This is a genomic window from Aquitalea sp. ASV15 (assembly GCF_016429115.1).
GTDB lineage: Bacteria > Pseudomonadota > Gammaproteobacteria > Burkholderiales > Chromobacteriaceae > Aquitalea > Aquitalea magnusonii.
The window spans coordinates 1-48,552 of record NZ_JAELTZ010000030.1 but is presented as its reverse complement, the minus strand read 5'-3'; the positions used below and the strand labels follow the sequence as shown (position 1 = coordinate 48,552).

The 48,552-nt window shown below is 63.9% G+C and carries 43 protein-coding genes; 16 read left to right on the top strand and 27 right to left on the bottom strand.

Annotation, left to right across the window (positions count from 1 at the left end):
• Window positions 1–566, bottom strand: a 566-nt coding sequence (locus JHD64_RS14005; protein ID WP_199053592.1) for a LysR family transcriptional regulator, incomplete at its 3' end; no start/stop codon positions are given.
• Between the two features lie 216 nt (window positions 567–782).
• Between JHD64_RS14005 and JHD64_RS14000 the strand changes: the two genes are divergently transcribed.
• Genes JHD64_RS14000 through JHD64_RS13985 form a run of 4 tightly spaced genes read left to right on the top strand, consistent with a single transcriptional unit; the run spans window position 783 to window position 5,047 of the window.
• Complete coding sequence (locus tag JHD64_RS14000) at window positions 783–2,081, top strand: MFS transporter (protein WP_059285836.1); 1,299 nt, start codon at window positions 783–785, stop codon at window positions 2,079–2,081.
• Between the two features lie 15 nt (window positions 2,082–2,096).
• On the top strand, window positions 2,097–2,855 hold the full coding sequence (locus JHD64_RS13995; RefSeq protein WP_059285835.1) for a class II aldolase/adducin family protein: 759 nt from the start codon (window positions 2,097–2,099) through the stop codon (window positions 2,853–2,855).
• Window positions 2,852–3,781 (top strand): glyoxylate/hydroxypyruvate reductase A, encoded by a 930-nt coding sequence (locus JHD64_RS13990; protein WP_110313085.1) that lies wholly within the window; start codon window positions 2,852–2,854, stop codon window positions 3,779–3,781. Before JHD64_RS13995 ends, JHD64_RS13990 begins: the two co-directional genes overlap by 4 nt.
• 36 nt (window positions 3,782–3,817) lie before the next feature.
• Entirely contained in the window at window positions 3,818–5,047 is a 1,230-nt protein-coding gene (locus tag JHD64_RS13985) for a Zn-dependent hydrolase (protein WP_110313086.1), read from the top strand.
• A gap of 13 nt (window positions 5,048–5,060) precedes the next feature.
• On the opposite strand, the gene JHD64_RS13980 is transcribed toward JHD64_RS13985, so the two are convergent.
• From JHD64_RS13980 to JHD64_RS13960, 5 genes are all read right to left on the bottom strand, one after another.
• Window positions 5,061–6,290: a diguanylate cyclase gene (locus tag JHD64_RS13980; RefSeq protein WP_199053591.1), complete on the bottom strand. Its 1,230-nt coding sequence runs from the start codon at window positions 6,288–6,290 to the stop codon at window positions 5,061–5,063.
• A gap of 121 nt (window positions 6,291–6,411) precedes the next feature.
• The gene (locus tag JHD64_RS13975) at window positions 6,412–6,756 is read right to left on the bottom strand and encodes a cupin domain-containing protein (protein ID WP_059287526.1); all 345 of its coding nucleotides are present in this window, start codon (window positions 6,754–6,756) and stop codon (window positions 6,412–6,414) included.
• A 60-nt stretch (window positions 6,757–6,816) separates the two neighbouring features.
• On the bottom strand, window positions 6,817–8,214 hold the full coding sequence (locus tag JHD64_RS13970) for an FAD-binding oxidoreductase (RefSeq protein WP_199053590.1): 1,398 nt from the start codon (window positions 8,212–8,214) through the stop codon (window positions 6,817–6,819).
• Window positions 8,215–8,244: 30 nt separating this feature from the next.
• Window positions 8,245–9,069 (bottom strand): nuclear transport factor 2 family protein, encoded by an 825-nt coding sequence (locus JHD64_RS13965; RefSeq protein ID WP_199053588.1) that lies wholly within the window; start codon window positions 9,067–9,069, stop codon window positions 8,245–8,247.
• An 80-nt stretch (window positions 9,070–9,149) separates the two neighbouring features.
• A complete protein-coding gene (locus JHD64_RS13960) occupies window positions 9,150–10,082 on the bottom strand; it encodes a LysR family transcriptional regulator (RefSeq protein ID WP_199053586.1) in 933 nt (310 codons plus the stop codon).
• Window positions 10,083–10,185: 103 nt separating this feature from the next.
• Here JHD64_RS13960 and JHD64_RS13955 point away from each other — a divergent pair, with 103 nt between their 5' ends.
• A complete protein-coding gene (locus JHD64_RS13955) occupies window positions 10,186–11,496 on the top strand; it encodes a D-serine ammonia-lyase (RefSeq protein WP_199053584.1) in 1,311 nt (436 codons plus the stop codon).
• Here JHD64_RS13955 and JHD64_RS13950 read toward each other — a convergent pair.
• The 12 genes from JHD64_RS13950 to JHD64_RS13895 form a co-directional block, all read right to left on the bottom strand.
• Window positions 11,482–13,260, bottom strand: coding sequence for an ABC transporter transmembrane domain-containing protein (locus tag JHD64_RS13950; protein WP_199053582.1), 1,779 nt, complete (start codon window positions 13,258–13,260; stop codon window positions 11,482–11,484). The genes JHD64_RS13955 and JHD64_RS13950 overlap by 15 nt on opposite strands.
• 248 nt (window positions 13,261–13,508) lie before the next feature.
• The gene (locus JHD64_RS13945) at window positions 13,509–13,697 is read right to left on the bottom strand and encodes a DUF2892 domain-containing protein (RefSeq protein WP_199053580.1); all 189 of its coding nucleotides are present in this window, start codon (window positions 13,695–13,697) and stop codon (window positions 13,509–13,511) included.
• Window positions 13,698–13,825: 128 nt separating this feature from the next.
• Window positions 13,826–14,482 carry a Crp/Fnr family transcriptional regulator gene (locus JHD64_RS13940; protein ID WP_059286656.1) on the bottom strand — a complete coding sequence of 219 codons (657 nt, stop codon included), beginning with the start codon at window positions 14,480–14,482 and terminating at the stop codon, window positions 13,826–13,828.
• Window positions 14,479–15,096, bottom strand: coding sequence for a 3'-5' exonuclease (locus JHD64_RS13935; protein WP_199053579.1), 618 nt, complete (start codon window positions 15,094–15,096; stop codon window positions 14,479–14,481). Before JHD64_RS13935 ends, JHD64_RS13940 begins: the two co-directional genes overlap by 4 nt.
• 146 nt (window positions 15,097–15,242) lie before the next feature.
• Window positions 15,243–16,109, bottom strand: a complete 867-nt coding sequence (locus JHD64_RS13930; RefSeq protein ID WP_199053578.1) for an alpha/beta hydrolase — start codon at window positions 16,107–16,109, stop codon at window positions 15,243–15,245.
• Between the two features lie 109 nt (window positions 16,110–16,218).
• Window positions 16,219–17,205, bottom strand: a complete 987-nt coding sequence (locus JHD64_RS13925; RefSeq protein ID WP_199053577.1) for an amidohydrolase family protein — start codon at window positions 17,203–17,205, stop codon at window positions 16,219–16,221.
• A 12-nt stretch (window positions 17,206–17,217) separates the two neighbouring features.
• Window positions 17,218–17,781 (bottom strand): 3-hydroxyanthranilate 3,4-dioxygenase, encoded by a 564-nt coding sequence (nbaC, locus tag JHD64_RS13920; protein WP_059286652.1) that lies wholly within the window; start codon window positions 17,779–17,781, stop codon window positions 17,218–17,220.
• Between the two features lie 35 nt (window positions 17,782–17,816).
• Window positions 17,817–18,233 carry a RidA family protein gene (locus JHD64_RS13915; protein ID WP_059286651.1) on the bottom strand — a complete coding sequence of 139 codons (417 nt, stop codon included), beginning with the start codon at window positions 18,231–18,233 and terminating at the stop codon, window positions 17,817–17,819.
• Entirely contained in the window at window positions 18,230–19,006 is a 777-nt protein-coding gene (locus tag JHD64_RS13910; protein WP_199053576.1) for a 2-keto-4-pentenoate hydratase, read from the bottom strand. Before JHD64_RS13910 ends, JHD64_RS13915 begins: the two co-directional genes overlap by 4 nt.
• Window positions 19,003–20,022 (bottom strand): 4-hydroxy-2-oxovalerate aldolase, encoded by a 1,020-nt coding sequence (gene dmpG, locus JHD64_RS13905; protein ID WP_059286650.1) that lies wholly within the window; start codon window positions 20,020–20,022, stop codon window positions 19,003–19,005. Before dmpG ends, JHD64_RS13910 begins: the two co-directional genes overlap by 4 nt.
• 11 nt (window positions 20,023–20,033) lie before the next feature.
• A complete protein-coding gene (locus JHD64_RS13900) occupies window positions 20,034–20,969 on the bottom strand; it encodes an acetaldehyde dehydrogenase (acetylating) (RefSeq protein ID WP_199053575.1) in 936 nt (311 codons plus the stop codon).
• Window positions 20,966–21,778: a 2-keto-4-pentenoate hydratase gene (locus JHD64_RS13895; RefSeq protein ID WP_199053574.1), complete on the bottom strand. Its 813-nt coding sequence runs from the start codon at window positions 21,776–21,778 to the stop codon at window positions 20,966–20,968. Before JHD64_RS13895 ends, JHD64_RS13900 begins: the two co-directional genes overlap by 4 nt.
• Before the next feature lie 170 nt (window positions 21,779–21,948).
• On the opposite strand from JHD64_RS13895, the gene JHD64_RS13890 reads away from it, so the two are divergent.
• The 5 genes from JHD64_RS13890 (at window position 21,949) to JHD64_RS13870 (ending at window position 28,282) form a co-directional block, all read left to right on the top strand.
• Window positions 21,949–22,926: a LysR substrate-binding domain-containing protein gene (locus tag JHD64_RS13890; RefSeq protein ID WP_059287467.1), complete on the top strand. Its 978-nt coding sequence runs from the start codon at window positions 21,949–21,951 to the stop codon at window positions 22,924–22,926.
• Window positions 22,927–23,046: 120 nt separating this feature from the next.
• Complete coding sequence (locus JHD64_RS13885; RefSeq protein WP_199053573.1) at window positions 23,047–24,510, top strand: 2-hydroxymuconic semialdehyde dehydrogenase; 1,464 nt, start codon at window positions 23,047–23,049, stop codon at window positions 24,508–24,510.
• A gap of 53 nt (window positions 24,511–24,563) precedes the next feature.
• Window positions 24,564–25,922, top strand: coding sequence for an MFS transporter (locus tag JHD64_RS13880; RefSeq protein WP_110313094.1), 1,359 nt, complete (start codon window positions 24,564–24,566; stop codon window positions 25,920–25,922).
• A gap of 559 nt (window positions 25,923–26,481) precedes the next feature.
• Window positions 26,482–27,177, top strand: coding sequence for a MarC family protein (locus JHD64_RS13875; RefSeq protein ID WP_059286122.1), 696 nt, complete (start codon window positions 26,482–26,484; stop codon window positions 27,175–27,177).
• A 70-nt stretch (window positions 27,178–27,247) separates the two neighbouring features.
• Complete coding sequence (locus JHD64_RS13870; RefSeq protein WP_199053572.1) at window positions 27,248–28,282, top strand: linear amide C-N hydrolase; 1,035 nt, start codon at window positions 27,248–27,250, stop codon at window positions 28,280–28,282.
• Here the strand turns inward: JHD64_RS13870 and JHD64_RS13865 are convergent.
• Window positions 28,187–29,170 (bottom strand): LysR substrate-binding domain-containing protein, encoded by a 984-nt coding sequence (locus JHD64_RS13865; protein ID WP_082693454.1) that lies wholly within the window; start codon window positions 29,168–29,170, stop codon window positions 28,187–28,189. The genes JHD64_RS13870 and JHD64_RS13865 overlap by 96 nt on opposite strands.
• Window positions 29,171–29,342: 172 nt before the next feature.
• Between JHD64_RS13865 and JHD64_RS13860 the strand changes: the two genes are divergently transcribed.
• Window positions 29,343–30,464: an S-(hydroxymethyl)glutathione dehydrogenase/class III alcohol dehydrogenase gene (locus tag JHD64_RS13860; RefSeq protein WP_370540959.1), complete on the top strand. Its 1,122-nt coding sequence runs from the start codon at window positions 29,343–29,345 to the stop codon at window positions 30,462–30,464.
• 111 nt (window positions 30,465–30,575) lie between these two features.
• Window positions 30,576–31,409, top strand: a complete 834-nt coding sequence (gene fghA, locus JHD64_RS13855) for an S-formylglutathione hydrolase (RefSeq protein WP_370540958.1) — start codon at window positions 30,576–30,578, stop codon at window positions 31,407–31,409.
• Window positions 31,410–31,431: 22 nt separating this feature from the next.
• Here the strand turns inward: fghA and JHD64_RS13850 are convergent, their stop codons facing one another.
• From JHD64_RS13850 to speB, 3 genes are all read right to left on the bottom strand, one after another.
• On the bottom strand, window positions 31,432–32,361 hold the full coding sequence (locus tag JHD64_RS13850) for an ABC transporter substrate-binding protein (protein WP_199053570.1): 930 nt from the start codon (window positions 32,359–32,361) through the stop codon (window positions 31,432–31,434).
• Window positions 32,362–32,526: 165 nt separating this feature from the next.
• The gene (locus tag JHD64_RS13845) at window positions 32,527–33,894 is read right to left on the bottom strand and encodes a sodium:solute symporter (protein ID WP_059286127.1); all 1,368 of its coding nucleotides are present in this window, start codon (window positions 33,892–33,894) and stop codon (window positions 32,527–32,529) included.
• A gap of 84 nt (window positions 33,895–33,978) precedes the next feature.
• Window positions 33,979–34,935: an agmatinase gene (gene speB, locus JHD64_RS13840; RefSeq protein ID WP_059286128.1), complete on the bottom strand. Its 957-nt coding sequence runs from the start codon at window positions 34,933–34,935 to the stop codon at window positions 33,979–33,981.
• A 107-nt stretch (window positions 34,936–35,042) separates the two neighbouring features.
• Between speB and JHD64_RS13835 the strand changes: the two genes are divergently transcribed.
• Window positions 35,043–35,990 (top strand): LysR family transcriptional regulator, encoded by a 948-nt coding sequence (locus JHD64_RS13835; RefSeq protein ID WP_233170501.1) that lies wholly within the window; start codon window positions 35,043–35,045, stop codon window positions 35,988–35,990.
• A gap of 6 nt (window positions 35,991–35,996) precedes the next feature.
• Here JHD64_RS13835 and pdxH read toward each other — a convergent pair whose 3' ends face one another.
• The gene (pdxH, locus tag JHD64_RS13830) at window positions 35,997–36,638 is read right to left on the bottom strand and encodes a pyridoxamine 5'-phosphate oxidase (RefSeq protein WP_059286129.1); all 642 of its coding nucleotides are present in this window, start codon (window positions 36,636–36,638) and stop codon (window positions 35,997–35,999) included.
• 193 nt (window positions 36,639–36,831) lie between these two features.
• Between pdxH and hemA the strand changes: the two genes are divergently transcribed.
• The 3 genes from hemA to JHD64_RS13815 all read left to right on the top strand — a co-directional run bounded on the left by hemA (window position 36,832) and on the right by JHD64_RS13815 (window position 40,573).
• Complete coding sequence (gene hemA / locus JHD64_RS13825) at window positions 36,832–38,085, top strand: glutamyl-tRNA reductase (protein ID WP_059286130.1); 1,254 nt, start codon at window positions 36,832–36,834, stop codon at window positions 38,083–38,085.
• Entirely contained in the window at window positions 38,085–39,161 is a 1,077-nt protein-coding gene (gene prfA / locus JHD64_RS13820) for a peptide chain release factor 1 (RefSeq protein ID WP_059286131.1), read from the top strand. Before hemA ends, prfA begins: the two co-directional genes overlap by 1 nt.
• Before the next feature lie 494 nt (window positions 39,162–39,655).
• A complete protein-coding gene (locus JHD64_RS13815) occupies window positions 39,656–40,573 on the top strand; it encodes a LysR substrate-binding domain-containing protein (RefSeq protein WP_082693455.1) in 918 nt (305 codons plus the stop codon).
• A gap of 6 nt (window positions 40,574–40,579) precedes the next feature.
• Here the strand turns inward: JHD64_RS13815 and JHD64_RS13810 are convergent, their stop codons facing one another.
• From JHD64_RS13810 to JHD64_RS13795, 4 genes are all read right to left on the bottom strand, one after another.
• Window positions 40,580–44,419 carry an ATP-binding protein gene (locus tag JHD64_RS13810; protein ID WP_199053569.1) on the bottom strand — a complete coding sequence of 1,280 codons (3,840 nt, stop codon included), beginning with the start codon at window positions 44,417–44,419 and terminating at the stop codon, window positions 40,580–40,582.
• A 26-nt stretch (window positions 44,420–44,445) separates the two neighbouring features.
• Complete coding sequence (locus JHD64_RS13805) at window positions 44,446–45,183, bottom strand: response regulator (RefSeq protein WP_199053568.1); 738 nt, start codon at window positions 45,181–45,183, stop codon at window positions 44,446–44,448.
• A 41-nt stretch (window positions 45,184–45,224) separates the two neighbouring features.
• Window positions 45,225–46,415: a response regulator gene (locus tag JHD64_RS13800; protein WP_199053567.1), complete on the bottom strand. Its 1,191-nt coding sequence runs from the start codon at window positions 46,413–46,415 to the stop codon at window positions 45,225–45,227.
• A 258-nt stretch (window positions 46,416–46,673) separates the two neighbouring features.
• Window positions 46,674–48,287, bottom strand: a complete 1,614-nt coding sequence (locus tag JHD64_RS13795; RefSeq protein ID WP_059286136.1) for a mechanosensitive ion channel family protein — start codon at window positions 48,285–48,287, stop codon at window positions 46,674–46,676.
• Window positions 48,288–48,552: the final 265 nt, after the last annotated feature.

The window sequence follows — 48,552 nt, the reverse complement described above, 5'->3', positions numbered from 1 at the left end:
TCCAGCGTCAGATCGCGCCGGCCGAACAGGGGATGGCTGCGGCCGCAGTAAAAAGCATAGCGCTGGGTGATGAGACAGCGCCGCTCCAGCCTGGCATGCGGCAGGCGGCACAGGCCCAGCCCCAGGCTGGCGGTTTTTTGCAGCAGGCCGCTGATGATGTCGGCGCTGCGCATGACTTCCACTTCCAGCTCCACCCGTGGGTATTGCTGGTGAAAGTGCGCCAGATAGGCGTCGTAGTGCGCGGCCTCCAGCCCGGTGGCACACAGTATGCGCACCTTGCCCAGCATGTCCTGGCTGCGCTGTTGCAGCGCGCTGCCCAGCCGCGACACATGGCCGTAGATGTCGCTGGCGATGCGGTAGATTTCATCGCCGCTGGCGGTCAGGGCAAAGCGTGTCCCCTGCCGCAATATCAGTGTGCATTGCAACTGTTCTTCCAGCCGTTTCAGCGCCTGGCTTACCGCCGACTGCGTGATATGCAGGCGCGCCGCCGCCCGGCTGATGCTGCTTTCCTGTGCAATTACCAGATAAGTCCGCAGCAGATTCCAATCCAGCCTGTCGCTTAGCAACCGTGGTCCTGCTGTCATGTTGGCCTGGGTTGGCCCTGTTGTTTTCGCCATATTCGACCCGCCGGTTTGTTATTAATTTTACTTATTCAAAATTTCAGTTTTGATAATTTTACTAATGATAATGCCCATGCGATAAACCCTCAACGCGCCGCCAGAGCGCAGTCCGACGTGCATGACGCCCGCTCAAGAACACGCATCCACAAAGAGGAATCCACCATGACCCAAGCCTCCAGCCAGTCGCGCCGGGCTGCGGCGGCAGCCTTTATCGGCACCACCATCGAGTTTTACGATTTCTACATCTACGCCACCGCTGCCGCCCTGGTACTGGGGCAGGTGTTTTTCCCCAGCAGCGACCCCACGCTGAGCACGCTGGCGGCCTTTGCCACCTTTGCCGTCGGCTTTATCGCCCGCCCCATGGCCGGGGTGGTGTTCGGTCATCTGGGTGACCGGCTGGGACGCAAGAAAATGCTGCTGTTCACCATGGCGCTGATGGGCGTGGCCACCGCCGGCATCGGCCTGTTGCCCAGCCATGCCAGTGCCGGCATCTGGGCACCCATCGGCCTGGTGACCCTGCGCTTCATCCAGGGGATTTCGGTGGGGGGCGAGTGGGGCGGGGCCGTGCTGATGGCCAGCGAGCACGCTCCGGCCCGGCGCAAGACCTTTTATGCCTCGTTTGCCCAGCTGGGCAGCCCGGCCGGGCTGATCCTGTCGCTGATCGCCTTCCGGCTGGTCACCGCGCTGGATCAGGCCGACTTTCTCAGCTGGGGCTGGCGTCTGCCCTTTCTGGCCAGCGGCCTGCTGATGTGCGTGGGCCTGGCCATCCGCAGCGGCGTGGAGGAGTCGCCGGAATTCAAGGCGGTGCAGGCCGGGCAGGACACGGCCCGCTATCCGGTGCTGGAAGTGCTGCGCGATTGCTGGCGGGAAATCCTGTTTGCCGCCGCCGCGGTCACCATCGGCTCGGCCGGTTTCTTCTTCACCAACACCTTCATGATCACCTATGTGACCCAGTACCAGGGCATTGCCCGTTCCACCATTCTGGACACGCTGTTCCTGGTGACCATCCTGCAGTTCCTGTCGCAGCCCTGTTCCGCGCTGCTGGCCGAGCGGATGGGCGAGGGCCGTTTCCTCAAGATCGTCGCGCTGCTGTGCGTGCTGCTGCCCTATCCGATGTTCCTGCTGGTGGAAACCGGCGACATCCTGCTGATGACCCTGGGCATTGCCATGGCGGTGGTCACCCTGTCCGGCCTGTACGCGGTGATAGCCGGCTACATGGCGGAAGCCTTTCCGGTACGGCTGCGCTATTCCGGCATTTCGCTGGCTTACCAGCTGATCTGCGCCGTGGCCGGCGGCACCACGCCGCTGATCGGCACCTGGCTGGCCAGCGAGTTTGCCGGCCAATGGTGGCCGCTGGCGCTGTTTTTCTCGCTGCTGTCCCTGGTGTCGTATGTCGGCGTGTGCGGCTTGTCCCGCCTGCGGCGGCAGGGCACTTCCCCCGAACTGGTCTTTGTCCGTTAACTCCTGGAGAACCTCATGAATCAAGCGGCCCGATTTTCCCCTGAAGAATGGCAGGCACGCTGCGAGCTGGCAGCGCTGTACCGGCTGATCGCCCATTTCCGCATGACGGACATGATAGACACCCATATTTCGCTGCGCATACCCGGCCCGGAGCATCATTTCCTCATCAACCGCTACGGGGTGCTGTTCCAGCACATGCGCGCCTCCGACCTGGTACGCATCGACCAGCATGGCAATGTGCTGGGCGGCGACCAGCAGGTGCAGCGCGTCAACAAGGCAGGCTTTGTCATCCATTCTGCCGTGCACATGGCGCGGCCCGACCTGCACTGCGTGATACATACCCATACCGCGGCCGGCATGGCGGTGTCGGCGCAGGAGCATGGCCTGCTGCCGATCACCCAGCATGCGCTGAAGTTTTATGGCCGGCTGAGCTACCACGAATACGAGGGCATTGCCCTGTCGCTGGAAGAACGCGAACGGGTGGTGGCCGACCTGGGCCCGCGCAACAAGGCGCTGATCCTGCGCAACCACGGCCTGCTGGCCGGTGGCCGCTCGGTGGCCGAGGCCTTCCACGAAATCTATTTTCTGGAACGCGCCTGTCAGGCACAGGTGCAGGCCATGGCCGGCGGCGCGCAGCTGCACTACCCCAGCGCAGCGGTGCGCCAGCACACCGCCGACCAGTTTGCCCGTGACGACGAGGAGGAAATCATCGCCCTGGGCTGGCAGGCGGCGCTGTCGCTGATTGCCGATCAACAGGAAAGCTACGCCTCATGAACACGATTGTCCTGCTGAGCGATGATGCCGAGCTGATCGCGGAATTGCGCCAGGCTTTTGCCCAGGTGTCACCCGAACTGCGCGTGGTGGAAGCCCACGAGGCGGCTGCCGCCACCGCGGAAGTGGCCGCCTGCTGGTTTCCGCCAGCCGGCAGCTGGCAGTCCCTGCCGCGGCTGCGGCTGATCCATTCCATGTCCGCCGGCATCGAGCATATCGGCCAGGCCGACAGCCTGCCCGCCGTGCCGGTATGCCGGGTGGTGGACCCGGAACAGCGCCAGGGCATGGTGGAATTCATGCGCTGGGCGGTCATCCACTATCAGCGCCATTTCGACCTGGTGCTGGCCAACCAGCAGCAGGCGCGCTGGCAGCGCCCGCCGCAATGCCCGGCCCGTGACTACCGGGTGGGCGTGCTGGGGCTGGGCTCGATGGGCAGCGCCGTGGCACAGGACCTGGCCGGGGCCGGCTATGCGGTGCGCGGCTGGTCGCGCAGCCCCAAGACGCTGGCCGGGGTGGACTGCCACCACGGTGACCATGGCTTGCAGGATTGCCTGGCCGGGCTGGATCTGCTGATCAATCTGCTGCCGCTGACCGCCGCCACCACAGGGCTGCTGGACCGCCGGGCATTTGCCGCCCTGGCCCGCGGCGCGGTGCTGGTGAATGGCGGTCGTGGCCAGCATGTGGCAGAAGCCGACCTGCACGCGGCCCTGGCCAGCGGCCAGCTGCGCGCGGCCTTGCTGGATGTGTTCGAGCAGGAACCGCTGCCCGCCGCTCACCCGTGGTGGCATACGCCGGGCGTCACTGTCACCCCGCACATGGCCTCGGCCGCCTCGGCGCGCTGCATTGCCAGCCAGATCGCAGAAAACACGCGGCGGCTGGCCAGCGGCGCAGAGCTGCTGCATCGCGCCGACCCGGCGCTGGGCTACTGATGCCCGCCGCGCCAAGCAATATTGAGGAGAACAAGCATGCTGACCGTGAATGGTCCACGTTTATGGAATAGCCTGATGGACATGGCCAAGGTCGGTCCCACTGCCGCAGGCGGCAATTGCCGGCTGGCCTTGTCGGCCGAGGATTTCGCCGGCCGCGCCCTGTTTGCCGACTGGTGCCACCAGGCCGGCATGAGCCTGGATACCGATGCCATCGGCAATCTGTTTGCCCGCCGCGCCGGGCGCGACCGCCAGGCCAATCCGGTGGTGATGGGCAGCCATCTGGACACCCAGCCGGCCGGTGGCCGCTTTGACGGCATCTATGGCGTGCTGGCCGGGCTGGAGGTGGTGCGCAGCCTGAACGATGCCGGCATCGTTACCGACAAGCCGCTGGAAATTGCGGTATGGACCAATGAGGAAGGTGCGCGCTTCACCCCGGCCATGCTGGGTTCGGCGGCGTTTTGCGGGGTGCTGCCGCTGGCCACGGCCCTGGCGGTGGAGGACATGCAGGGTATCAGCGTGGCCACCGCGCTGGCCGGCCATGCCGGCAACCTGCCGCTGGGCCGGCCTTTTGATGCCTATTTCGAGGCCCATATCGAACAGGGGCCCATTCTGGAGCAGGCCGGCCTGCCCATCGGGGTGGTGACGGGCGGCCAGGCCATCTGCTGGCTGGATGTGCTGGTCACGGGCCGCCCGGCCCACGCCGGCACCACGCCCATGGCCTTGCGCCACGATGCGCTGTTTGCCGCCAGCGCCATGATAGGCCGGCTGGAGCAGCTGGCGGCTGCGTTCAGCCCCTACGGGCTGGTGACCGTGGGGCAGCTGCTCATTCCCGGCTCCTCGCGCAATACCATTCCCGGCCTGGTGCGCTTCACCATCGACCTGCGCCATCATCAGGACGCGCAGATCGCGGCCATGGAAGCACAGACCCGCAGCCTGCTGCAGCAACTGGCAGCAGAGCGTGGCCTGACAGTCGACATCCAGCGGCACTGGTTCAGTGCCGCCACGCCGTTCGACCGCGACTGCATCGGCGCGGTGCGCCAGGCGGTGACGGCGCTGGGCTATCCGCATCAGGACATTGTCAGCGGAGCCGGCCACGATGCCATCCATCTGGCACGGCATTGTCCCACCACCATGATCTTCATCCCCTGCGTGGAAGGCATCAGCCACAACGAGGCGGAAAACGCGCTGCCACAAGACGTCAGCATGGGGGCGGATGTGCTGCTGGGGGCGGTGCTGCTGCGCGCCGGCGGCCAGCCACCAGGCTGATGCCGGGCAGGGTTCAGTCGCTGGCCACCGCCATGTCATCCGTCGCCAGCTGCAGCTGGTTGCGCCCTTGCTGCTTGGCGCGATACAGCATGCGGTCGCAGCAGGCCAGCAGGTCGGTGGCATGGCGCAAGCCGGCCAGGCTGGACAAGGCCGCCCCCACGCTGATGGTGAGATACGGCTGGCCGTCCGGGCGGTACTCGTGTGCTAGCTGCAAGGCGGCCACTTGCTGCAGCAGGCGCTGGCCGATGCGCCGCAGCTCATCCTGACGGCCGCTTTGCAGCAGGATGGCAAACTCCTCGCCGCCATAGCGGAAGGCTCTGGCCTGCCCGCTGCGCAGGCTGCCCACCATGGCACTGGCCACCTCGGCCAGCACATGGTCGCCCGCCAGATGACCATAGTGGTCGTTATAGGGTTTGAAGTAATCGATATCGATCAGCAGCAGGGCAAAGGGCCGGCCATGCTGGCCCATCTGCTGCCAGAACTGCTCCAGCTGCAGGTCGAAGGCGCGGCGGTTGCCCACCTGGGTCAGCGCATCGGTGGAGGCCAGCATTTGCAGCCGCCGGTTGAGCGAGGACAGTTCGTTCTTGCTTCTGGCCTCGGCCTGCGCGGCATAAAAAGCCAGCCGCACGCTGCTGGTGGTGTTCCAGCTCATGAACAGGCAGAACAGCAGCACCGGCAGGTAGACCAGCGAAAACACCAGCAGCGGCTTGCTGTCATGTGGATTCATCAGCGCCACATTGCCCATGATCACCAGCGAAATGGCCAGCGAGCTGGCCACTGCGCCCTTGAACGACACCCGCACGCCCAGGTTGGCGAACACGATGAAAATCAGCGAGGCATAGAGAAAGGTGGGCACATCCGGCGAATGGCTGCGCTTGAGCAGCTCGAACCAGGCCACGGTGGCTATCAGGTCGTGCAGCGGCATCAGCAGGTCCATCAGCAGGATGTTGCGGCGGCGGCCGAACACCAGCCAGATATCCAGCATGGCCACCAGCAGCAGGATAGTGCGCAGCAGCAGCGATGTCTGCGCCATGTCGGGAATCAGCAGGGCATCGGCCAGCACATAGGAGAAAAAGGCCAGCGCGGCGATGATGTTGGTCAGCAGCAGGAAACCGCGATGGTGCTGCCAGATATAGCCTTCAAATTCCGGCCACAGTGCCTTGGGAATGTTGACCCGCCAGCGGCCTGGCAAGGCCAGTGGCTGGTCTGATGCGGTATTGAACACGGGACCTGGCTTCGGCATGCAGCTGCCATGAAGGGGGAGCGCCCAGTTTAGGCCAAGCGCCCTGACCCGTCCACCGCAATAGGCTGTCGTCATTATTCTCGTTCAACACCCCCTGCGGCAGCGGCTGCCGGCCTGGGCTTCAGTCCGGCCACAGCACATAGGATTTGCGCACGGTTTCCGTCACTTCCCACACACCCGCGCTATTGGCGGGAAAATACAGGGCATCGCCGGCGGCAATATCAATCGGGCTGCCGGCATCGGGAATGAAGCGGCAGCGACCCTGGATAAAGTGGCAAAACTCCGCCTGCATGATCTGGCGTCGCCAGCGCCCCGGGCTGCACTCCCAGACGCCGGTTTCCACGCCGTCCGGCCGTTCCACCGCATGGACGGCCACGGTGGAGACGGGCTCGCCCAGTGGCACCGCCACCGGGCTGGGGGCGGACAGCAACAGGTCGCCGCATTGCGGCAGCAGGGTAATCGACATGCGGTTTCTCCGGTGGCAGGCACAGCCTGCAAATGGTCTGGTGGTGGCGGGCGGCGGTGGCTAGCGCATCAGGCTTTCCATGCGGTCGGCCAGCCGCTGCGCCAGCCGGCGCTGCCAGGACGGGCTGGCGGGGTTATTCAGCGTCTGGTCTTCCCAGACAAAGCTCTTGATGATGGCGTTGTAGCCCAGCCAGCGCAGCGGCTCCGGCTCCCAGCGGCCCAGGCTGGCCACGGTTTTCACCCAGGGCTGGCGGGTCAGCAGCGTCTCCTTGCCCAGCAGCAGCTCGGCCAGCGTGCGCCCGGCCAGATTGCTGGCCCCCACCCCCTCGCCGCCATAACCGCCGGCCCAGGCCAGGCCATGGGCGGCATCGCACACCATATGCGGCTGAAAACGCCTTGCCGCGCCCAGATTGCCGCCCCAGCCATGGCTGATGCGCACTCCGGCCAGCATGGGGAACAGCTCCACCATCAACTGGCGGCGCAGGGCGATTTCGTCTGCTGTCAGGCTAAAGTCCTGGCGCAGCTTGCCACCAAAGCGGTAGCCCCCCCGCGCGCCAAACACCAGCCGGTTGTCGCGGCTGCGCTGGCCATAGCTGACCTGGCGGCTGTTTTCGCTGAAGGCTTCGCCATGGCGCAGGCCGATCTCCTCCCACAGCGCATCGGACAAGGGTTCGGTGGCGATGATCAGGCTTTGCACCGGCAGCTGGTATTGGCCAAACGGCGGCAGCGTGGCGGCATAGCCTTCCACTGCCGGCACCAGCCAGCGCGCCCGCACCCGGCCATGGGCGGTGCGCAACTCGCCGCTAGCCAGGGAGTCGACGCGGCTTTCTTCGTAAATGGTCACCCCCATGCGCTCCACACATTGCGCCAGGCCGCGCACCAGTCGCGCCGGCTGGATGGTGGCCACATGCGGTGAATACACCGCGCCATACGGGGTGGCCAGCCGCAGCCGCTCATTCAGCTGGGCCACATCCAGCCAGCGGTAATCGTCCGCGCCATGGCCGTGGGCGCGCCAGTCGGCCAGTTGCTGGCGCAGGCGGGCTTCCTGCTCCGGATAGCGCGCGGCGCAATACAGCACCCCGCCCTTGCGGTAGTGGCAGTCGATGCCTTCGCGGGCGATGACGCGGCCCACTTCGTCTGGAATGTCATGCAACAGGGCGCGGCTGAGGGCGCGCGCTGCCGGGTCCAGCCCGGCCAGCAGCCGGTCTTCGCCCAGCACCTCGCCTATCACCCAGCCGCCATTGCGGCCGGAGGCGCCAAAGCCGGCGATCCGGGCTTCCAGCACCACGATGTTCAGATCAGGCGCCTGCTGTTTCAGGTAATAGGCGGTCCACAGCCCGGTATAGCCGGCACCGACAATGGCCACATCGGCCTCGATATCGCCAGTCAGCGCCGGGCGCGGTGCCAGGCTGTCGCCCAGTTGTTCCATCCACAGGCTGATAGTGTGTGTTGCGCCCATAGGCCGGCCTCCATGCAAGAAGCATGCAGCTTAATCCGGCGGCGGCGGGCTGGTCGTCTGCGCGGACCCGCACGGAAAACGCCGCAACCAGGCGGCGGGGGTCAGCCCGGTATGGTCGCGAAAACAGCGGTAGAACACCGACAGCGAATTGAAGCCGGCGGCAAAGGCCAGTTCGTCCACACGCACATTGCCGCTGGTGGGCAGCTTATCCAGCACATGCTGCAGCCGCGCCTGATTGACGTAGCGGTAAAAGCTTTGCCCCAGCACCTGATTCAGCAGGTAGGACAGCTGGTTGCGGCTGTAGCCGGTGGCGGCGGCCACCGCGGCCAGAGTGCAGTCGGCCTGCAAATACGGCTGCTGCTGGCGGAAATAGCTGTGCAGGTCTTCCGCCATGCGCCCCAGCTGGCGCGCCGACAGGCCCAGCTTTTGCAGCGGGCTGGCCACGGCGGCCGCGGCGGACGTTGCCGCCGGGCCGCGTTGCAGGGTGGCATATTCGCGCACCTGCCAGATCAGGCCGTCGCGCACGGTAATGGCTTCGCTGCTCTGAAACGAAGCCTGGCCGCCACGCAGCACCAGCTGGTACTGGATGAAGGCGGTGTCACCATCGACGCGGATGCGGTCGCAGTGCTCCAGCCGCTCGGCCGCGCCCTGCGGCAGCGAGGCTTGCACATAGTCGCGCAGCTCGGCCAGATGAAACACGCGGTTTTGCAGGAAGTCGTGATAGGCGATGTCCGGGTGGTACAAGGCCAGAATGTCGTCCAGCCGGCGCTGTTGCCACGCCTGGTGATAGCGCAGCACCACCTGGTGGGTGGCGGGCAGAAAACCCTGGCAGTCCGGTGTCGGGGGCTGGTGCATGATGGCTGGCGGTAAAAACAGGGAAAATCAATGTAGTGCAAAGCGCGGTGGCGGGCCAGTGTTTTGCCCTGCCCTCCCTTTCACACCCCCAGCAGTTGCTGGCGCTGGCGGACAAACTGCTGGCATTGCTGCTGCAACCACTGGCAGAACAGCTGCACGCGGCGGTCCTCCGGCCGCAGGCTGCGCAGCACATAGCGCGCCGGTGCCGCCACCGTGGCGGGGTACACCTGTTGCAAGCGGCCTTGCTGCAGCAGTTCCAGCACCTGGGCGGCGCGTGCCATGGCCACGCCCTGGCCCTGACAGGCGGCGGCCAGCGACAGGCTGGCCAGATTGTATTCCCGCTCCTGCCACGCTCCGGGGGCAAAGCGGAATTCCGCTGCCGCACCTTGCTGCCAGCAGTCCCACTCGGCAAATGGCGGCGCGCCGTCCCAGGCCGCGCTGTCATGCAGGCGCGTCAGACTGTTTGCTGTCGCCAGTGCCGGCTGGGCCGCCAGCAAAGCCGGGCTGGCCACCGGCAGCAGCACTTCATCCAGCAAGGGAATACCGGGCAAATCGGCCATCTCGTCCGGGTCGTAGCGGATGCTGACATCCACCCCGGCTGCCAGCATGTCCTGCCGGTTCATGCGCTGGAATTCCGCGCGCAGGCGCACCGGGATGGCCGGGTATTGCTGCTGGAAGGCGCTCAGGCGCGGCATCAGCCAGTCCAGGGCAAAGGATGGCGCACAGCTGATGTGCAATACGCTGTCCTGCCGCGCCAGCTGTTGCAAGGTGCTGTCGATGTCTTGCAAGGCGGTGCTGACGCTGCGGTATAGCGCCTGCCCCTGGGCGGTGAGTTGCAGGCGGCGGTGCTGGCGCACAAACAGCGGGTAGCCCAGCCGCTGCTCCAGCTGGCGCATCTGCTGGCTGACCGCACTCTGGGTCAGGTGCAGCTGCTGGGCGGCAGCAGTAAAGCTGAGCAGACGGGCCGCCACGTCAAAGCAGCGCAGGCTGGCCAGAATGGAGGCATCCAGCATTTTGCATAAGTCCGGCTAATGGTTACAGCAGCAAGTATCGCTTTTTACGGTCAGGAATACAGCCCTAGAATGACAGGCAGTTGATACCACTGGAGCCTGTCCCATGTCTGCGCCGCTGCCACCCGCACTATTAGCCACACTGCAAGCACACCAGCCCCTGCTATGGCTGAACCCGCAATTGGGCAGCGCCCTGCCTGCCAGTGCCCCCACGGCGCAACAGGTCCAGGCGGCTGCGGCGCGCTTGCAACGCTGTGCCGGCCTGCTGGCCATGCTGTTTCCCGAGCTGGCCGCCACCCAGGGGCAGATCGAATCCGCCTTGCACGATGCCAGCGCCTTGTATGCCCAGCCGCCATACCACGGGGTGCAAGGCCGGTGCTGGCTGAAGGGCGACCATGCACTGCCGGTGGCCGGTTCGATCAAGGCGCGTGGCGGTTTTCACGAGGTGCTGGCCCATGCCGAGACGCTGGCCTTGCAGCACGGCGTAATACAGCCGGAGGACGACCGCCGCCTGCTGGCCAGTCCGGATGCCCGCGCCCTGTTTGCCCGCCACAGCGTGGTGGTGGGCAGCACCGGCAATCTGGGCCTGAGCATTGGCATCATGGCGGCAGCGCTGGGCTTTCAGGCGGTGGTGCATATGTCGGTGGAGGCCAAGGAATGGAAGAAGACGCGGCTGCGCCAGCGCGGCGTCACCGTGGTGGAACATGCCGGTGACTACGCTGCCGCCGTGGCGGCGGGCCGTGCCACTGCCGAGGCCGACCCCAACAGTTATTTTGTTGATGACGAGCACTCGCTGCCGCTGTTGCTGGGTTATGCCGCAGCCGCCGCACCGCTGGCGGCACAACTGGCGGCGCGGGGTGCAGTGGTGGATGCGGCCCACCCGCTGTTTGTCTACCTGCCCTGCGGTGTGGGCGGTGCGCCGGGTGGTATCGCCCACGGCTTGAAGCTATTGTTCGGCCCGCATGTGCATTGTTTTTTTGCCGAACCGGTGGCCTCGCCCTGCATGCTGGTGCAGCTGGCCAGCGGCGGCGACGCCCCGCTCTCGGTGTACGACATCGGCCTGGATAACCGCACCGAGGCCGATGGGCTGGCGGTGGGCCTGGCTTCGCCCTTGGTGGCGCCCTTGATGCGGGCAGAATTGAGCGGGGTGTTTACCGTTGGCGATGATGATTTGTTCCGCCAGCGCCTGCTGGTGGAAGACCACTGCGGCATGGCCGTGGAACCCTCGGCGGCCGCGGCGGTGGCCGGGCCGCACTGGCTGTGCAATAGCCCGGCCGGGCAGGCTTATCTGGCGGCACACGGCCTGCAAGGGCAGCTGGCAGACAGCCATCACCTGATCTGGACTACCGGCGGCGCGCTGGTGCCGGCCGAGGAACACCAGCGCTTCCGCCAGCGCGGCCTGTTATTGCAGGGCTGAACCAGCGGCAAACTGCAGCGCGGCCAAGCGCGCATACAGCGGTGAGCTGTGCAGCAGTTCCTCATGCCGCCCCTGCGCCACAATGCGCCCGCCTTCCAGTACCACGATGCGGTCGGCTTCTTTCACCGTGGCCAGGCGGTGGGCAATCACCAGCGTGGTGCGATTGGCGGCGGCACGTTCCAGTGCCTGCTGCACCAGCTGTTCGGATTCGGCATCCAGCGCGCTGGTGGCTTCGTCCAGCAGCAGGATGGGCGGGTTTTTCAGGATGGCGCGGGCAATGGCAATACGCTGGCGCTGGCCACCGGACAGCCGTACGCCGCGCTCGCCCAGATAAGTGGCATAGCCTTGCGGCAGGGCCTGGATGAAATCGTGGGCGGCGGCAGCACGGGCGGCGGCATAGACTTCTTCATCCGTGGCATCCGGCCGGCCATAGCGGATGTTTTCCAGCGCACTGCTGCCAAAAATCACCGAATCCTGCAGCACCACGCCAATGTGCTGGCGCAAGTCGGCCAGCGCCAGTTGGCGGATGTCGATGCCGCCCAGGCTAATCTGCCCCTGTTGCGGGTCGTAAAAGCGCAGCAATAGCTGGAACAGCGTGGACTTGCCGGCACCGGAGGGGCCGACCAGCGCCACATGTTCGCCGGGGGCCAGCTCCAGGTCGATGTGGCTGAGCGAGGATTGCTCCGGCCGCGAGGGGTAGGCAAAGCTGACCTGCTGCAAGCGCAAGCGCCCGGCTACCGGCAAGGCATGCGGGTGGGTGGGTTCGGTTACCGGCGAGGCCAGTTGCAGCAGCTCCATCAGCCGCTCGGTGGCCCCGGCGGCGCGTTGCACATCGCCCCATACCTCGGCCACGGCACCAATCGCCCCGGCGGTGACCACCGCATACAGGATGAACTGCGCCAGCAGGCCGCCGCTCATCTGCCCGGCCAGCACTTGCTGCGCGCCCAGCCACAGCACAAACACGATGGCGCCGAAGATCAGCATGATCACCGCCACCGTCAGCAGCGAACGGGCGCGGATACGCGCCAGCGCGGTGGCAAAGCTCAGTTCCACCGAGCCGACAAAGCGTTTGGCCTCTGCCGCCTGCTGGTTGAAGGCTTGCACGGTGGGAATGGCATTGAGCACTTCACCGGCCATGGCGCTGGAATCGGCAATACGGTCCTGGCTGGATTTGGACAGCGCCCGCACGCGGCGGCCAAACAGCACGATGGGCAGCACCACCAGCAATAGCGTCACCAGAATGTAGCCGGTGAGGCTGGGGCTGGTCATGGCCAGCATCACCAGCCCGCCCAGCATCAACAGCACATTGCGCAGGCCCATGGACAGGCTGGTGCCGATCACCGTCTGCACCAGCGTGGTGTCGGTGGTGAGGCGCGACAGCACTTCGCCGGTCTGGGTGGTTTCGAAATACTGCGGACTCATGCTGATGACGTGGCGGTACACCGCGCTGCGCACATCGGCCGTTACCCGCTCACCCAGCCAGGACACCAGGTAAAAGCGCCCGGCGGTGGCCAGCGCCAGCACCACCGCCACGCCAAACAGCATGAGGAAATACTGGTTGATATGACCGGCATTGCGGCTGGAAAAGCCCTGGTCGATCAGCACGCGAAAGGCCATGGGCAACACCAGCGTGGACACGGCGGCCACGGTGAGTGCCAGCAGCGCCAGCCAGGCACGGCGGCGATAAGGACGCAGAAAGGGCAGCAGCCCCAGCAAGGGGCTGATGCGTTGCAACAGGGGACGGGCAGGTGGTGTGGCAGACATGGGCAGACCGGATGAAAACAAGGCTGTCAGGCTACACCATGCTACCGGCTACGGCCATTCGGGCAGGTTAGTACCTGCCGCTGAGAAAACAGCACAACGCAGCAGCAGGGTTTTGCAAGCATGCCCACATGCATGTGCGCGGCGGGCAAAATAGCGCAGCGCCCCTGGGGCAAGGCGCGCCGACGCAGACAGTACAAAGAGTACGGCAAGGAGGCGCAACGCAGCAGCAGGGATTTTGCCAGCCGCGCCTATTTCAGCTTGCAGGTCTTGATGCCAAAGGGCAGATAGGCCGGACACCAGCGGATCAGCCCGGTGGCCAGCGGCACGATGCCGATCCAGCCCCACACCGGCAGCAGGCCGGCCATGGTGGCGATGATCAGGGCGATGCCAATGACGATGCGCAGGGTGCGGTCGATACCGCCTACATTGGGGGACATGCTGTTCTCCTCGGTTCAGGGCCATGCGGGATGGCGATGAGGAGAGGCTAGGCCGTGGCACCGCCCGCGTCAGTGACTAGGTCACACAGCGCGGCCAGCAGGGGCAAAACGGCGATAAAAACCACAGCTTACTTGCCGGCAAGTTGCTGCAGGGCGCCGGCATCCAGCAGCTGCAGCTGGCCACGGCCAAGGCGTATCCAGCCGCGGCGTTCGAATTCCTTGAGCTGGCGGCTGATCACTTCGCGCGCGCTGCCCAGCTCGGCCGCCACTTCCTGGTGCGTCAGCTTGAGCGCCGACTGGCCACGGGCACGCTGCAGCAGACAGGCGGCCAGGCGCTGGTCGATGCGGCCAAAGCTGACTTCTTCGATCAGCAACAGCAGGTCGGCAATGCGGCTGCCATAGGCGCGGAACACGAAATCGCGAAAGGCCGCCGAGCTGGCCAACAACTGGCGGAAGGCCGGAATCGGCAGTGCCTGGGCCTGGATGGCGGTTTCGGCCACGCCTTCGGCATCGTAGTCGGTGCCGCTCATCAGGCAGGCGGTGGTGACAATGCAGGTCTGTCCGTCTTCCACCCGGTACAGGGTGATTTCGCGGCCGTTTTCGCCCACTTTCTGCACCCGGATCTGCCCCTGCTGCAAAAACAGATAAGCCTGACAGGGGCTGCCCTCGCGGAACAGCACGGTGCCAGCCGCGGCCTGCATGGTCTGGCTGTGCGCCAGCAGCTGGGCGCGGCTGGCGTCGTCCAGCCCGGCCAGTGCGGCAAAGGCGCGCGTCCAGTCGTTCATGCTGCCGTTTCCGGCAAGAGGCCACGCGCTTGCAGTTCCTGATACACCCGCAGTGCCACCCAGGCGTCGTTGCCGGCATAGGCTTGCTGCGCCGGGCTTAGCGGCAGGCGCGACCAGTTGGTGGTGGACAGTTTTTTCGATTTGCGGAAGTACTGGCCAAACAGGCGAGCCACCGCCTGCACCGCGCCCACGGTAATGCGGGCATCGTCCGAGGGCAGCAGATTACCCAGGTCGATCAAGCCGCCGCACTCCACGCCCAGCCGGCTTTTCAGCAGGGCGCGGTCGGATACCAGATCGAAACCCACCAGCGGATGCGCCGGGTCGGCGAGCAAGGTTTTGATTTCCTCCGGCAACACGCCCTTCACCACCGGCACCAGCCAGGCGCACTGGCTGTCCGCCAGCTGGATCAGGTGCGGGCCGTCCGATTCCTCGCCCTTGCGGAAGGTGGGCTTGGATTCGGTATCAAACCCCAGCAGCGGTGCTGCCAGCAGGTCGGGCAGCGCGGCGGCCAGCGCCTGCGGGCTGTCCAGCATGCAGACCTGGTCTGGGGTGAGCGCCGGAAACAGCGGCATGGTCTTGATTTCTTCGCGGGGGATTTGCCGGGTGAGGGACATGGGTGGCCTTGCAAGAGGGTTTGCGCCGCCCCTGCACAAAGCGGCAGCAAATCCGCATGATACGGAAAGCGCTGCCGCTTTTCACCCCGCTTGTTGCTGCTGGCCCGGCCGGCGCGGCGGCCATGCGCCGCGGACCGGCCTGGCCTTTATGCGCCGATCATCTCCAGCAACTGACGGAAAAGCCTGCTATCCGGCTTGGACAGCTCATTGACCAAGCTGAAGTGATTGTTGCCGCTATCCTCGATCAGCCGCACATCCAGCCCCAGCTCCAGAGCGGCATGATGGTAAGCCAGGGTCTGGTGGCGAAAGCCGTCGGTCTCCTTGCCGCCCACGCTCAAGCGCAGCTTGCCTGCCTGCGGCGCCGGTGGCAGGCACAGCAGCGGGCTGAGGCGGGCCGCCTGGTCCGGATACAGCCGCAGCCAGTCATTGACATAGATGTCGCACAGCGGACGGATGTCATACAGGCCGCTCAGCGCCAGCGCACCCTTGATCACGTCTGGCGGCAGGCCGTAATCCTGCTGCCAGTCCTGGGCATACAACATGCCCACCAGATGGGCGCCGGCCGAGCTGCCGCCGACATAAATGCGTTGCGGATCAATGCCGTATTGCGCGGCATGCCGGTACAACCAGGCAATGGCGCTGCGCACTTCGCGCACCACTTCGGCCAGGGTGGCCTGCGGCAGCAGGGTGTATTCCACCGTGGCCAGCGCCACACCATGCTGGTGCAAGGCCGGGGCCATGCCACAGGCTTCTTCCTTGCGCTGCGAATGCCAGTAGCCGCCATGGATGAACACAAACAGCGGCGCGGGCTGCTGGCAGGCGGGAAACACATCCAGCCGCTCGGCCGCAGCCATGCCATAAGGCAAATCATACAGGCCGGCTACACGGGCCTTGGCCTCTATGGCCAATACCGCATATTCCTCCATGCAGGCGTCAAAATCCGCCACCGAAGCGCGCGCATTGTATTGCACGGCTCGGCTGGCCAGGTCGGGAAAAGTCAGGTCAATACGCATCTCTGGTATCCACGCTGTTGTGTCAAGGGAGCTCAAGTCTACGAAAGGCAGGGACAGGCTGTCGCCGGGTGGCGGTATGGCCCGTTCCCTGCCTGCCGGATTGGCCTGCTCAGGCCAGATTGAAGAACTGGCGGGCATTGGCACTCAGCAGTTGTTGCTGCTGCACCGGGGCCAGCCCGGCATGGCGGATCAGCGAACCCACCTCTTGCTCACCCAGCGGGAAGGGCGAGTCCGAGCCCAGCATCACCCGTTCGCTGCCCATGGTGCCCACCAGCAAGCGCAACGCAGCCGGATCGAAAATGGCGGAATCGACATAAAAACGGTCGACATAGCTGGAGGGCTTGTTGGGGCAGTCTTCACGCACGATGTCGCGCTGTTCCCAGGCGTTGTCCACCCGCCCCAGCAGATAGGCAAAACTGCCCCCGCCATGGGCAAAGCAGATTTTCAGGCTGCGCGGCAGGCGCTCGAAGGCGCCGGACAGGATGAGCGACAGGATGGCCAGCTGGGTTTCCGCCGGCATGGCCACCAGCCAGGGCAGCATCCATTTTTTCATGCGCTCTTCGCCGCCCATCATGTCCCAGGGATGCACCAGCACCGGGATGCCTTCCGCTGCGCAGTGCGCCAGGAACACCAGCAGGCCAGCGTTATCCAGATCGAGCGCGCCGACATGGTTGCCGATCTGCACCCCGACATGGCCGCAGTCGCGGGCGCGGCTGGCTTCGCGGCAGGCGGCGTCGATATCCTGCAGCGGCACCTGGGCCAGCACCTTCAGCCGCTGCGGGGCAATGGCGGCCATCTCCAGCGCCCGGTCATTCATCAGCTGCGCCCAGGGCAGGGCGCGCTCGATGGGCGCGTGGTAGGCAAACATCACCGGGGTGGCACACATGATCTGGATGTCGATGCCCTGCCGCTCCAGGAATTCCAGCCGGCGCGCGCCATCCCACAGGGCATCGTATACCGGGCGGAACGGCCGCTCGCCCAGCATGATCTGCCCTTCGCGCCCGGCCGTGTGCAGCCAGGGCGCGCGCTGCGGGTCGAGCCGGGCCGCCTCGGCCTGGCTGATGCGTGGAAAGAAATGCGAGTGAATGTCTATCATGATGCGTCTTTTCTAGTGTTGCGCACGCAGGTGCAGTGCATGCCAGGCGGCGTAGTCCTTGCCCGGATGTACCGTGCCGCAATGCTTGCAACGCCGACCTTCCTCGCCAATGGCGTAAAACGCCTGATAGGCCTTGGGCAAATCATCCACCAGGCTCTCCAGTTGCTTGGAGATATGCCAGATTTCGCCGGCACATACCGGGCAATACCAGTGCAGGCTGTCATGCGCGCCAAGGGGGCGTGGCCGTTCCACCAGGAAGCACAGGCCGGGCTCGGGGCGCTGCGGCGAGTGGATGACATGGGCGGGCAGCAGGAACACATCGCCCTCGCGCAGATCAATCCGCTCGAAGCGGCCACGGTCCCAGATGTTCAGGTAGGCATTGCCCTTGATCTGGTAGAAGATTTCTTCGGTCGGGTTGTCGTGAAAATCGGTACGGGTATTGGGCCCGCCCACCATATTGATGATGTAGTCACCATCCGGCCAGATGGCCGCATTGCATACGGGCGGCTTGAGTTCGCCCTTGTTGTCTTCGGCCCAGTCCAGCAGGTTGAGCGGCAAACCATATTGCAATTGCATGAGTTTCTCCTCCACACAGTAAAGCCTGCTGCCGTCTATTGCGGCTTGTAGGCAATGGCCTTGATTTCGATACGCAAATGCGGATGCGGCAGCTGATGCACCGCCACCGTGGTGCGGGTGGGTCCGCTTTCGTCGAAATACTCGGCATAAACCGCGTTGTAAGCGGCAAAATCGTTCATATCCACCAGATAGGCGCAGATCTCCACCACATCAGCCAGACTGGCATTCGCCGTGGCCAGGATGTCGCGGATGTTTTCGATCACGCAGCGGGTTTGCACCGCAATGTCCAGCTGGGTGGCGCCCATGGCGTCGGCCTTGGCCCCGGCAATGCTGTTGTCGGGCAGGCGCGAGCTGGTGCCGGAGACAAACAGCAGGTCGCCGGCGCGTTTCAGGTGGGGAAAGCGGCCGCGCGGTGTGGCCTTGCCGCTGACCACGGTAGCCTGGGTGTTCATGGCTGCTCTCCCGTGTTGAAGGCGCAGCAGCCCAGCCCGGCCACCTCGACACTGACATGCAGGCCGGGGCGCAGTGCCTCGGCGGCGGTGGCGGCTCCGGCCAGAATCAGCGAACCGGCAGGCAGCACGCGCTCTTCCTGATGCAGCAGGCGGGAAATCTCCACCAGTGCGCGCAGCGGCTGGCCCAGAATGGCGGCACTGCTGCCGATCTGCACCGGGCGGCCATCAAAGCGCAGTACCACGCCCAGATTGTCCAGCGCGCTGTCCGGCGCGCACAGCGGGCCAAGCACATAGCGGGCGGAGGAGCAGTTGTCGGCCACCACGTCTTGCAGGCTGAAGCGGAAGTCGCGATAGCGCGAGTCGATGATTTCCAGCGCCGGCGCCACACCAGCCAGCGCCAGCCCGGCTTCGGCCAGCGACAGCGGCCGGTCGATGTCGCAGGCGGTGATGAAGGCGATTTCCGGCTCCACCCGCGGGTGGATCAGTTTGGACAGGTCCAGCCTGCCGCCGTCGGCAATCTGCATGGCATCGGTCAGTTCGCCCCAGATCAGCGCGTCCACGCCCATTTGCTGCATCTTGGCGCGGCTGGTAAAGCCCAGTTTCAGGCCGACCACGCGCTCGCCGCGTTGCTGGCGCAGGCTGATGCCGGCCTGCTGGATGCGATAGGCCGTCGCCAGATCAAACGGCTGCTGCGCACTCAGTTGCGGGGTGGCTTCGTGGCACCGGGTGGCGATATCCAGCTGGGTGGCCATTTCCTGAATCAGCGTGTTCATGCGCGCACCTCCTGTTGCTTCAGCAAATCCAGCGCCACATCGACAATCATGTCCTCCTGCCCGCCCACCATGCGGCGACGACCGACTTCCAGCAGAATGTCCAGTGTCTTCAGCCCGTATTGTTCTGCCGCTTTTTCCGCGTGGCGCAAGAAGCTGGAGTACACCCCGGCATAGCCCAGCGCCAGCGTTTCGCGGTCCACCCGCACCGGGCGGTCCTGGGTGGGGCGCACGATGTCGTCCGCCGCGTCCATCAGGCGGATCAGGTCGCAGCCGTGGTTCCAGCCCAGCCGTTCGGCGGCGGCAATAAACACTTCCAGCGGCGCATTGCCCGCCCCGGCGCCTTGTCCGGCCAGCGAGGCATCGATGCGCTGGCAGCCTTCTTCCACCGCCACGATGGAATTGGCCACGCCCAGCGACAGGTTGTGATGGGCATGAATGCCGGTGGCGGTGGCCGGGTCCAGCACATCGCGCAGCGCACGGAAGCGGTCGCGCACATCCTGCATCAGCAAGGCCCCGCCGGAATCCACCACGTAAATGCAGGTGGCACCGTAGCTTTCCATCAGCTTGGCCTGGGCCGCCAGCTGCTGCGGGCTGCACATGTGCGACATCATCAGAAAGCCCACGGTGTCCATGCCCAGCTCACGGGCGTACTGGATATGCTGTTTGGCGATGTCGGCCTCGGTACAGTGGGTGGCAATACGCACCACGCTGGCCCCGGCATCGTAGGCATTGCGCAGCGCATGCACGGTGGCAATGCCGGGCAACAGCAGGGTGGCAATCTTGCTGTGGCTGACCGATTCGGCGGCAGCGGCAATCCACGCCACATCGCTGTGCGCGCCAAAGCCGTAGTTGAAGCTGGAGCCTTCCAGCCCGTCGCCATGGGCGACCTCGATGGAATCCACCCCGGCGCGGTCCAGGGCGCTGGCAATGGCGCGCACCTGCTCCAGCGAATAGCGGTGACGCACCGCATGCGATCCATCGCGCAGGGTCACGTCGGAGATATACAGTTTGTTCATGGCGGGTTTCCTCAGGCTTGCAGCAGTCGGGCGGCCAGGCGTTCACCACAGGCCATGGCGGCTGACGTCATGATGTCCAGGTTGCCGGCATAGGCGGGCAGATAGTGGGCGGCGCCTTCCACTTCGATGAAGATGGACACCTTGAGCCCGCCTTGCGCGCCCAGGCCGGGATAGGCGGCGGCATCGGCCGCGGGGATGTCTTCGAATTGCACTGCCTGCTTCAGGCGGTAACCCGGCACATAGGCCTGCACCTTTTCCGCCATCTGCGCCACTGCGGCGGCAATGGCGGCACGGTCGGCCGGGCCGGTCAGGCAGAACACGGTGTCGCGCATCATCAGCGGCGGTTCGGCCGGATTGAGAATGATGATGGCCTTGCCCTGACGTGCACCGCCCACGCTGACAATGGCCTGCGAGGTGGTTTCGGTGAATTCGTCGATATTGGCACGGGTGCCGGGGCCCGCGGATTTGCTGGCAATCGAGGCGACGATTTCGCCGTACAGCACCGGGGTGACGCTGTTGACCGCCGCCACCATGGGAATGGTGGCCTGGCCGCCGCAGGTGACCATATTGATATTGGCCGCATCCAGATGCGCTTCCAGATTGACCACCGGCACCACATAGGGGCCGATGGCCGCCGGGGTAAGGTCGATCACCCGCACGCCGTGCTGTTGCAGCACGCGGTTGTGCTGGACATGCGCGCCGGCCGAGGTGGCATCGAACACGATCCTGATGTCGGCAAATTCCGGCAGCGCCAGCAGGCCGTCCAGGCCCTGGTGGGTGGTGGCCAGCCCCAGCCGTCTGGCACGGGCCAGACCATCCGAGGCGGCGTCGATGCCGACCATGGCGGCCAGCTCGACATGCTGGCCATGACGCAGCAGCTTGATCATCAGATCGCTGCCGATATTGCCGGAACCGATGATGGCGGCCTTGATACGCGACTTGCTCATTGGTGAGCTCCTTGCTGTGGGGCAAAACGGGCAGAGACCTGCCCCAGACCCTGAATACGGGCGGTGAATACATCGCCGGCACGCACCGGCACCATGGGACCCAAGGCCCCGCTCAGCACGATGTCGCCGGCCCTGAGCGGGTGGCCGCGCTGCGCCAGGGTGTCGGCCAGCCAGAGCGCCGCCAGCAGTGGATTGCCCAGGCAGGCGGCTCCACCACCCACGCTGAGTGGTTCGCCCTGGCTTTCCAGCACCATGCCGCAGCCGGTCAGGTCGACATCGCGCAGCAGCACCGGGCGGTTACCCAGCACAAACAGGCCGGAGGAGGCGTTGTCGGCAATGGTGTCGCTGATGCGGATGTCCCAGCCGGCAATGCGGCTGTCCACCACCTCGATGGCCGGCAGCAGGTAGTCCACCGCGCTGATCAGGTCGGCCAGCGTGTGCTTTGCATGCGGCAGGTCGCGCCCCAGTACCAGGGCGATTTCGGCTTCGACCTTGGGTTGCAGCAGGCGCCGGCTGTCGATTTCTTCGCCATCGGCTATGGCCATGTCGGCAAACAGGTGGCCGAAATCCGGCTGGGTCACACCCAGCTGCTGCTGCACGGCATGGGAAGTCAGGCCGATCTTGCTGCCGACCAGCCGCCGGCCCTGCTCCAGTGCGTACTGGATATTGAGGGTTTGCACCGCGTAGGCGGCATCGATGTTGTGCTCGCCCAGCACGCTGCGCAGCGGCGGGCAGGGCTGAGCGCTGGCCGCCGCGCTGCGCAGTTGCAGGGCGGCGGCGTGCAGGTCGGATGGGGTGGGGTGGCTCATGGCTTTCTCCTGAACTCCGGCGGGCTGGCAACAGCCATGCCCGGCGGCAATGGAAACGCAGACCAGTCTATGAGCCCTTGCACCACGGCAAAAATGAATAATCCGGCTTCTGCTATGCCATAAAGTTATGCAATAGTCAGGGCCATCCCTTGCCTGCCGGAGCCAATGTCATGGATGAACGCCCGCCCTTTTCCATCAACGATATGGTGCTCAACCGCCTGAAGCTGCGGCCGCTGCTGGTATTCGACCGGGTGCTGCGCTGCCAGTCCATTGCCCGCGCCGCCCGTGAACTGAACCTGACCCAGCCGGCGGTCACCAAGGCCATTCGCGAGCTGGAACTGCAACTGGACACCGTGCTGTTCCAGCGCAGCAACCGCGGGGTCTCGCCCACCGAATACGGTGTACTGCTGGGGGAAAGGGTGAAATCGGTGATTGCCGAGCTGCGCTATCTCACCGATGAACTGAATACCTTCAAGGGCGGCATCAGTGGCCATGTGGTGGTGGGCACGCAGATTTCTGCCAGCGCCAGCCTGCTGCCACGCGCCATCCTGATGCTGAAGGAGCGCACCCCGCGCCTGCTGGTGACGGTGCGCGAAGGTCCGCAGGACTATCTGTTTCCGGCACTGGCCACCGGCGAGCTGGATCTGGTGGTGGGGCGGCTGCCGGATGGCGACGATGTCTATACCCGCAAGCTGCCCTTGCGCCATCAGCCCTTGTACCGCAACAGCCTGTGCATCGTGGCGGGCAGCCGGCACCCGCTGCTGGCAGCCACAAACCTGAAACTGGACGCACTGCAACACTGGCCGTGGATCGTGCCGCCGCCGGACTCGCCGGCACGGCGGGTGGCGGAACAGTTCTTTGCCGACGCCGGCCTGCCCATGCCGGACAATCTGCTGGAATCGCTGTCCTTGCTGACCAATGTCAATTTGCTGGTGGAATCGGACTGCCTGGGGCTGATGCCCTTGCTGGCCGCACACCGTTTTGCCAGCGCCGGGCTGCTGGCGATCCTGCCGCTGGGAGAAGTGGGCCCGCTGACCGCCGTGGGTTATTCGGTCCGCAATGACAAGGCGCTCACTCCGGCGGCACGCCACTTGATCGACTGCCTCAAGCAAGTGGGCCAGACCATGCAGCAAGACCGCCCCCTATAAAATTAGGGCATAGCAAAACCCGTTTTATTCATTTTCAATGCTGGCAAGCCCCTTCCTACACTCGCCTTCGTTCGCCATTGCCTGCTGCGTGGCGCGTTTTGCTGAATGGAGGAGAGAGTCATGTCCAGTACCGCTTTGCTGCCGCTGTATATCAATGGGAAATTTGTCGAGGGCACTGCCCGGTTCGACAATATCAGTCCGGTCAATGGCCAGCTGATCTGTCAGGTGTCCGAGGCCAGTGCCGAGCAGGTCGCCGCCGCCGCTCAGGCGGCCGAGGCCGCGCTGCATGGCGAATGGGGCCGCCTGAGCCAGCCCGCGCGTTCTGCCTTGCTGCACAAGGTGGCCGATGGCATCGAGGCGCGCTTTGAGGAATTTGTCGCCGCCGAAGTGGCCGACACCGGCCGCCCGGTCCATCTGGCACGCACGCTGGATGTGCCGCGCGCCATTGCCAATTTCCGCACCTTTGCCGACCTGGCCGCCACCGCGGTGAGCGAAAGCTGCGAAACCCCGCAGGCCGATGGCGGCGTGCTGTTCAACTACACCGTGCGCAAGCCGCTGGGCGTGGTGGCGGTGATTTCGCCATGGAACCTGCCGCTGCTGCTGCTGACCTGGAAGCTGGGCCCGGCGCTGGCCATGGGCAATACCGTGGTGTGCAAGCCCTCGGAAGAAACCCCGTCCTCCGCCACCCTGCTGGCACGGGTGATGGACGAGGTGGGCATTCCCCCCGGCGTCTTCAACCTGGTGCACGGTTTCGGGCCGGGCTCGGCCGGTGAATTCCTCACCCGCCAGCCGCAGATCAGCGCCGTGTCCTTTACCGGCGAATCACGCACCGGCAGCGCCATCATGAAGGCGGTGGCCGATGGCGTGAAAGAGGTGTCGTTCGAGCTGGGTGGCAAGAACGCCGCCGTGGTGTTTGCCGATGCCGATTTCGACGCCGCCGTGGCCGGCGTGGCACGTTCCTCCTTCTTCAATACCGGGCAGGTGTGCCTGTGCTCGGAACGGGTGTATGTGGAACGGCCGATTTTCGACCGCTTCGTGGCGGCGCTGAAACAGCGTGCCGAGGCCTTGCAGATCGGTTATCCGCAAGAGGAAAACGTCGATCTGGGGCCGCTGGTCTCGCACAAGCACCGCGAAAAGGTGCTGTCCTACTTTGCCCTGGCGCGCGAGGAAGGCGCACGGGTAGTGACCGGCGGCGAGGTGCCGCACTTTGGCGATGCGCGCGACCAGGGGGCTTATGTGCGCCCCACCATCTGGACCGGCCTGTCCGATAACGCCCGCTGCGTGCGCGAAGAAGTCTTCGGCCCGGTCTGCCATATCGCGCCGTTTGACCACGAGGACGAAGTGCTGCAACGGGTCAATGACAGCCCCTATGGCCTGGCCTGCGCGCTGTGGACCACCCGGCTGGACCGTGCGCACCGGCTGGCCCGGCGCATCCATACCGGCATCGTGTGGGTGAACACCTGGTATGCCCGTGATCTGCGCACGCCGTTTGGCGGCAGCAAACTGTCCGGCATGGGACGCGAAGGCGGACGCTACTCGCTGGACTTCTACTCCGACATCAGCAACGTCTGCATCAAGCTGTAATCGCCATCCCCATTGCACCGGACGGCGTCGCCGTCCGGTCAGGAGTTCATGCCATGCCTACCCCCCTGAATGTAGAGGCCTTGATCGACGAGGCCGGTTTTAGCCGCTATCAATGGCTGATTCTGTTGCTGTGCTTTCTGGTGATGTTTCTGGATGGCTACGATCTGGCCGCCGTGGCCTATATCGTGCCTTCGCTGATGGAGCAATGGGGGCTGAGCAAGCCCCAGCTGGGCCAGGCGCTGAGCGCCGCGCTGTTTGGCCTGGCCATCGGTGCCTTGCTGGCCGGGCCGCTGGCCGACCGGCTGGGACGCAAGCCGGCGCTGCTGTGGTCGGTGCTGCTGTTTGGCCTGGGCAGTCTGGTCACCGCCTGGGCCGACGGTCTGAACACCCTCACCGTATACCGTTTGCTTACCGGCATCGGCCTGGGTGCCGCCCTGCCCAATACCATTACCCTGCTGTCCGAATACGCCCCCACCCGGCAACGCGCCATGCTGGTCAGCGCCATGTTGTGCGGTTTCCCGCTGGGTGCCGGTGCCGGCGGCCTGTGTGCCGGCTGGCTGATTCCGCTGTATGGCTGGCAATCGCTGATGCTGCTGGGCGGGGCGGTGCCGCTGCTGCTCTGTCTCTTGCTGTGGTGGCGCATGCCGGAATCGGTACGCTATCTGGTGGCCAGACAGGCCAGCCCGGAAGTCATCCGCCGCATTCTGCTGCGCATTGTCCATAGCCCCGCCTTGTTGCAGGCACAGTCCTTCAGCCTGGGCGAACAGGCGGCAGGCGCACAAAACAGCAGCAGCCTGCGCGAGGTGCTGAGCCGCCCGCTGGCGGCGGGGACGCTGCTGCTGTGGCTGTGCTGCTTCATGAGCATGCTGGTCTACTACATGGGGGTGAACTGGATGCCCTTGCTGCTGAAGGAAGCCGGGCTGAGCCTGCAGCAGTTTTCGGTGATCAGTGCGCTGTTTCCCATTGGCGGCGGCGTGGGTTCGATTGTGGTGGGTTGGGCCATGGGCCGCTGGGAGTCCAATAAAATCCTGGCTGGCACCTATCTGGCCGCCGGCCTGCTGGCCTGGGCGGTGGGCAATGCCGTCGGCCATGGCGAGCAGAGCTGGCTGTTGGGCAGCCTGGTGTTCTGCATGGGCTTTGCCTCGGGTGGCGGTCAGTCGGCCCTGTCGTCGATGGCCGCCGGCTTTTACCCCACCCATTGCCGTGCCACCGGCGTGGGCAGCATGCTGGGGGTGGGGCGCTTTGGTGCCATCAGCGGTGTCTTGCTGGGTGCCGAGCTGCTACGCCAGCACATCGCACCGGGGCAGATTTTTACCGCGCTGCTGATCCCGGCCGCCCTGGTCTGCATGGCCCTGTTGCTGAAGTATGTGCTGTATCAACGCCAGCGGCCGCTGGAAACCCGCACCGTGTAAAGCCAGCCAGCCCGGCCGATAACGCCGGCAGGTCCGGGCAGCCGGCCCCGGCCGGGCAGCAGCGGATACCGGCGACTTCAACCGCCTGCCGCCGCCGCGGATGGCGCTTGCGGCCTTGACCCCTTCCCGGCAGACAGGCCGCTGTGCCAGCCCCCCTGGACCCGCTCACCCCCCGCTCCTGCCTTGCGCCTCCTTGCCCTACTGATTGGTACTGTCTGCGTCGGCGCGCCTTGGCCCGGCTTCTCTGCGCGGTTTTGTTAGCCGCGCTTATTGGCTGGGAAATTTCCGAAAAATAGCCAAATCAAACCCCTGCTTCATTCACGATCTTGCTGCCGTATTTACCCCATGTTAGCGTCAGCTGCACATCATCCAGACCCTTCTCATTCAAATGAACCATTTGACATCGAGCCGATATCCACGATTAGCGCAGGGGGAATAACAAAGCATGGCACCATTGATATTCAATGGTCTTTTTGAATCAGCCAGCGCGCTTGTTCAATTAACGAGGTCAATTATTCCTTTACCTTGAATTCAGCCGTTTTCAGCCAACGGGACTACCATGAATATTTTCATTAGTGATTTCAATATTGTCCTGCATGCCGCTTTTGTCGGTTTTGTCACCCTGTTTCCGGTGGTCGATCCCTTAGGCACGGCATTCATTGTGAATCCCTATTTCCGCCAGTTGCCGGTGGAGCGGCGGCGGGCCGCCATTGCCAAAGTGGCATGGTATTCATTATTGATCGGCTTATTGGCACTGGCGCTTGGCCGCTGGGTGCTGGTGATATTCGGCTTGTCCATTCCGGTGGTCAAACTGGCTGGCGGCATCATGATCTGCAAAATGGGCTGGGAATCGCTGAGCAATACCAAAACCACAGACAAGCCGGCGGAAAACGCCACCGCTGCCGCAGCCGGAGAGCATATGCCGGCAAATGATGTGGAAAACGACTTGTTCTACCCGATTTCCTTTCCGCTGACCGTGGGGCCGGGCACGGTGTCGGTGCTGCTCACCCTCAGCGTGCATGGCTACAACGAGAGCACTGTCAATTACGCCCTCAGTGTCACCGGCCTGGCGCTGGGCATGCTGGGCATGAGCGTACTGATTTACCTGACCTATCTGAATGCCAGCAATCTGGTGGCCCGCCTGGGTCCTTCCAGCGAAAACATGATCAACCGCTTCATGTCCTTTCTGGTGTTTGCCGTCGGCCTGCAAATCGCCTGGGGCGGTCTGCACCAGTTGCTCGGCCCCGCTGCCTGACATTCCCGTGGCCGCCCTGTCCCTCAGGGTTGGCCCCGTCCGCTGCTGTCATCCGCCAAGGAGTCCCACCATGTGCACTACCTTCATCATCCGCGATCAACATGGCAAGGTTTATCAGGGTCGCACCCTGGAATACGGTGAGGAGCTGGCCTTCTCGCTGGGCTATTACCCGCGTGGCAGCCAATTCGCCAGCCCGGTGCCCGCCGGCTTTCCGGCCATGCGCTTTGCCAGCCGCCTGCGTTTCCTGTCCATCAGCCTGGACATTGCCGCGGATTACCAGCCGGCGGTGGCAGGGCTCAACGAGGCCGGGCTGACGGTGAACATGAATATGTTTGCCGAAACCGCGCTGCCCAATCCACAGCAGGACAGCCGCCCGCTGATAGCGGTGTCCGGTGTGGCCAGCTGGCTGCTGGCCAGCTGCGGCAGTTGTGCCGAAGTGCGCCAGCTGGTGGAGCAGAGCCAGTTCTGGGTGGACCCGCTGCCCATGCTGGGCAATACGCCCTCGCCCTTTCATTACGCGGTGTTCGACCGGCATGGCCAGGGGCTGGTGATCGAGTTTGGCCAGGGGCGGGTGCAGCTCCATGACAACCCGGTCGGCGTCATGACCAATGGCCCGGCGTTTGACTGGCACCTGACCCATCTGGACAACTACGCCTTTGTCTCCAACCTGGGCAAACGCGAGCAATACTTCGGCAGCCATCTGGCCCGTACCGAGGATGTCGGCAACGCCATGGCCGGCTTGCCGGCGGATGACACCTCCAGCAGCCGCTTTGTCCGCGCCGCCTACTATGCGCAGTTCTGCCAGACGCCAGCGCATGCCGACGCGGCGGTGGCCCTGGTGGCCAAGATCACCAACAAGTTTGACCGGCCACGCGGCGCCACCAATCTGCCCGACCCCGCCCAGGCGGGACGGCTGGCAGAGGAATGGACCACCTTCAGCGCCTTGACCGACCTGAGCCGCGGCCTGCTGTACATCCGTCCGGACAATGCGCTCAACTATCTGTGCCTGTCACTGGCCGACCACGCCGCCATCGACAGTGTGCGCCGCCATTCCTTCTCCCGTTTCCTGCACGAGCACATCGGCCTGGCCCAGCCCGTGCTGTAGTGCCGCGGGCGGGACAAAGCCTGGCAGCCGTGCCGCCAGCTCATCCACCAGCATGCGTACCTTGGGGGAGAGCTGGCGTTTGTGCGGATACAGTGCCCAGATGCCCTCGTCCGGCTCGCGATAGGCGGCAAGCAGCTCCACCAGTTCGCCACGCTGCAAATGGCGCGCCACGTAGTAGTCCGGCAGCTGCACAATGCCCACGCCTTGCAGCGCGGCATGGGTCAGCGCGTGGCCGCTATTGCAGCGCAGGCTGCCCTTGACCCGCAGCAGGCGGCGCTTGCCGCCCTCTTGCAGATGCCAGAAATCATTGCTGCCCAGCAGGCAGTTGTGGCCATCCAGCTCGGACAGGCTGTTGGGCAGGCCATGGCGCTGCAGATAGGCCGGGGCGGCGCAGACATGCTGGCGGCGGCTGGCCAGCCGCCGTGCCACCAGGCTGGATTCGGCCAGATGTCCCAGGCGGATGGCCAGGTCATAGCCTTCGGCCACCAGGTCCAGCACCTGATTGGTGAGATTGAGCTGGATCTCCAGCGCCGGATAACGCTGCAGGAAGGCGGTGATCAACGGGGCGATATGGCTTTCGCCATAGGCCACCGGCGCGGTGAGCTTGAGCCGGCCTTGCGGCACGGCCTGGTGCAAGGACAAGGCGCGTTCGGCCTCGTCCAGCCCGTCCAGCAATTGCCGGCAATGCTGCAGATAGAGCTGGCCGCTTTCGGTCAGTGTCAGCTGGCGGGTGGTACGGTATAGCAGCTGCACATGCAGCCGTTGTTCCAGCCGGGTGACTTCGCGGCTGACCTGTGCCACCGACAGGTCCAGCGCGCGCGCAGCACGGGTAAAGCTGCCCAGTTCCGCCACGCTGACGAATTCATTCACCCCTTGCCACGTCGCCATTATTGCTCCACAGAAAAAATCATTTACCGATCAGGCAGATTATCTGCAAAAACAGTCGCAATACAATGGTGTTTTACTGCTGCCTGGCAGCAGCCCTATTCCGCCGCCGCGCACAGTGCCGCATGCCGTTGCGGGCGGATTACCCCATCAGGAGATCGCCATGAGTCAGGACATCATCAAGTGCAAGGCCGCCGTGGCCTGGGCCGCCGGTCAACCGTTGTCCATCGAGGAAGTGGAAGTGGCCCCGCCCAAGGCGGGCGAAGTACGGGTGAAGCTGGTGGCCACCGGGGTGTGCCATACCGATGCCTACACCCTGTCCGGTGCCGACCCGGAAGGCATTTTCCCCTGCATCCTCGGGCATGAGGGCGGTGGCATTGTCGAGTCCGTCGGCGAAGGCGTCACCAGCGTGGCAGTGGGCGACCATGTGATTCCGCTGTACACGCCGGAATGCGGCGAGTGCAAGTTCTGCAAATCCGGCAAGACCAATCTGTGCCAGAAAATCCGCGCTACCCAGGGCAAGGGCCTGATGCCGGATGGCACCACCCGCTTCTCCAAGGACGGCCAGCCCATCTACCACTACATGGGCACCTCCACCTTTGCCGAATACACCGTGCTGCCGGAAATCTCGCTGGCCAAGGTGAACAAGGCTGCGCCGCTGGAAGAAGTGTGCCTGCTGGGTTGTGGCGTCACCACCGGCATGGGCGCGGTGGTGAACACCGCCAAGGTGAAGGCGGGCGATACCGTGGCCATCTTCGGCCTGGGCGGCATCGGCCTGTCGGCCATCATCGGCGCACGCATGGCCGGGGCCAGCCGCATCATCGGCATCGATATCAACGAGAGCAAGTTTGAACTGGCGAAAAAACTGGGTGCCACCGACTGCATCAACCCTGCGCTGTTCGACAAGCCGATTCAGGACGTGATCGTGGAAATGACCGACGGCGGCGTGGACTTCTCCTTTGAGTGCATCGGCAACGTCAATGTGATGCGCTCGGCGCTGGAATGCTGCCACAAGGGCTGGGGCGAGTCGGTGATCATCGGCGTGGCCGGAGCCGGGCAGGAAATCTCCACCCGTCCCTTCCAGCTGGTGACCGGCCGGGTATGGCGCGGCTCGGCCTTTGGCGGCGTGCGTGGCCGTTCCGAACTGCCCACCTATGTGGAGCGTTACCTGCAGGGCGAATTCCGCCTGGACGACTTCATCACCCACACCATGCCGCTGGAAGAAGTGAACACCGCCTTCGAACTGATGCATGAGGGCAAGAGCATTCGCTCCGTCATCCACTACGGCCAGGACTGAGCGTTGCGGACACCAGCCCTGCTGCGGCCCTGGCCCTGCCAGCCGCGCTCAGACCACCCTGCCGGGCCGCAGCTGTTGCCGGCCCGGCCTGTTCGGAGGACGAAAATGAATCTGGAAAACATCAGCAGTGCCATGTGCTTTGGTGGCTGGCACAAGCAGTATCTGCACGACTCTGCCGTGCTGGGCTGCCGCATGCGCTTTGCCATCTATCTGCCGCCACAGGCCGCACGGGGTGACAAGGTGCCGGTGCTGTACTGGCTATCCGGCCTGACCTGCACTGACGAAAACTTCATGCAGAAAGCCGGCGCGCAGCGTATTGCCGCCGAGCTGGGCATGGCCATCGTGGCACCGGACACCAGCCCGCGCGGTGAAGGCGTGGCAGATGACCCGGCCTACGACCTGGGCCAGGGTGCGGGCTTTTATGTCAACGCCACCCAGGCGCCGTGGAACCGCCATTACCGGATGTACGACTATGTCAGCCGCGAGCTGCCGGCCTTGATCGAGGCGCACTTCCCGGTGAGCCAGCGCCGCGCCATTGCCGGCCATTCCATGGGCGGCCACGGTGCGCTGATCTGCGCGCTCAAGCGGCCGCAGGATTATGTGTCGGTATCGGCCTTCAGCCCGATTGCCAATCCGCTGAATGTGCCATGGGGGCAGAAAGCCTTTGCCGCCTATCTGGGGGAGGAGCGCCGACAGTGGCTGGAGTGGGATGCCTGCCACTTGCTGGAACAGGCGACCGCGCTGCCGCCGCTGCGGGTGGATATCGGCCTGGCTGACGGTTTCCTGGCCGAGCAGCTCAGGCCGGAAGCGCTGGAAAACGCCGCCCGTGCCGGCGGCCATGCTCTGCAGCTGCACCGCCATCCCGGTTACGACCACAGCTATTACTTCATTGCCAGCTTTATCGAAGAGCAGCTGCGCTTTCACGCCGGCTATCTGCGCGATTGAATCGCTGGCAAGTTCTGGCAATTCAGCAGCCATCCAGATAGCGCAGTCGGGCCTGCTGCCCGGCTGCGGTGGCCAGATAGCGCTGGCGTAAATCCTCTACCGCGGCCACGCCAATACGGTCAATTTGCAGATCGCGACGCAGGCCGTGCAGGGGGTCCATCAGCCGCGCATAGGCTTGCATGGCTGCCTGGGGCCCCAGTCCGGCAATGTTCTGCTGCAACAGGGTGGTGGCTGCATCGGCCTCCTGCGCGCACCAGGCCAGCGCGACACGGTAGGCGGCCAGGAATCCTGCCAGCTGGGCCGGATGGCTGTCTGCCCAGTGCTGACGCACCGCGCCCACTGTGCCTTGGTAATGGGACAAGATATCCGCAGTCTGCGCCAATACCTGACATCCCTGCTCAACCGCCATCAGCTCATACGGGGTACGCAACAGCGAAGCTTGGCACCGCCCCGCCAGCAAAGCCTGGTAGCGCTCTTCGGTGCTGCCGAGCGCAGCAATCGTCACCTTGTCACGGCTGAGCCCGGCCTGCTCCAGCAAGGCATACAGCACCAGTGCAAAACCGGTATCGGGGGCATCCACCCCGATAATGGCCTGGCTAAGCCCGGCCATGCTGGTGATTCCTGGAGCAGCGACCAGACTGAGCAAGCCATCATCCCCGCCCATGAACATCACGGCATCGGGTTCACCCGGTATGGGCAGCTCTGCCTGGTTCTGCTGGTAAGCAACAATATTGTCCGCACTCAACAGCACCACCGGGTAACGGCCATCCAGGAAGCCCGCGATCATCTGGCGCGAATCCGGGGTGTACTCCAGTTGTATGTCAAGCCCGTGGTCCGCAAAGAAACCTTGCTGCTGTGCCGCCCACAGCGGCAGGTTCCACCCCCCATCAAATACGCATACTGTCAGCGCCAGTCCCGAAGCCTTCCCGGCATCCTGTTTGTTACCCATCATGCAATCCTCACTTGAAACAACACATCGCCCGGCATGGTCTGAGTCCATTCACACACTAGCTCACAGCGCAATATCAAACTGACCAGTTCAAAGCACTACCAGGCATAGATAAATAAGCAAAACAGCCGGGATAGCCGGCTGTTTTGCTGAGGGACCAGGGCGCGGTCAGATACTGGCGGCCTGGCGTTGCTCCTTGCGGGTGACCAGGCTGACCAGCACAAAGCTGAGCACGCTCACCGCCAGGCTCAGGTAGATGGGCACATTGGAATCCAGCCCATAGCTGATCATGGCCAGAATGGCGGTACCGCAGCCCAGCACCATGCTGCTGATGGCCCCCGGTGTGGTGGCACGCGGCCAGAAGATGGCGCCCAGCAAAGGCACCAGCATGCCGGCCACCAGCAGGTTGTAGGCCAGTGTCAACGCGCTGATCACATCAGTCACCACCATGGCCAGGGCCAGCACCAGCAGGCCGACCAGCAGGGTAACGATGCGGTTGGTCCACAGGCTGCAGCCATCGCGCCCGCTGAGGTCTTCGGTCAGCGTGGTGGAAGCGGCCAGCAAGGCTGCGCTGGCGGTGGACATCATGGCGGCCAGCGCGGCGGCAATCACCAGCCCGCGCACCCCGTCCGGCAAGCCTTCCTTCACCATGGAGGCAAAGGCATTGGCCGGCACCTCCAGATCAGGCAGCAAGACCTTGGTGGCCATGCCGATGGCGGCACAGATCAGCCCGTACAGGATGCAATACACCCCGGCAATGCTGCCGGCGTAGCGCGCCACCCGCTCGCTGCGCGCGGTGAACACCCGCTGCCAGATATCCTGGCCGATCAGGATGCCGAAGAAGTAAATGACAAAGTAGGTCAGGATGGTGTCGCCACCGATGGCCGTGAAGCTGAAGTAGGAGGCCGGCAGCTTGGCTGCCAGTTGCTCCCAGCCACCCACGCGGTACAGGCAGATGGGCAGCAGGATGAACATCAGCCCGATGGTCTTGATCAGGAACTGCACGATGTCGGTCAGCGTCAGCGACCACATGCCACCCACCGCCGAATACAGCACCACCACCCCGCCGCCGATCAGCACCGCCACCCAGAATGGCAGGGTGAACAGCACCTGCATCACCGTGGCAATGGCCAGCACCGAGGTCACGCTGATCATCACCGCATACATCAGCATCACCAGCGCGCTGGTGCGACGGGCCAGGGTGTTGTAGCGCCGCTCCAGCACCTGGGTGACGGTAAACACCTTCAGCTTGAGCAGCGGCTTGGCCATGAACAGGTTGAGCACCAGAATGCCGCAGCCCAGTGCGGCACACAGCCAGAAGCCGGAAATGCCGTACACGTAGCCCAGCTTGACGGTGCCCACCGTCGAGGCACCACCCAGCACGGTGGCGGCCATGGTGCCCATGTAAAAGCCCGGTCCCAGATTACGGCCCGCCACCAGGAATTCCTCGCGGCTGGTGGCACGGCGCATGCCCAGCCAGCCCAGCAGCAGCATGCCGGCGATATAAATGAACACGACAAAGATATCGAGTCCCATGGTTTGTCTCCTAAGTCTGCCTTGTTGGCAATTGGCTATGAACGGATTGTGATTGGCCGCTCTGTGGCGGCCTGGATGGCGTACTCAGCGGCGGATGACCACCCCGGGCAGCACGCACAGCATTTCAAACAGGAGATTGGCCCCCAGCAGCGCGGTATTGCCGGTGGTGTCATAGGGTGGCGACACCTCCACCAGGTCACAGCCCACCAGGTTCAGCCCCTGACAGCCGCGCACGATTTCCAGCGCCTGCACCGAGGTGAGGCCGGCCACTTCCGGCGTGCCGGTGCCGGGGGCAAATGCCGGGTCGATGCCGTCGATGTCAAAGCTCAGATAAACCGGTCCGCCCCCCATCTGCTGACGCACTTCCTGCATCAGGCCCTGCAGCGAATGGTTCCAGCACGCTTCGGCCGGCACCACGCGGAAACCCTGGCGGCGCGCCCAGTCGAAATCCTCGGCGGCATAGCCGCTGCCGCGCAGGCCGATCTGCACCACCCGGTCCGCAGCCAGCAAGCCCTCTTCCTGGGCACGGCGGAAGGTAGTGCCATGGGCGATCTTTTCGCCAAACATTTCATCGTTGATGTCGGCGTGGGCATCGACATGGATCAGCCCCACCGGGCCGTGCTTGGCCGCGATGGCACGCAGGATGGGCAGGGTGACGGTGTGGTCGCCGCCCAGCCCCAGAGGGATCACGTCGTACTGCAGCAGGTCGCGGTAGCCCGCCTCGATGCGCGCCACGCTGTCCAGCAGGTTGTAGGGATTGGTGGCGATATCGCCGATATCGGCCACTTGCAGGCTGTCGAAGGGGGCCGCACCGGTCCCCATGTTGTAGGGACGCAGCAATACCGATTCATTGCGGATTTCCCGCGGACCAAAACGGGTGCCGCTGCGGTTGGAGGTGCCGATATCCAGCGGCAGGCCGACAAACACGGCATCCAGGCCGGCGGCGGTTTCCACCTTGGGCAGCCGCATCATGGTGGCGATGCCGCCAAAGCGCGGCATGGCATTGCCACCCAGCGGCTGATTGCGTTCAGCGATTGACATGCTGACTCCTGAAACTGAGGTTGAACGAGGGCTCAGTCTATTCAGGCGGCAACTTGGGAAAAATCACCGTATTCCACTGTTTACATTGATAAATCTGAATGTGTGTAATGACCGGCCTGACCTATCGCCATCACCGGGACAAAACCATGCTCAACACCCTGTCCAGCCTTGATCTACGCCTAATCAGGGTTTTTCGCGCCGTTGTCGATGCCGGCGGCATTTCCGCGGCCCAGTCCACCCTGAATGTCAGCCAGTCCACCATCAGCAACCAGCTGGCCGCACTGGAAACCCGGCTGGGCTACCGCCTGTGCGAACGTGGCCGTGCCGGCTTTGCCCTCACCGCCAAGGGCAGCCAGCTGCTGCATGCCAGCCGCCAGTTGCTGGATGCTGCCGAGGCGTTCTGCGTGGAAGCACGGCAACTGGAACGCAAGCTGGTGGGGCAGTTAAGAATTGGCGTGGTGGGCCATACCACCATGCGGGCACATGCGCGGCTGTCGGAAACCATACGACGTTTTCGCCAGCGCGAAGAGGCGGTGGAGCTGGTGCTGTCCATGCTGGCACCCGGCACCCTGGAAGAAGCGCTGATCAACGGAGAAATCCACCTGGGCATCGGCTATTTCTGGCACCGCGCGCCCAGCCTGCAATACCTGCCGCTGTTTACCGAACACCAGCTGGCCTATTGCAGCCAGGAACACCCGTTGTTCAGGCAGGCGGGCAATATGGCGGTGGAAGAAGCCGCCCGCCACGACTGGGCCTGGCGCAGCTACCCGCTGCCGGACATTCAGCTGCCGGTGGAAAGCTGGCGCATCACCGCACGGGCCGACAATATGGAGGCGATGGCCGTGCTGATCCTGTCCGGCCATCATCTGGGCTTTCTGCCCGAACACTTCGCCCGCCCCATGGTGGAGCAGGGTCTGCTGCGGGCGCTCAATCCGGCGCTGCTGTGCTATCACCCCACCTTTCACATGGTGACGCGGCAAAGCGCGCGGCAGAGCGAGGTGGTCTGCGCCTTTATGCAGGATTTGCTGGCGGCGCACCAGCTACCGCCAGCCTGAGCCGACTCAGGGAGCCAGCCGCAGCCGTTGCCAGCTGGCATCGGCCTGCAGCAGGTAGACCACGCGGTCATGCAGGCGGCTGGGGCGGCCCTGCCAGAATTCGATACGGTCGGGAATCACCGCGTAGCCGCCCCAGTGCGGCGGGCGCGGTACATGCAGCGGGTGCTTGACGCCAAACATGGCGGCACGACTGATCAGCACATTCTTGGAGCTGATCTCGGTGCTCTGCTCGCTGGCCCAGGCCCCCAGGCGGCTGGTATAGGGACGGCTGGCGAAGTAGGCATCGGACACCTCTGGCGCCACCTGTTCCACCCGGCCCTCGATGCGCACCTGACGCTCCAGCTCCGGCCAGAAAAAGGTGATGGACACATAGGGATTGGCCGCCAGCTGCCGGCCCTTGCGGCTGAGATAATTGCTGTAGAACACCAGCTGGCCGTTTTCCACGCCCTTGAGCAGCACGATGCGCGCCGTGGGCCGGCCATCTTCGCCCACGGTGGCCACATTCATCGCCGTCGGCTCGTGTACCTGGGCGGTCATCGCCTCGTTCAGCCATAGTTCGAACTGCGCCACGGCATCCGGCAGGCAATCTTCCGGTGACAATTCCTTTTTTGAATAATCCTGGCGGATATCGGCAAGATTCAGCGACATGCGGTTCTCCTGATGCGGTCAGACGCCATGGTAAGTCAGAAGCCGGCGGCAGGGGTAGATCAAGCACGGCGGCAACAGCACTCATCGGAAAAAGTGCAGATGAATCAATCTGCTGGCGAAAAACCCCGTAGTTAGGGACGTTAGCTGTAACTTAGGCTAGAATACTGCATTTCCTCTGCGGCCTTTTCCGCTCATGCATCTGGTTGCCTTTGGCCTGAATCATCACACCGCCCCGCTGTCGGTACGCGAGAAGCTAGCCTTCCCGGCCGAGGTATTGCCCAACGCGCTGGAAAGCCTGGTGGGTTCGCACGCGGCGCGCGAGGCGGCCATCGTTTCCACCTGCAACCGCACGGAAATCTACTGCAACAGCAATAATCCCGAGCAGGCCCTGCAATGGCTGTCGCAATACCACGGCCTGGCGGTGGAAGAACTGCGCCCCTATCTGTACCAGCTGGATGCCAGCAGCGCCGCCCGCCATGCCTTCCGCGTGGCTTCAGGCCTGGATTCCATGGTGCTGGGGGAAACCCAGATCCTCGGTCAGCTGAAGGACGCGGTACGTACCGCGGAGAATGTCGGCACACTGGGCTCCTTGCTCAACGGCCTGTTCCAGCGCACCTTTGCCGTGGCCAAGGAAGTGCGCAGCAGCACGGCGGTGGGTTCCAGCTCGGTGTCCATGTCGGCGGCGGCGGTAAAGCTGGCCGAGCAGATCTTCCCCACCATTGGCGAGCTGAACATCCTGTTCATCGGCGCCGGGGAAATGATCGAGCTGGTGGCCACCCACTTTGCCGCCCGCGAGCCTTCCTGTATCACCATTGCCAACCGTACGCTGGAGCGTGGCCAGAAGCTGGCCGAGCAGTTTGGCGGCAATGCCATCACCCTGTCCGAGCTGCCCGATGTGCTGCACCGCTACGATGTGGTGGTGACCTCCACCGCCAGCCAGCTGCCCATCGTCGGCAAGGGCCTGGTGGAGCGCGCCATCAAGGCCCGCCGCCATCGTCCCATCTTCATGCTGGACCTGGCGGTGCCGCGCGATATTGAAATCGAAGTCGGCAAGCTGAATGATGTCTACCTGTACACGGTGGACGATATTGCCAGCATCGTCGAGGTGGGCAAGGAAGCCCGCCAGAGCGCGGCAGAAGAGGCCGAGTCCATCATTCAGGCCCGTGTGGCCGAATTCAACGACTGGCTGAAAAAGCGCGAGACCGTACCGCTGATCCGCGCCCTGCGCGACGAAGCCGACCGTACCCGCCGCCATGCGCTGGAGGCCGCGCTCAAGCAGCTGGCCAAGGGCACGCCGCCGGAAAAGGTGCTGGAAAGCCTGTCGCAGCAACTCACCAACAAACTGATGCACCCCCCTACCCAGGCGCTGTCCTCCGGTAGCGGCGCGGAGCATGCGGCCATGGTGGAAACCATCGCCCGTCTGTACCACTTACATCCGGAGTCGTAATGAAACCGTCGATTGCGACAAAACTGTCGCAGTTGGCCGATCGCCTGGAAGAGGTCACCCACCTCCTGGCCAGCGAATCGGCGACTGCCGATATGGATCAGTTCCGCAAGCTGACCCGCGAACACGCCGAACTCACCCCGGTGGTGGAAACCTTTCAGCAATACCAGCAATGTGAAACCGACATCGCCACCGCCAGCGAGATGCTGTCCGACCCGGACATGAAGGAATTCGCCCAGCTGGAAATCGATGAGGGCCGGGAAAAAATGGCCGCGCTGGAGCTGGAGCTGCAAAAGCTGCTGCTGCCCAAGGACCCCAACGACGAGAAGAACATCTTCCTGGAAATCCGCGCCGGCACCGGCGGCGACGAGGCGGCGCTGTTTGCCGCCGACCTGCTGCGCATGTATACCCGCTTTGCCGAACGCAACCGCTGGCAGGTGGAAATCGTCTCCGCCAGTGAATCCGACCTGGGCGGCTACAAGGAAGCCATTGTCCGCATCATCGGCTTCGGTGCCTATTCCAAGCTCAAGTTCGAATCCGGCGGCCATCGCGTGCAGCGTGTGCCGGCCACCGAAACCCAGGGCCGCATCCATACCTCGGCCTGCACCGTGGCGGTGATGGCCGAGGCCGACGAGCTGGTGGATGTGGTGCTGAACCCGGCCGACCTGCGCATCGACACCTTCCGCGCCAGCGGTGCCGGTGGCCAGCACATCAACAAGACCGACTCGGCCGTGCGCATCACCCACCTGCCCACCGGCATTGTGGCGGAGTGCCAGGATGGCCGTTCGCAGCACGCCAACAAGGCCAGCGCCATGCAGGTGCTGGCGGCGCGCATCAATGACATCCAGCGCCGCGAACAGCAGCAAAAAGAGGCGGCCGAGCGCAAGAGCCTGATCGGCTCCGGCGACCGCTCCGAGCGCATCCGCACGTATAACTATCCGCAAGGCCGCATTACCGACCATCGCATCAACCTGACGCTGTACAAGCTGGATTACGTGATGGATGGCGACCTGGTCGAGCTGACCGATGCGCTGATCACCGAACAGCAAGCCGAACTGCTGGCCGCACTGGGCGACTGAGCGGTGCAGCCCGGTTTGCCCCGCAGCAGACATCGTTGTACACTCTGACCCCGAAAAAGCAGCCCTTGTCCGCAAGGGTCCGGTTCATCCGGTCCTGCCGCTTTTTCTCCGAATCTTCAGGCCACGCAAGTGGCCTTTTTTCTTGCCTGCGCCGGACTGCGGGCCGGCAAGGGACAAAAAAATCGGCCAGGTCCCAGAGGTAAGACCCGGCCGTTCCCAACGTGGAGATGGGTGGAAAACTGCTGGCGCTGCCGCAAGGGCAGCCGCCGTGTGCTTGCATCATGCTGGCGGCAGCCTGCCGGCCAGCAGATTATCCATGCATTGAGGACATCGCTCGTACAAAACTCCGGCAAGTGGCAGCTTTGCACAATAAAATGCTTCAACTGAAGTAAATCGCGGCTTTGCATTGATTATCAATGAGCTAGCCGCAAGGATAAGCAGCCACTGCAAAACTGGCAAAGCAGTTATAATCATGCCAGCCATGACTAAACCACATGAATCCGATGAAACTGCCTCCTCTTAACGCGTTGCGTGTTTTTGTCGCTGCGGCGGAACACCTGTCTTTCACCCGTGCCGCCACCTCGCTGCACCTGACGCAAGGCGCCGTCAGCCGCCATGTGCAGACGCTGGAAGAGTTCTACGGCACCAGCCTGTTCATCCGGCAGGCGCGTGGCCTGGCGCTGACTGCCGAAGGCGAGGCGCTGGTGAAACCGGCACGCGATGCCTTCCAGCTCTTGCATGAAGCCAGTGAAATGCTGCGGCTGCGCCAGAGCGGCCTGCGCGTGCGCATTCCCCCCACCCCGGCCATGCGCTGGGTGCTGCCCAATCTGCCGGACTTCCAGACCCGCTATCCGGAATACACCCTGCACCTGATCACCCAGCTGATTCACGACAAGCCCTTCAACCGCGCCGAATATGATCTGGCCATCATCGGCATGGCGCGCCCGGAGGTATCCACCGACATGCGCATCGAATGCATCTGCCGCGAAAAACTGGTGCCGGTGTGCTCGCCAGCCCTGCTGGAAGGCCCGCATCCGCTGCGCACGCCGGAGGATCTGCAATACCACACCTTGCTGCATCCCTGGCGTGATCAGGATGTATGGGACCGCTGGCTGAAACTGGCCGGGGTGAACTCGCTGAATTCGGAAAGCGGCGTGACCTTCGACGCGCTGGAATACGCCCTGCATGCGGCCGCAGCCGGCATGGGGGTGACACTGGCGCAGGTGTCGATGGTCAACGACGACATCCAGCGCGGACGGCTGGTGATTCCCTTTGATACCGTGCTGGAAACCGAGTGGGCTTACTACCTGATGTACTCGCACGAAATGGCACAGCAGCCGAAGATCCGCGCCTTCCGCGACTGGCTGATCGCCACACTGGAGCGCAGCGAGGCGATCAGCCGCAGCATGTAGCCAGGCTTATACGCTGGCGGTGTCCTGCTGTTGCAGCCAGTGTTCAAACTCGCCCAGCGCTGCTTCCAGCCCGGCCAGCAGCGCCGCGGCCTGCTCACCCTGGCCAGCCTTGGCCGTCTTTTCCACCCGTTCGGCGGCATCGCCCATGGCATTGGCCCCCACCATGCGACTGGCCCCCTTGATGCGGTGGGCCGCCCAGGCCAATTGCTCGGCATTGCGCTCGGCCGCGGCCTGGCGCAGGGCGGCCATGTCATCGCGATTGGCCACCTCGAAGTCGTGCAGGATTTCCAGCTCGACCGACAGTTCGCCATCACTGTAGACCTCCAGTACGGAGCGGTCGACCGGACAGAGGGCGGCGCTATCGGGTGTCTGCTCAGGGGTATCGGACATCACATTCTCCTGCGGTTGGTGCAGCCATTTATCCAGCATGGCCGATAGGACATTGATGGCCAGCGGCTTGGTCAGAAAATCATCCATGCCGGCGGCACTGGTCTTGTGCAGCTCTTCCTGCCCGGCATTGGCGGTACAGGCGATGATGGGCAGCCGGCCGCGTTCGGCATGCTCGGCCTCATAGGCACGAATCAGCCGGGCCAGTTCGTAGCCGTCGGTGACCGGCATGTGGCAGTCGGTCAGCAGCAGGCTGTACTGGCCGGCCTGCCACATGGCGTAGGCTTGCGCGCCGTCTTCGGCACAGTCGGCCTTGTAGCCCAGCTTTTGCAGCTGGCGCAGCGTGAGCTTGCGATTGGTGGGATTGTCTTCGGCAAACAGGATGGGCAAGGCCGCGCCCTGCGGCGTATCCGGCGCAGCTGTCGATGGCTGGCCGTCGTCAACCTCGGCGCCCGGCAGCTCCTCGGCATCCACGATATTGGCCACCAGCAGCAGCGAGGCACGAGTGCCCTCGCCCGGCTGGCTTTCCAGTTCGACATGGCCGCCCATCAGGCCGGCCAGCCGGCGGCAGATGGCCAGCCCCAGCCCGGTGCCACCAAAGCGCCGGCTGGTATCGGATTCGGCCTGGGTAAACGGCTCGAACAGCCGTGCCAGGTTTTCCTGGGAAATGCCGATGCCGCTGTCGATGATGTCAAAGCGCAGGGTCTGCGCGGCAAATTCCTGCTCCAGCACTTCCACCCGCAGGGTGATGCCGCCATTGGCGGTGAACTTGACGGCATTGCTGACAAAGTTTTGCAGGATCTGCCGCAGCCGCAGCGGATCGAGCAGCAGGGCCGGGGCCAGCTTGTCGTCCACTTCCAGTTGCAGTCGCAGGCCCTTGGCGGCGGCGGTCTCGGCATACAGGGTGCGGACCTGTTCCAGCAGCGGCTTGACCGCGGTCGGGGTTTGCACCACTTCCAGCTTGTCGGCCTCGATCTTGGAGAAGTCCAGGATGTCGTCGATCAGCCGCAACAGGGTGCGCGCCGACTCCTGAATGGTGTTGACGCTGTCTTGCTGCTCGGGATTGAGCGGCGTCATGGTCAGCAGTTCCAGCATGCCCAGCACGCCGTTCATCGGGGTGCGGATTTCATGGCTCATGGTGGCCAGGAAGGAGCTCTTGGCACGGTTGGCCGCATTGGCCTGGTCGCGCGCCATGCGCAGTTCGAATTCCGCCAGCTTGCGCTCGGTGATGTCCAGGCAGGCCAGGATGGTGCCCTCGCGCGGCCGGTCGGGGAAGAGCAGCATGCCCTCGAACAGCACCCAGATCGGCCGGCCATCGGCCCCCAGGCATTCCAGTTCGCAGCGCAGCTTGCTTTGGTATTGCGCCATGTTGTTGAGCTGGCTGGTCAGGTCGAACCAGCTCTGGTCGGAGGCCAGCAGCTCCATCAGGTGCATGCCGGGCAGGCTGCTGCCGCCCTGGCCGAAGATGTCTTCCGCCATGCGGTTGGCGCGCACGATCTGCATCTGCTCGTTCAGCCGCAGCAAGCCGACCGGCGAGGCGGAATAAATGGCTTCTTCTTCCTGCAATACCGAGCGCAACTGCGATTCGGACAGCATGCGCCGGTCTTCTTCGTCGAAAAAGCCGAGAATGTTGGCATAGGCACCAACCAGCGGCTGGATACCCTTGCCCAGCATGGCCAGGTCCGGATGCAGCAGGCAGATCAGCGCCGACACATCGTCATCCATCGACACCGGCAGGGTAATCCACGCGGGCATCTCGGCCAGCCTTTGCAGCAACCAGGTCAGCGGCTCGGCCTCGTGGGACAGCGCCTCCAGTGGGGGCAGGGTGTCCGGCCATTGGCCGGCCTGCAGGCGGATTTCGAAACGGTCGTCCGGGAACTCGGCCAGTACCAGCATGAAGCCCTGTTCGGCATGGCTGAAGTGGATGAATTCCTGTAGCAGCCGGTCCAGTACTTCGTGGCGTGGCCAGCGGCTGAGCATGAGATTTTCCACATGGGAAATGGCCGACAGCATGCTCAGATTGTGCTCCAGCGAATTCTCGGCAATGCGGCGCTGATGTTCGTCGCGCACGATGAGCATGAAGACTTTTTCCGCCGCCGAGGTACGGAAGGTGCTGAGGGTGATACCGGCGAAAAACAATTCGCCATTAAGCTTGATGCCCTCGCCTTGCAGCTGCTGGCTGCCCAGCTCGCTGACCGCCAGCAGGGTGTCGGCCAGGGACTGTTGCAGCCGCAGCAGCTGGCTGATGTGCCGGCCTTCCAGTTCCTGGCTGCCGGTGCCGAATAGTCGCTGGGCGCCGGCATTGGCCGATAGCACCCGGCCTTGCTGGCTGATGGTCATGATGGCGTCGCCGGCGGCATCCAGCATGCTTTGCAGATGGTTGAGCGGCTTGAGCACCCGTTTGGTCATGCTGTACAGCAGGATCAGCGCCAGTCCCAGTATCGCCAGCCCCAGCAGGCTGTCATGGATCAGCTGGCGGCGGTAATCAGCCAGTGCCTGCTGGATCTGCTCGGCACACAGGCGGTTGGCATGCTGGAACAGCGCCCAGCTTTCCTGCTGCACCTTGTCCAGCAGCTGCTGCATGCCGCCTTGCATGTCATGCATGCTCTGGTGCTGCTGCTGGCGCTGCAGTTGCTGCTTGTTGAGCATGTGCAGCGCCAGGGCAGAATCGGAAATGCGGCGCAGGCTGTCGGCCAGCGCCGGGTCTTCGAGATGGCCGGCATCCACCCGCAGCTGTTGCAGCATCAGGTTGCTCAGGTCCAGCCGCGACTGCAGGTCACCCTCTTCGGTCTCGCTCAGCGGCGAGTCCAGCTGGCTGCGCAGCAGCAAGGCGGTGGCGGTGGTGCGCAGGGTATGGCCTATGCTCCAGCTGCTCTGGGCAATGTCCATATTGACGAAAAGCCCGGCCGGCGCAGTCCATTTCATCTGACCGTTCATGCCGATCAGCACGTTATCGATGGCATCCTGCAAATGGCGGGAGGACAGTTCCTCGGCATAACCCAGGGTTTCATCCTGCCCCCAGGCCGGGCCGATGCGCATGTCCACCTCGGGCCGCAAGCTGCGGAAACTGTCCAGTTGCAGCTGCACCATGGCCAGCTTGGCGCGCTGCTCGCTCACCACATCGCGCTGGCTGGCAGCCTGCGCCAGTTCCATCCAGTGATCGGCCTGCGTGCGCAGCAACAGCAGCTGGCTGCGCTCCTGCGGAAATGGCGGATAGCTGCGATACAGCAGGCTGCGGCTGAGTATGGCCTCGCGCCGCAGCAGATCGGCCGCGGTATACAGCTTGGTGCGGATCTCCTGCACATCGGCCAGCGCTACCGCCTGCTGGTAGTGCTGCCATGACACCGACAGCAATCTGGCCACCCAGCCGATCTGGAAGACCCCCAGCAACACCACGATGGCAATCACCGCCCTGCCGATGGATAAGGTCTGGCTTGCCTTGCTGCTGATCGTGGCCATGCACTCTCCCCTGCGGGCAGTCTGTTTCAGCCGGTCGGCTCGGAAGCAGGGTCGCCATCACTGGCAACCACCACGGCTTTTTCCACCACCAGCTGCTGTACGCCATAGCGGTCGCTGTAGTTGCGCAGCACCGCCAGCTGGTTGGCGGATATGCTGGCACCGCGTGGCAGCAGCAGGTGACCGCTCTTGCTGAACAGGTCCTCGGCCAGTACCGCACCGGGCTTGGCACTGTTTACGGTAACGGTCTCATTGGGCGCATCCGGCAGGTCTTCCGGGCGCGGCTCGAACAGGCGGCGGAATACTTTCTTGTCGTAGTCGGTACCGGTATCCACACCGTAATAGCTGAAGGGATCGACCTCGGGCCGGGTGCGACGCAAGGCCTGCATGATGGCCTTTTCCACATCCACCGGCTTGGGTGGCTTCACCACGAAACCATCGGCATGCAGCTGCACCGCCACCGTGACATTGCCGCGGTCGGCATGCCCGGACAGGATGATGAAGGGCAGGTTGGATGCATTCATGGTATGGCCGCAGCGCAGTTCCTTGAGCAGGTCCAGGCCGTTCATCGGCTTCATTTCCACATCGCACAGCACCAGGTCAACCATGCGCATGTCCAGCGTGCGCATGGCGGTGCTGCCATCCGGCGCCTGCGAGATGTTTTCCGCACGGATACCCATGGATTGCAAGGACTGGCTGACCAGCGTCCTGACCAGTGACTGGTCATCCACCACCAGTATCTTGAGCTTTTCCAGTTCGTTGGACATGTTTACCCCTTTGCATGGCGGGACATCGCTACGCTGCCGGTCTAGTGCGTAAGCTCGCCGGCAGTCTGTTGCTGTAAATAAGATGATAGTTCGCCGCTGCCCAGCTGCAGGGCGATCTGCTCGCCACTGACGCTGCACCCCTCCAGACCAGCCAGCAGTTCGAGGTCGGCTTCCATGTCGAGCCGGGTGATGCTCAGCTGCGACAGGCTCAGGCCACAGCATTGCAATAGTGCCGGCATGTCCACCCCCTGCGCGCGCAACTGGCGCAGGGCCGGGGCAGAAACGGTGGCGCCATCCAGTGGCAGCCGCAACAGATTGCCCACGGTCAGGCCACCCTCGCCCAGCTGGTCTGCCAGCAGCGCAAAGCCGAAGTACTTCAATTTGGCAATGTTTTCAAAGCAGACCGCGGCAGTTTGCTGCTGCAGGCCATCGGCCAGCAGAAAACCGATCTGCCCGGGCTGGATGCCATATTGCCGCAATACGCTGTTGTAACGGTCGAACAGATTGTCGTTGGCCAGGCAAGCACCATCCAGATAAAGACTGAACAGACAGTGCTGGCGCTGCTCCCGCGGCAGGCTGGCCAGCAACTGGGCCAACTGCTCCAGCACCACTTCCAGAATCAGCACCGGCAATGGCGGGTTGGCCGCCAGCTGGCGGTAGCGGGCGGCATCCAGCGGCAACAGCCCGTCGGGCAGCCTGATGGCGGCCAGCTGCATGCCGCGCAGCTGCTGCATGTCCCGGCTCAGTACCGGCTTGAACTCCAGCTGCAGTGGCTGGCTGATGCAGTCCTGCCAGACCTTTTGCAAATCAAGCGGGTAGGCCAGCGCGCGTTGCTCCAGATCGGCAAAGACGGCGTTGAGCCGATGCAGAAACTGGTCGATGCTGTAGGGCTTGCACAGGAAATGCACGCTCTCGATGCCCTGGTGGCGCGCCATGTCGGCAATGGTGTGCAAGGTACGCTCGTCATAGCCGGAAATGATCAACAGCGAGGCCCGGCAGCCGATGGCGGTGAGATTCTTGATGAAATCGATGCCGTTCATGCCCGGCATGCCGATATCGGTAATGATCAGGTCATAGCTGGTTTCGGCAGCGCTGCGCAGTGCCTCGGCCGGGTCGCTGAACTCATCGATCTGGGTGGCATGCCGGCTGAAAAAACCGGTCTGGCGGGAAATCAGCTTGCGCAGAATGACCTGGTCTTCCAGGATCAACAGCCTCATTGGCAGCGACGACATGACGGTATCCCCCGGCGGATGGCCGCCGGGAATGGGAAGCCGGCAGCAAAGCGATAATTTACCCCTTTGGTATAGCAGCAAGCCACGCCGGGAGGCAAGCATTGCGCCGTTATTCATTGATAAAATTGGCGATCACTTAAACAATTAATATAAATTCCCGCCAGAGAAAGCGCGGATTGCCCTGCTCAAGCACATAAGGCTGCCCGCTGCATTGCACACTGCAGATTTCTCACAATTCATGACAAACAGCTAAGCAGCCTATTCCCCCTTTGCCGCGGCCGGCTGCGCGGGCGGCGCATACCACTGCGCAGCCGGCACCACCACCGCCTGCTCCGGCTGGGCCATGAAATGTGGCGACATGATCTGCACGCCGAATTCGTTGAAGGTATCCTGAATGTGCCCATGCAGCTCGCTGCGCACTTCCTGTGGCAGGGCATCGGCCAGCGCACGCAGCTGCAGTTCGTACTCGACGTAAAAGTCCTGCAGATTCAACTGCCGCACCACCACCGCTTCGGTGTGATCCACCAGCGAGGTGCGGTGGGCCGCCAGCTCCAGCATGGCTTTCACCTGTCGCCACGGCGTGTCGTAACCAATGGTGACCGTGGTCGTCAGCATCAGCCCCCGCCCCGGGCTGGTCCGGCTGTAATTCTCCACCTTGCCGCCCACCACCACCGCATTGGGCAGGGTCACCTCATGTTCCTGCCGGGTCAGTATCTTGGTCGACAGTGCACTGAGTTCGGTTACCACGCCCTCGACATCGCCAATACGCACAAAGTCTCCCGGTCGCAGGGCTCGCGAATACACCAGGACCAGGCCACTCATCGCATGGTTCATGATGCCCGCCGAGCCCAAGGTAACCAGCAAACCGAAAAACACGCTCATTCCCTTGAATGCATCAGAGTCGGCACCAGGCAGATAGGGATAGGCAACGGTCAGCGCAAACAGCCAGAGCACCACCCCCAGCAGCCGACGGGTGGCACCGGCAGTCTCGGGATGCAGGCCGGGAAAACGCAGCTGGCCACGTTCGGCCATGTCGAATATCAACTGCAAACCACGGGTCAGCAAGCGGGTAAACAGGAAGATCAGTCCCACCGTCAGCAAACCGGGAACGGCACTGAGCGCATCAGCCGCCAGCGTGGCGACCAGCTGCCACAGGAAACTGCCCAGGCGGCGACTCCAGGGCAGGGTATAGGGAAAACGTCCCAGCAGCCAGGTAAGCCACAGATAGCTGAGGAAAATGACGCACAGCGCAGTGGTCAGGTTGATGATGCTGCCTTCGGCACGCTGCAGCAGCCGGCGCAGCGTCTGCCGTTTGCTAAGCCAGCCGGGAAACAGGGCATGGCGGTGCGACACCCGCAACAATGCCCGCCGACGCAAGACCATGATCAGATAGAGCAGGGCGGCAAACAGCACACTACCCGCCAGACTCTGCGCCAGCGCACTGACGAGTGCGCCGGAAGAATGCTCTTCCAGATAAGCCAGTCGCAAGGCATTCAGGCGCTGCTGCACATTGCTGGCAGACTGCTGCAAGCTCAGGCCATCCGCCGGATCCAGATCACCCGCAACAATATTGAATAGCGACTTGCCGTTGACCGACAGCCGGTAGCCGGCACTCGCCCCCTGCCCATAAGGTGTCGCCTCAACCGGATGGCTGGCATCCGCCTGTTCCAGAGCCTGCAAGCGAGCCTGCACCCTGGCCACACGCTGCTGGGCAGTCAGCTCCCCCTCCTTGGCCATGAACAGATAAATCGGCTGCCCACCCAGCACCAGCGTGCGTTGCTGTTCCCAATTATCCGGGGCCAGCCGCGGCTCTGCCGCCTGTGTCAGGCTGGCCAGCAACAAGGCAAGGATACAGAGCAGAATTCGGGCCATGATGCATTCCTCCTGTCGATGACAGCAACATCATAGCTGTTTGCTGCCCTCGGGGGCAGGCAGCACAGCCACGCCGCCCGGAATGCACGGGCCGAGACGCAACAAAGCCGCCCACAGGCGGCTTATGCTATGACCAAGACCAGAGCCAGCCCCAATGCAAAAAGCCCAGCTCGGTTGAGCTGGGCTTTTGTAAGGGGAGTCTGGCGGTGTCCTACTTTCACATGGCGAATGCCACACTATCATCGGCGCTAAGGCGTTTCACGGT

Coding starts and splice junctions, on each gene's coding strand:
- JHD64_RS14000 (WP_059285836.1), top strand. CDS start 783: ATGACCCAAGCCTCCAGCCAGTCGCGCCGGGCTGCGGCGGCAGCCTTT.
- JHD64_RS13995 (WP_059285835.1), top strand. CDS start 2,097: ATGAATCAAGCGGCCCGATTTTCCCCTGAAGAATGGCAGGCACGCTGC.
- JHD64_RS13990 (WP_110313085.1), top strand. CDS start 2,852: ATGAACACGATTGTCCTGCTGAGCGATGATGCCGAGCTGATCGCGGAA.
- JHD64_RS13985 (WP_110313086.1), top strand. CDS start 3,818: ATGCTGACCGTGAATGGTCCACGTTTATGGAATAGCCTGATGGACATG.
- JHD64_RS13980 (WP_199053591.1), bottom strand. CDS start 6,290: ATGCCGAAGCCAGGTCCCGTGTTCAATACCGCATCAGACCAGCCACTG.
- JHD64_RS13975 (WP_059287526.1), bottom strand. CDS start 6,756: ATGTCGATTACCCTGCTGCCGCAATGCGGCGACCTGTTGCTGTCCGCC.
- JHD64_RS13970 (WP_199053590.1), bottom strand. CDS start 8,214: ATGGGCGCAACACACACTATCAGCCTGTGGATGGAACAACTGGGCGAC.
- JHD64_RS13965 (WP_199053588.1), bottom strand. CDS start 9,069: ATGCACCAGCCCCCGACACCGGACTGCCAGGGTTTTCTGCCCGCCACC.
- JHD64_RS13960 (WP_199053586.1), bottom strand. CDS start 10,082: ATGCTGGATGCCTCCATTCTGGCCAGCCTGCGCTGCTTTGACGTGGCG.
- JHD64_RS13955 (WP_199053584.1), top strand. CDS start 10,186: ATGTCTGCGCCGCTGCCACCCGCACTATTAGCCACACTGCAAGCACAC.
- JHD64_RS13950 (WP_199053582.1), bottom strand. CDS start 13,260: ATGTCTGCCACACCACCTGCCCGTCCCCTGTTGCAACGCATCAGCCCC.
- JHD64_RS13945 (WP_199053580.1), bottom strand. CDS start 13,697: ATGTCCCCCAATGTAGGCGGTATCGACCGCACCCTGCGCATCGTCATT.
- JHD64_RS13940 (WP_059286656.1), bottom strand. CDS start 14,482: ATGAACGACTGGACGCGCGCCTTTGCCGCACTGGCCGGGCTGGACGAC.
- JHD64_RS13935 (WP_199053579.1), bottom strand. CDS start 15,096: ATGTCCCTCACCCGGCAAATCCCCCGCGAAGAAATCAAGACCATGCCG.
- JHD64_RS13930 (WP_199053578.1), bottom strand. CDS start 16,109: ATGCGTATTGACCTGACTTTTCCCGACCTGGCCAGCCGAGCCGTGCAA.
- JHD64_RS13925 (WP_199053577.1), bottom strand. CDS start 17,205: ATGATAGACATTCACTCGCATTTCTTTCCACGCATCAGCCAGGCCGAG.
- nbaC (WP_059286652.1), bottom strand. CDS start 17,781: ATGCAATTGCAATATGGTTTGCCGCTCAACCTGCTGGACTGGGCCGAA.
- JHD64_RS13915 (WP_059286651.1), bottom strand. CDS start 18,233: ATGAACACCCAGGCTACCGTGGTCAGCGGCAAGGCCACACCGCGCGGC.
- JHD64_RS13910 (WP_199053576.1), bottom strand. CDS start 19,006: ATGAACACGCTGATTCAGGAAATGGCCACCCAGCTGGATATCGCCACC.
- dmpG (WP_059286650.1), bottom strand. CDS start 20,022: ATGAACAAACTGTATATCTCCGACGTGACCCTGCGCGATGGATCGCAT.
- JHD64_RS13900 (WP_199053575.1), bottom strand. CDS start 20,969: ATGAGCAAGTCGCGTATCAAGGCCGCCATCATCGGTTCCGGCAATATC.
- JHD64_RS13895 (WP_199053574.1), bottom strand. CDS start 21,778: ATGAGCCACCCCACCCCATCCGACCTGCACGCCGCCGCCCTGCAACTG.
- JHD64_RS13890 (WP_059287467.1), top strand. CDS start 21,949: ATGGATGAACGCCCGCCCTTTTCCATCAACGATATGGTGCTCAACCGC.
- JHD64_RS13885 (WP_199053573.1), top strand. CDS start 23,047: ATGTCCAGTACCGCTTTGCTGCCGCTGTATATCAATGGGAAATTTGTC.
- JHD64_RS13880 (WP_110313094.1), top strand. CDS start 24,564: ATGCCTACCCCCCTGAATGTAGAGGCCTTGATCGACGAGGCCGGTTTT.
- JHD64_RS13875 (WP_059286122.1), top strand. CDS start 26,482: ATGAATATTTTCATTAGTGATTTCAATATTGTCCTGCATGCCGCTTTT.
- JHD64_RS13870 (WP_199053572.1), top strand. CDS start 27,248: ATGTGCACTACCTTCATCATCCGCGATCAACATGGCAAGGTTTATCAG.
- JHD64_RS13865 (WP_082693454.1), bottom strand. CDS start 29,170: ATGGCGACGTGGCAAGGGGTGAATGAATTCGTCAGCGTGGCGGAACTG.
- JHD64_RS13850 (WP_199053570.1), bottom strand. CDS start 32,361: ATGATGGGTAACAAACAGGATGCCGGGAAGGCTTCGGGACTGGCGCTG.
- JHD64_RS13845 (WP_059286127.1), bottom strand. CDS start 33,894: ATGGGACTCGATATCTTTGTCGTGTTCATTTATATCGCCGGCATGCTG.
- speB (WP_059286128.1), bottom strand. CDS start 34,935: ATGTCAATCGCTGAACGCAATCAGCCGCTGGGTGGCAATGCCATGCCG.
- JHD64_RS13835 (WP_233170501.1), top strand. CDS start 35,043: ATGACCGGCCTGACCTATCGCCATCACCGGGACAAAACCATGCTCAAC.
- pdxH (WP_059286129.1), bottom strand. CDS start 36,638: ATGTCGCTGAATCTTGCCGATATCCGCCAGGATTATTCAAAAAAGGAA.
- hemA (WP_059286130.1), top strand. CDS start 36,832: ATGCATCTGGTTGCCTTTGGCCTGAATCATCACACCGCCCCGCTGTCG.
- prfA (WP_059286131.1), top strand. CDS start 38,085: ATGAAACCGTCGATTGCGACAAAACTGTCGCAGTTGGCCGATCGCCTG.
- JHD64_RS13815 (WP_082693455.1), top strand. CDS start 39,656: ATGAATCCGATGAAACTGCCTCCTCTTAACGCGTTGCGTGTTTTTGTC.
- JHD64_RS13810 (WP_199053569.1), bottom strand. CDS start 44,419: ATGGCCACGATCAGCAGCAAGGCAAGCCAGACCTTATCCATCGGCAGG.
- JHD64_RS13805 (WP_199053568.1), bottom strand. CDS start 45,183: ATGTCCAACGAACTGGAAAAGCTCAAGATACTGGTGGTGGATGACCAG.
- JHD64_RS13800 (WP_199053567.1), bottom strand. CDS start 46,415: ATGTCGTCGCTGCCAATGAGGCTGTTGATCCTGGAAGACCAGGTCATT.
- JHD64_RS13795 (WP_059286136.1), bottom strand. CDS start 48,287: ATGGCCCGAATTCTGCTCTGTATCCTTGCCTTGTTGCTGGCCAGCCTG.